Origin of the sequence: Pseudomonas sp. MWU16-30323 (assembly GCF_020515595.1) — a bacterium.
Lineage (GTDB): Bacteria > Pseudomonadota > Gammaproteobacteria > Pseudomonadales > Pseudomonadaceae > Aquipseudomonas > Aquipseudomonas yamanorum.
On the sequence record NZ_JAIWYM010000025.1, the window covers coordinates 1 to 57,671 of the forward strand.

Genomic DNA, 57,671 nt, shown 5'->3' on the forward strand with positions numbered 1-57,671 from the left:
GGTGACCGTCACCGGCGTCTGCGCGGGGTTGGTCAGGGTAGCGGTGTAAGTGATCTGACCGCCTTCGGTCACGGTATTACCGGCTGTCAGGGTGACAGTGGTGGTGTCGACGGTGTCGGTGATTTGGGTCACCGCCGGCGCGGGGTCGGTGGTCAGCACCAGGTTGTTGCCACCAGTGGTGCCGGTGACGGTGACGCTGATCTGGCTTGCATCGATGTACGGGGTGTCGTTGGGTGCAAGGGGCACATTCACGGTGCCCGTCAATTGGCCGGCCGGGATGGTGATCACCGCGCCATTGGACAGGGTGATGCTCAGGTCGCTGGTGGGCGCCTGCGTCACCGTGGCGGTGTAGGTCAGCACGCCGCCCGCTTCGGTGATGGTCGGGGTCGCGCCCAGGGTCAGCGTGGAGGCTTGCAGCACCAGGCCGCCCGCGTCGTTTGCCTGTGCGCCCGCGTTCTGGGTCAGGGCCGAGGTGGTCACACCCAGGCCGGCCGTTGGGAAACCAATGGTCGGTGCAACGCTGGCCGCTGTCGCATCCAGCACCACGAAACTATGGCCGCCACCCGCTGCGCCCGTGCCAGCCGCGGTTGGGCCTGCAGCGGTAGCTTCCAGGTCGGTGGTCGGGTCGGCGCCGGCAGCGATGGCTTGCTGCAGCTCGGCAACCGACGGCGCGGCCTGGGCTGTGGCTTGGGCCAGGTCGAGGCTGGAGTCCGGCGTGTCGGCGCTCCACTGGGTATCACGGCCCAGGTCCAGTGTGCGGCCATCGGCCAGTTCCAGGCTGACGGCGCCCGAGAGGCCGGTGTCTACCTGGTCCCCAGCGAACAGTCGGTCGCCTTCAATGAGTACACGTCTGACTCCTTCTGGAGAAATGACGAAAACTTGGCCAACAATGCTTTTGACGATGGCAACAACACTGCTCATTGAAGATTTCTCCGGCGATCCGTTCGGGTAACTTCCATAGACCTGAGCACTAGTTAGCGTCAGTTTGGAGGTGCTTGGACTTTTTGACAGGTGGTTAGTCAATAATTTGGCTATATTTTTTCGAAATTAACTTTATGCCAAACTATTGACCTTATGGCCGCCATCCTAAACAATCGCCCCACTAATGTCACATTGATATTTATGCGGCGAACCGTCCTACATGTGTGAACCAGTTCCGATTTTGAACTTTCCGACGTACGGTCATTACGGTTGCCATTTTCCGACACAGCGACTCGATCTGCTGTGATTTGAGACAAGAAGTCCTGGGGAATTTTTGAAATGCGTTTGCACCTGTTTAAGGCACTGCCGTTCGTCCTCGCCGCGAGTTTCGTACACGCCCAAACATTGCCACAGGCCATGCAGCAAGCGCTCGACGTGCACCCTGAGATTCAAGCCGGCGTAAATAGTCGTATCGCCGCCGACTACCAATTGCGCGCCGCCCAAGGTGGCTACCTGCCGAAGGTGGATGTGGCCGCCGGCTACGGTCGTGAAGGTGTGGACAACTCCACCACTCGTGCCGCCAACGGTCGTGGCAACAACCAATGGGATACGCTCAACCGCGGCGAATCGAGCCTGCGTCTGCAGCAAATGATTTTTGACGGTTTTGCCACCTCCAGCGAAGTGGGGCGTCAACAAGCCACCGTCAACTCCCGTGCTTATTCGTTGCTCGGCACCTCCGAGCGCACCGGCCTGACCGTTGCCCAGGTCTACCTGGACGTGCTGACCCGTCGTGAATTCGTACGCCTGGCTGAAGAGAACCTGCGCAACCACGAGCGCATCTACGACCAGATCAAACTGCGCACCCAGCGCGGCGTCGGTAACGGTGCTGACCAGGACCAGGCTGAAGCCCGTCTGGCTCAAGCCCGTAACAACCTGATCACCGAGCAGACCAACCTGGCCGACTCCCAGACTAACTATCTGAGTGCCGTGGGCCAGATGCCTGACCAGTTGGAGCGCCCGGCACCGTTCATGGCCATGCTGCCAGCCGACCTGAACGAAGCACGTCGCCAGATGCTCGACAACAGCCCGGTCCTGCGCTCGGCTGAATCCGACATCGTCGCAACCGAACAGCAATACCAAGCCGCCAAATCGACGTTCTACCCGCGTTTTGATGCTGAACTCGGCACCAATGCCGACAACAACGTCAGCGGTGACCCGTCCCACAGCAATGGCTGGGAAGCCATGTTGCGCATGCGCTTCAACCTTTACTCCGGCGGCAGCAACAAAGCGGACCTGGAATCCAAATCGGCCCTGTCCAACCAGGCCCTGGATATCCGCAATAACGCCTTGCGCCAGCTGAACGAAGAGCTGGGCCTGGCCTGGAATGCCCTGAACAACGCCAACGCCCAAGTGCCGATCGCCCAGCAATACGTCGATCACAGCACCCGAGTACGGACTTCCTACCAGCAGCAATTCAGTTTGGGCCAACGTACCCTGCTCGATTTGCTCGACAGCGAGAACGAATTGTTCACCGCTTCGCGCCGTTTGGAAGAGATCAAAAACATTCAGTTATTTACTCAATACCGAATCAAGGCGACCATGGGCGAATTGCTCAAAAGCCAGGGAGTGGTCGCGCCAATGGCCTCCGTCGTGCAAAACGACGTGAAGCCTAAAGTCCAACTGCCAGGGATGAATTGAGCCACCCCTCCAAGCCCCATCTGTTAGTCGAGAGTGCCCCGCGTGGAATCAGAAGTCAGTCGAGTTCATCTCAGTCATGATCCACGCACGCTGCATGACGACCCGTTACTCGACGGGTTGCTTGCGCTTTGTGCACTGCATCAGAAACCTGCCAGTGCGGCGATGCTCACCACCGGCCTGCCGTTGCCTGCGCAACGCCTGAGCGCCGAACTGCTGCCTCGCGCCGCTGCACGCGCGGGGCTCCAGGGGCGTTTGTTGCAACGCAAGCTGGAACAGATTCCGACCATCGCCCTGCCGGCCTTGCTGTTGCTCAAGGACGGTCGCAGCACGGTGTTGGTCGGTTGGCATGGCGAGGACGAAGCTCGCATTTTGCTCAGCGAAAGCGATGGCGGTGAAGTCGTCGTCAAGCGCGACGTGCTGGCCGATGATTACACCGGCAAAGTGTTCTTCGCCCAACCCCAGCACAAGTTCGACGTCAACCACGGCACCCTGATCCCCCGTGCCCGCTCCTGGTTCCGCGACACCTTGAAGCGCTCGCGCTGGCTCTACACCGACGCCATCGCCGCCAGTTTCCTGATCAACATCATCGCCATGGCCGCACCGCTGTTCGTGATGAACGTCTACGACCGCGTGGTGCCGAACCAGGCCACGGCCACCTTGTGGGTGCTGGCGATCGGCATTGGTGGCGCCTACCTGTTCGACCTGATCCTCAAGAGCCTGCGCAGTTTGTGCCTGGACCTGGCCGGGAAAAAAACCGACCTGATTATCTCGGCGACGCTGTTCGAGCGCATTGTCGGGATGTCCATGAAATACCGCCCGGCGCGGGTGGGCAGCTTTGCCCAAAATATCCACGAGTTTCAGAGCCTGCGGGATTTCCTCGCGTCGCTGACCCTCACCAGCCTGATCGACCTGCCGTTCACCCTGCTGATTTTCCTGGTGATCGCTATCCTCGGCGGGCACCTGGTGTGGATCCCGGTGTTGGCGTTCCCGCTGGCCCTGGGCATCGGTTACGCCCTGCAAAAGCCCCTGGTGGCAACCATGGAGCGAACCATGGCCCTGGCCGCCGAGCGTCAGTCGAGCCTGATCGAAACCCTCGCCGGGCTGGACGCGGTCAAGGTCAATAACGCCGAAAGTGAACGCCAATACCAGTGGGAACAAACCATTGGCACCCTCAGCCGTCTGGAACTGCGGGTGAAGTTGCTGTCGGGCCTGTCGATGAACATGACGCTGCTGATTCAGCAATTGGCGGGCGTGGTGATGATTTGCTTCGGTGTTTACCAGATCATCGACGGCAACCTGAGCATGGGCGGCCTGATTGCCTGCTACATGCTCAGTGGCCGTGCCTTGAGCCCGCTGGCTTCGCTGTCTGGCCTGCTGACCCGTTACCAGCAAGCCAAAGTCACCATGAAATCGGTAGACCAGATGATGGAGTTGCCCCAAGAGCGCAACTTCGAAGAGCGTCCGATGAGCCGCCGCACGCTGCAAGGTGCGATCGAATGCCGGGGCCTGAACTTCACCTACCCGGACCAGCAAAACGCCGCGCTGAAAGACCTCAACCTGGTGATCAAGCCCGGGGAAAAGATCGGCATTATCGGGCGCAGTGGTTCGGGTAAAAGCTCACTGGCCAAATTGATTGTCGGCCTCTACCAACCCGACTCCGGCGCCTTGCTGGTGGACGGCGTGGACGTTCGCCAGATCGACGTCAGCGAGCTGCGCCACAACATCGGCTACGTCCCCCAGGATATCCAACTGCTGGCCGGCACCCTGCGGGACAACCTGGTATCCGGTGCCCGCTATGTCGAAGACGAAATGGTCCTGCAAGCCGCGGAATTGGCCGGTGTCCACGAGTTCGCCCGCCTGCACCCCCAAGGTTACGAACTGCAAGTCGGCGAGCGCGGGCAGAACCTGTCCGGCGGCCAGCGGCAGAACGTCGCGCTGGCCCGTGCCTTACTGCTCAACCCGCCTATCTTGCTGCTCGACGAACCGACCAGCGCCATGGACAACACCGGTGAAGAACGCTTGAAACAACGCCTGCAAGCTGTGGTGCAAAACAAGACGGTCGTGCTGGTCACGCACCGCGCCTCGCTGCTGTCCCTGGTGGACCGTCTGTTGGTGGTCGATCGTGGTCAGATTCTCGCCGATGGCCCGAAAGCCGCCGTCATGGAAGCGTTGAAAAAGGGGCAAATCAGTGTCGCTTAAGTCCTTCAAAAACGCGATTGGCCGCTACTTCAAAGGCTCCGAATCCCTGCAAGACCAGCCGCTGCCCGAGGTCAACAAAGCACTGATCGAAGATGCGCCGCGGGTCATCCGCCTGACCATCTGGGCGATCATCGCGTTTTTCCTGTTCCTGGTGGGCTGGGCGTATTTCTCCAGTATCGACGAAGTGACGCGTGGCGACGGCAAGGCGATTCCGTCCTCCAAACTGCAGAAAATCCAAAACCTTGAAGGCGGTATCGTCGCAGAACTGTACGTCAAGGAGGGCCAGATCGTCGAAGCCGGGGCGCCGTTGATTCGTCTGGATGACACGCGCTTTGTGTCCAACGCCGGCGAAACCGAAGCCCTGCGGTTGTCGATGTTGCTGCGGGTCGAACGCTTGAGCGCGCAGGTGGATGACCGCCCGCTGAATATTCCGGACGACGTGCTCAAGGCCGCGCCAAGCCAGGCTGCCAGTGAGCGCTCGTTGTACGACAGCCGCCGTCAGCAGCTCAAGGACGAAGTCGGCGGGTTGCAGGAGCAACTGGTGCAGCGCCAACAGGAACTGCGCGAGTTCTCCTCCAAGCAAGGCCAATACCGCAACCAGCTGTCGTTGCAGCGCCAGGAAATCAACATGTCCGAGCCGTTGGTGGCCCAGGGCGCGGTCTCCCCGGTTGAAGTGCTGCGGCTCAAGCGTGCGGAAATGGAAACCCGTGGCCAACTCGATGCAACGACCCTGGCGATTCCCCGTGCCGAATCGGCGATCAAGGAAGTGCAGCGCAAGATCGACGAAACCCGCGGCAAATTCCGCAGTGAGGCCCTGACGCAACTCAACGAAGCCCGTACCGAACTGAACAAGGCTGCGTCTACCGGCAAGGCCCTGGAAGATCGGGTGAGCCGCACCCTGGTGACCTCGCCGGTGCGCGGCATCGTCAAGCAGCTGCTGGTGAACACCGTCGGCGGCGTGATCCAGCCAGGCAGCGACATGGTGGAAATCGTGCCGCTGGATGACACCTTGCTGGTGGAAGCCAAGATACGCCCGCAAGACATCGCCTTCCTGCACCCGGGGCAAGAAGCGGTGGTCAAGTTCACCGCCTATGACTACACCATCTACGGCGGCCTCAAGGCCAAGCTCGAGCGCATCGGTGCCGACACCATCACCGACGAAGACAAGAAAACCACCTACTACATGATCACCCTGCGCACCGACCGCAGCCACCTGGGCACCGATGAGAAGCCGCTGATCATCATCCCCGGCATGGTGGCTTCGGTCGACATCATCACCGGCCAGAAAAGCATCCTCAGCTACCTGCTCAAGCCCATCCTTCGGGCGCGGGCGGAGGCGTTGCACGAGCGCTGATCCCGATTGCACGCCCTGGCAAGCCCGGCCGCCCCCTGTGGGAGCCGGGCTTGCCCGCGATGAGGCCCTCCAAAACACCCAAGTGCCATGGCCTGTACAAAAGCCATATCGATATTCATTAACGGTATTTAAAATGCCGTTCTTATGACTATAAAGTCACTCTCCTGACTGCCCGGGAGTGAACTCATGTCTGCCACCTCTACTGTTCCAACAGCGAACGACACTGCACAAACCTTTGAGATCCGTCCATTTCCCGGCAGCGTCGGCGCCGAGATCATTGGCCTGGACCTGGCCCGCCCGGTCAGCGACCAGGACTTCGCCCGCATCCATCGCGCGCACCTGGACCATCACGTCGTCGTCTTCCGCGACCAACGCATCACTCCCGAGCAACAGATCGCCTTCAGCCGCCGCTTCGGTGTGCTGCAAATCCACGTGCTCAAACAATTCCTGCTGGCCAACCACCCGGAAATCCTGATCGTCTCCAACATCATCGAAAATGGCCAATCCATCGGCCTGGGGGACGCCGGCAAGTTCTGGCACTCGGACCTCTCCTATAAGGAACTGCCGAGCCTCGGCTCGATGCTCCATGCCCAAGAGCTGCCGTCCGAAGGTGGCGACACCTTGTTCGCCGACATGCACAAAGCCTGGGACCACCTGCCCGACTCTCTGCGCAAAGCCGTCGAAGGTCGCAGCGCCGCACACTCCTACACGGCGCGCTACAGCGAAACCAAATTCGAAGGCAACTGGCGCCCGACCCTCACGCCTGAGCAGCTGGCCCAAGTGGCGGAAGTGGTGCACCCGATCGTACGTACCCATCCGGAAAACGGCCGCAAGGCGCTGTTCGTCAGTGAGGGCTTCACCACCCGCATCGTCGGCCTGCCGGAAGACGAAAGCCGTGACCTGCTGGCCCAGCTCTACGCCCACAGCGTGCTGCCGGAAAACATCTACCGCCATCAGTGGCAGCCCCACGACCTGGTGTTCTGGGACAACCGCTCGCTGATCCATCTGGCGGCCGGCTGCCCGAGCCACCTGCGGCGCAAGCTGTACCGCACCACCATCCAGGGCGACGCGCCTTTCTGATCCGGAGCAAGACCATGTCCAAGAAAATCCCATTTGCGCGCCTGGCCGCCACGGTCGGCCTGGGCTTCAGCCTGCTGGCCGGCAGCCTTGTTGCACCTGCGGCCGCCCAGGCCGAAGGCGAGATTCGCATCGCCGAGCAGTTCGGCATCGTCTACCTGTTGCTCAACGTGGTGCGCGACCAGAACCTGATCGAGAAATACGGCAAGCAGGAAGGCATCGACATCAAGGTCGACTGGACCCAACTGTCCGGCGGCGCCGCCGTCAACGATGCGTTGCTGTCCGGCTCCATCGACATCGCCGGGGCTGGCGTCGGCCCGCTGCTGACCATCTGGGACCGCACCCACGGCAAGCAGAACGTGAAAGCTGTCGCCTCCCTGGGCAACTTCCCTTACTACCTGGTGAGCAACAATCCCAAGGTCAAGACCATTGCGGACTTCACCGAAAAAGACCGCATTGCCGTACCCGCAGTGGGCGTGTCCGTGCAGTCGCGCTTCCTGCAATACGCCGCGGCCAAGCAGTGGGGCGACAAGGAATTCAATCGCCTCGACAAGTACACCGTCGCCGTCCCGCACCCGGATGCCACGGCTGCGTTGATCGCCGGTGGTACCGAGCTGACCGGGCACTTCTCCAACCCGCCGTTCCAGGAACAGGCCCTGACCAACCCGAACGTGCACGTGGTGCTCAACTCCTACGACATCCTCGGCCCCAACTCGCCGACCGTGCTGTTCGCCACCGAGAAATTCCGCAACGACAACCCGAAAACCTACAAGGCGTTCGTCGAGGCGCTGACCGAAGCGGCCCAATTCGCCCAGAACGACAAAGGCGCGGCCGCCGATACCTACATCCGCGTGACGAAGGCCAAGATCGACCGCGCCGAGCTGCTGAAAATCATCGAAAACCCGCAATTCGAATTCAGCGTCACGCCGAAAAATACCTACCCGCTGGCGGAATTCCTCTACCGCGTCGGTGCGATCAAAAACAAACCCGAATCGTGGAAGGATTACTTCTTCCAGGACGCCAAGCCGCTGCAAGGGAGCTGACATGAACGCGCCCTTGCAAGGCCACACGGCCAGCAACCCGACCACCACCGAAGCACTGCTTTCGGTGGATAAAGTCAGCCTTGAATACCGCACGCCGGAACGGGTCGTGCGGGCCACTCACCAAGTCAGTTTCGAGATCGACCCGGCGGACCGTTTTGTATTGCTGGGGCCTTCGGGCTGCGGCAAATCCACGCTGCTGAAATCCATCGCCGGCTTTATCAAGCCGTGTGAGGGTGAGATCCGTCTGCTTGGGCAAAAAGTCGAGCAGCCAGGGCCGGACCGCATCGTGGTGTTCCAGGAGTTCGACCAACTGCCGCCGTGGAAAACCGTCAAGCAGAACGTCATGTTCCCGCTGCTCGCCTCCAAGACCCTCAAGCGTCGCGAGGCCGAAGAGCGAGCGCTGTACTACCTGGAAAAAGTCGGCCTCACGGCCTTTGCCGATGCCTACCCGCACACCCTGTCCGGTGGCATGAAGGCCCGCGTGGCGATCGCCCGGGCGTTGGCCATGCAGCCAAAAATCCTGCTGATGGACGAACCCTTCGCCGCCCTCGACGCCCTGACCCGACGCAAGATGCAGGAAGAGTTGCTGCTGCTCTGGGAAGAGGTGCGCTTCACGCTGTTGTTCGTCACCCACTCCATTGAAGAAGCGCTGGTGGTGGGCAACCGCATCCTGTTGCTGTCGCCGCACCCGGGGCGGGTGCGCGCGGAAATCCACAGCCATCAATACGACCTGCACAGCCTTGGCGGTGTGGCGTTCCAGGCTTCGGCGCGGCGCATTCATCGGCTGTTGTTTGATGAAGCGCCCGAGGCGGAAACCGAGCTGGGTTTCGCCGATATCCGCATCGCTTATTGAAGGGTTTCCACCATGCGCCAGGAATATGAAATCACCCTCGAACCGTTGCCCGGTGTTCGCGTAGAGCGCGAGTTGCCGCTGCGTCAGCGGTTGTGGCAACAAGGCTGGCTGCGAAAAAGCCTGATCCTGATCGTGCTCGCGATCCTCTGGGAAGCGGCCGCCCGTTATCAAAACAATGACCTGCTGCTGCCAAGCTTCCTGCAGACCCTGAGCGCGTTCTACGACGGCATGGCCAGTGGTGAGCTGTTGAGCAAGGTCAGCATCTCGCTGGTGGTGCTGATCAAGGGTTACCTGATCGGCATTGTGCTGGCGTTCGCCCTGACCACCCTGGCGGTGTCGACCCAATTGGGCCGCGACCTGCTGAGCACCCTGACCTCGATGTTCAACCCATTGCCGGCGATTGCCCTGCTGCCGCTGGCGCTGTTGTGGTTTGGCCTGGGGCAGAACAGCCTGATCTTTGTGCTGGTGCATTCAGTGTTGTGGGCGCTGGCGCTCAACACCTATTCCGGGTTTCTCGGTGTCTCCGAAACCCTGCGCATGGCCGGTCGCAATTATGGCCTCAAGGGCATGCGTTTCGTGCTGTTCATCCTGATTCCGGCGGCGCTGCCGTCGATCCTCGCCGGGCTGAAAATCGGCTGGGCGTTTGCCTGGCGCACACTGATTGCTGCCGAGCTGGTATTCGGCGCCACCAGCGGCAAGGGCGGCTTGGGTTGGTACATCTTCCAGAACCGCAACGAGCTGTACACCGACAAGGTATTTGCCGGCTTGGCAGTGGTGATCCTGATCGGGCTGCTGGTGGAGAACCTGGTGTTTGACACCCTGGAGCGGGTCACCGTGAAGCGCTGGGGCATGCAACGCTGACTGAAGCACCCACCCTGACTGAAACACCCACCCTGTGGCGAGGGAGCTTGCTCCCGCTGGGCCGCGAAGCGGCCCCAATAACATCACCGCTTTCTGTCAGAAAAAGCTCGATTGCAAATTTTGGGGCTGCTTCGCAGCCCAGCGGGAGCAAGCTCCCTCGCCACAGTCTGCTACGATTGCGCCAAGTTCACTCCCAACCCATCACGAGTGCTTGGCATGCAATTACCGGACATGAACCTGCTGGTCGCCCTCGACGCCTTGCTCGACGAGGGCAGCGTGGTGGGTGCCGCGCGGCGGATGAACCTGAGCCCGGCCGCCATGAGTCGCACCCTCACGCGAATCCGCGAGGCGGTGGGTGATCCGATCCTGGTGCGCGCCGGTCGCGGCCTGGTGCCGACGCCCAAGGCCCTGGAGCTACAAGGCCAGGTGCGTAACGTGGTGGAACAGGCGGCGCTGCTGTTCCGCTCGGCGGACGAAGTGGACCTGCGTACCCTGCGCCGCCGGTTCAGCGTGCGGGCCAATGACTTTTTTGTCGGGGTGTATGGCGGTCGGCTGTTCGACACCATGGAGCGCATGGCGCCGCTGTGCGAGCTGCGCTTCGTGCCCGAAGGCGACACCGATGACGAAGCCCTGCGGGAAGGCCGGCTCGACCTGCGGGTGGGCAACACCATGCCGATCACCCCGGAAGTGAAGGTGCAGAACCTGTTCACCACCACCTTCGTCGGGCTGGCGCGGGAAGGGCACCCGTTGTTCGATGGAGAAATCACCGCTGCACGGTTCGCCAGCTATTCCCATATCAGCATCTCCCGGCGCGGCATCGCCCGTGGGCCGATCGACACGGCGCTCAACGCCCAAGGCCTGGAACGTCGAGTGGCCATGATCGCCCCCGGGTTTCACGGCGCGATGTTCATGCTGCCGGATTCCGACCTGATCCTGCCGGTGCCCAAGGAAGCGCTCTACAGCGCCAACCGCCTGAAGCTGCCGTTGCGCGCATTTACCTTGCCCATCTCCCTGCCGACCCTGGTGTTGACCCAGGCCTGGCACCCGCGTTTCGACAAGGACCCGGCCCATAAATGGCTGCGCGAGACCATGCGTGAATGCTGCGAGGCGACGTGGCAGGAAGCGCAACCCACGTGAGTCGCAAGTAAGCTCGGTCAATGTGGGAGCTGGCTTGCCTGCGATGCGGGCGACCCGATTTTTCAGGAACAGCGAGGTGATGCCATCGCGGGCAAGCCCGGCTCCCACAGCGATCGCCTACATTTTGATCGTTGCGTCTGGTGCACTTATAAGCTTCCTATAAGTCACTTTTTGTCATGTCTAAGCCTGATTAAACTGCTCGGGTATTTCCTATGCCGAGTTGTAGTTCATGACGTCCCTCGCTGCTCCCGCACCCCTGGCCGCAGCCAAGCCGACCGCCATCACCCCGCCCGTTTTCGGCCCGCGCATCATCATCGGCCTGGTGGGCGTGTTGCTCGCGGTACTGGTGTCCGGCCTCAACGAAATGGTGACCAAAGTCGCCCTCGCCGATATTCGCGGTGCGATGTACATCGGTTTCGACGAAGGCACCTGGCTGGTGGCCGCGTACACCGCTACTTCCGTCTCGGCGATGGCCTTTGCACCCTGGTGTTCGGTGACGTTCTCCCTGCGCCGTTTCACCCTGTGCGCCATCGGCCTGTTCACCGTGCTCGGCGTGCTGTGCCCGTTCGCACCGAATTACGAAAGCCTGCTGATTTTGCGCACCGTGCAAGGCCTGGCCGGCGGCGCCTTGCCGCCGATGCTGATGACCGTGGCCCTGCGCTTCCTGCCGGCCAACGTCAAGCTATACGGCCTGGCCGGCTATGCCCTGACCGCGACCTTCGGGCCCAGCCTCGGTACACCGCTGGCGGCCATGTGGACCGAATACGTCGGTTGGCAATGGGCGTTCTGGCAGATTGTCGGGCCGTGCCTGTTGGCCATGGCCGCCGTAGCCTACGGCTTGCCCCAGGACCCGTTGCGCCTGGAGCGCTTCAAGCCGTTCAACTGGCGCGGCCTGCTGCTGGGGTTTCCGGCGATCTGCATGCTGGTGATCGGCCTGCTACAGGGCAATCGCCTGGACTGGTTCGAGTCGTCGCTGATCACCTCGTTGCTGATTGGCGGCCTGGTGTTGCTCGTGTTGTTCATGATCAACGAATGGTCGCACCCGATGCCGTTTTTCAAGTTGCAGATGCTCGGCATTCGTAACCTGGCGTTCGCGCTGATCGTGCTCGCCGGCGTGCTGATCGTGCTGCTGGCGGTGACCATCATTCCGTCCAGCTACCTGGCTCAGGTGCAGGGCTACCGCCCGCTGCAAACTGCCCCGGTGATGCTGATCATGGCGTTACCGCAGTTGATCGCGCTGCCGTTGGTGGCGGCGCTGTGCAACCTGCGCTGGGTCGATTGCCGTTGGGTATTGGGCATCGGCTTGAGCATGTTGATCCTGTCCTGCGTGGGCGGGGCGCAGCTGACGTCGGCGTGGATCCGCGATGATTTCTACGCGCTGCAATTGCTGCAAATCTTCGGGCAACCGATGGCGGTGTTGCCGCTGTTGATGCTCTCCACGGGCAGCATCACGCCCCAGGACGGGCCGTTCGCCTCGGCGTGGTTCAACACCGTCAAAGGCCTGGCCGCCGTGGTCGCTACCGGCGTGATCGACGCCTTGACCACCCACCGTTTGCATTTCCACTCGACCATGTTGGTGGACAGCCTGGGCAACTCGCCCCTGGCCGACAGCGATGCCGCCGGCCTTGCCCATCGCTTGCACCAGCAGGCCGTGGTGCTCACTTCTTCGGATCTCTACTACGTCATGGCGGGTGTCGCGGCGGTGTTGATCCTGCTGATTTTCTGGATGCCGACGCGGATTTATCCGCCCCGCGCGCCGACTTGATTGCTCACTGAGCCAAAGGGATCGTTATGAAACGCAAAGACAAAATCGCTGTAACCGTCATCACTGTGTTTGCCGTAGGTGTGCTGGTTTACCTGCTGGCGCCGGGCGTGTTCGGCAGCAAGCGCCAGACCACCAACGACGCCTTCGTCGCCGCCGACTACACCCTGGTGGCGCCACGCGTGGCCGGGTTTATCAAGGAAGTGCTGGTGGAAGACAACCAGCGGGTCAAGGCCGGCCAGTTGCTGGCGCTGATCGATGACCGTGACTTCCGCGCCGCCGCCCAGGCGGCTGATGCCGATACGTTGGTGGCCCAGGCGCAACTGAAAAACGCCACGGCGACCCTGGAGCGGCAAAGCTCGGTGATTGCCCAGGCCCAGGCCACGGTGGCGGCAGACCGCGCCGAAGTGGCGTTTGCCGAGCACGAACTGAACCGCTACAACCACCTCGCGGGCGTAGGCGCCGGTACGGTGCAGAACGCTCAGCAAGCCAAGACCCGCATCGACCAGGCCACCGCACGCCTGGCGAATGCCACGGCGGTGTTGGCTGCCGAACGCAAGCAAGTGGAAATCCTCAGCGCCCAGCGGGATGCGGCGCAAGGCGGTTTGAAACGTGCCCAGGCCGCACTGGAAATGGCCAGCTTTCAGTTGTCGTACACCCGCATCGTCGCGCCGGTGGACGGCATGGTCGGCGAGCGTGCAGTGCGAGTTGGCGCCTACGTGACGCCGGGCAGCAAGATTCTCGCTGTGGTGCCGCTGGCCGAGGCCTACGTGGTGGCCAATTTCCAGGAGACCCAACTGTCCCACATGCACGCAGGCCAAGCGGTTGAAGTGCGGGTCGACAGCCTCGACGGCGACGTGCTCAAGGGCCACCTCGAAAGCCTGGCGCCAGCTACCGGCGTGACGTTTGCCTCGGTCAAACCCGACAACGCCACCGGCAACTTCACCAAGGTGGTGCAGCGCATTCCGGTGAAAATCATCCTGGAGCCCGGCCAGGCGCTGACCGAACGCCTGCGGGTCGGCATGTCGGTGGAAGCCAGCGTCGACACCCACGCCGCCGCCCAGCCACGGGAGGTCGCCCAGCAATGAGACGTCTCGCCTGGATGACCTTGAGCTTGCTCAGCCTGAGTGCCTGCACCGTCGGCCCGGATTTCCAGCGCCCGCAAAACCCGCTGGGCAAATGGACCGAGCCACAGGGCCGACAAGCCGCCAGTCATGCGGTCAACGACCCGTTGGAAGAGCGTTGGTGGGAAGTGTTCCATGACCAGCAACTTACCGCGCTGACGCGTCGTGCCCTGACCGACAACCTTGACCTGAAACTCGCCAGCAGTCGCCTGCAACAAAGCCGCGCGGCGCGCCAGGTGATCACTGCCGAGCGCTACCCGACCGTGAACGCCACCGGCGATTACCTGCGCCAACGCAACAGCGCCGATGGCTTGAGCGATCCCTCCGGCAAGAATGGCCGCTCGGCCTTTAACCAATGGGACATGGGGTTCTCCGCTGCCTGGGAACTGGACTTCTGGGGCCGGGTAAAACGCGAAACCGAAGCCGCCGACGCTACCCTGCAAGTCGCCGAAAACGACCGCCGTGCCGTGCTGCTGTCAGTGCTGGCGGAAACCGCCCAGGACTACATCCAACTGCGCGGCGTGCAGAACACCCGGGCCGTCACCGAGCAAAACCTCGACGTCGCCCGCCACAGCCTCAAGCTGTCGCAACTGCGTTTGGCCGACGGGGTTGCCACAGACCTGGACGTCGCCGAAGCCGCCGCTCAAGTCGCCGCCATTGAGGCGCGCCTGCCGGACTTGCAGCAACGCCAGGACCAGTTGATCAACGCCCTGAGCCTGCTGATGGGCGAGCCGCCACAAGCCCTGTATGCCGAACTGTCCAAGGACGCCGCCGTGCCGCAGACCCAACGCCAGGTCGCCATCGGACTGCCGTCGCAACTGGCCGAGCGCCGCCCTGATATCCGCCAGGCCGAAGCGCGCTTGCATGCCGCCACCGCTTCCATCGGCGTGGCCAAGGGCGACTTCTACCCGCGCATCACCCTGTCCGGCAGCGTGGGCTCCCAGGCGTTGCAGCTGGCAGATCTCGGTTCGTGGAGTTCCCGTGCATTCGCCTTTGGCCCGCAACTGAGCTTGCCGATTTTCAACGGTGGCCGGCTGCAAGGCATGCTCGATCTGCGCGAAGCCCAGCAACAGGAAGCGGCTTTGGCCTACCAGCAAACCGTGCTGCGGGCCTGGCATGAAATCGACGACCAGTTGACTCGCTACAACGCCAGCCAACTGCGGCGCGACAGCCTCGCCGAAGCCGTGCGGCAGAACCAGATCGCCCTTGCCACGGCGCAGCATCAATACGTCGAAGGCGTGGTGGATTTCGTCAACGTGCTGACGGTGCAAAGTGCGTTGCTGGCGACGCAGGAACAGTGGGTGGAAAGCTCCACCGGGGTTTCCCTGGCCATGGTCGGGTTGTACAAGGCATTGGGCGGGGGCTGGGAGTCGGTGTATCCGGAACAGACGGCAGGGCCTTAATACCAGTGCCCACAGTCCAGGGACTGTGGGCATTCAAGGGTTCTGCAAAAACACCACATACCCACGAAACCACTCATTCCCCTTCAAATACCCCGGCTCTTCCCACGCCCCACCCTGAATCAAGCCAATCTTGAACGGCACTCCCAGCCGGTTCATCCGTGGCAGGTACGCCGCGTAATCCGGAATGCTGTGGCGGCCCTGGTAGGTCTGCACCACCACTTCATCAATCACCCCCTTGAGTTGGGCGATGGCGGCCGGGTCAGCGTTGCTGCTCCAGTCCATCAGCCCGGTGATGCTCAGGCGCAAATCCTTGGGCAGTCGCTGGCGCAGGTCGCGCAGGAAGTCGGCGTATTCGTCGAGGTATTGCGTGCGCGCATCGAAGTCGATCTGGATGCCAACCACCGGATTGCCCGCGTCCCGCCAGCGTTGTACCTGGCCGAGCATCTGGCTGTAGACCGATTCGTGCCAGTGCAGGGTGTGGGCGCGGTACACCACCCAGATTTCGCCGTGGGTGATGCGCGGCACACTCATGCCCTGGGCGATGAATTGCACGCCACGCTGGGGCGCGCGGCGGGTTGAATTGATCTGGCCCTGGAGGATGTATAGGGTTTTCGCCTGCTTGAGCACCGGCTGCGGCGCGACGCCGCTCCACAGCCAGAATGCATCATGGTCGCGGGCGTCCACCGCACCGAAGGCCGGGCTTGCCAGCAGGAGCAGGGCCAGCCAGAAACGCTTCATGGCTTACCAGTAATACTGCAGCGACTTGCCCCACTGGGTATCGGCAAACCCGGTTTTCAGCTGGCGGAACCAACCTTTGCGCACGGCCTTGTCGACGTCTTCGCCACCGCAGCTGTTGTAGCCCGAAGGCCCATAGCAGTTGATGGCGCGAAACAGTGCGTAAGCCTTGTCGTTTCGCGGTGCCTTGGGATTACCGATTACCCGCTTGTAGCCCTCCAGTCGCGAGAAGGTTTCACCCTTGAAGGGCGAGGCGGTACTGCCCAGGCTGCCGGCGGAGCGCGCCTGTTCCAGAGGCATGCCGTCCAGGCCGTTACGCAGGACGAATTCACCCAGGCAGTTCAGGCCCTGCGGGTTTTTCGGATCGGCCTGCAAGGTGCTGGCGATTTGCGCGATGCTCGGGCAGGTGTAGCCGGATTCGGCCTTGTCACCCTTCCATTGGAACAGTTTCAACGACTGGCCGCCGCCGTAGACGTAGCCCAGGCTGGTGCTCAGCTTGTCATCGGGAACCTGGGCGGGCAGTTGCTTCAGGTCCTCGGCAAAGGTCTCGAACTGGCCGCGCAGCAGGTCTTTATAGAGCAGCGTGAATTGCGCGGTCTGGCGCTCTACCGGGTCGCCGGCATGGGCAAGCTGTTGGCGCAGCAGGTCGGGACCGGCGACGTTGCGCAGCAGGATGTAGCGCACCTGTTTGGCGCTGATCGGCGAGTCGGTGCCGAACACCTTCGCCAGTTGGCCGCTGCGTTCGTAGTTCATCGCCAATGCCAGCTCCAGCTGGTCGCGTTGCAGCGGTTGCTTGGCCAGCGGCAACAGTTGCAGCCACAAGGCTTCGGCGGCTTTCCAGTCTTCCTTGGCTTCCAATGCCAGGCCGCGCAGGGTCTGCTGGCTGAAGGCGAAGTAGTCCAGATTCGACGGCACGTCTTGCGGCAACAACTTCAAGGCGCGATCGGGTTGGTGCTCGACGTACACGGCAAACGCCGCCTGCACGTAGTCATATAACGCCGGTTCCTGGGCGAATGTCGACTTCTGCCCATCGAGGGCTTCACGGGTGAGCTTCGGCGGGTCACCGGCGCGCATCCACATCAGGTCATTGAGGGCCAGGATCAACGGATTGCCCACTGGTGCGGTGGTGCTGGTCAGCAATTTGGTGTCGGCTTCCTGCACCAGTTCATCCAAGGATACGTTGCGCTGGGCCTCGGTGGCCTGGGTCAGTTGCCAGGCGAAGTCGTCCGCCAGTTTGTCGGGGTTGGGCGCCAGCCAGTGCACCCGGCGCAGCAGGCCACGGGCGGAGGCGGCGTATTCGCCCTGTGGATAAGTTTTCAGGTAATCGTCGAAACCGCTTTCGGCCCTTTGCAGCGCGGACTTATCCACATGCTCAAGGGACGGCGTGCCGTATTCATCGAAGGCGTTTTGCTGGGCGTCGTTCAGCGCGGTGCGGGCGGTCATGTACAGCGCTGTTTCCTTGAGCCAGGGCAGCGAGCTGCTCGTCAGCCCGGCAAACCCTTTTTGCGCATCGCTGAAGCGCCCGCTGTAAAAGTCCCCGGCGGCTTTCAGGTAGGCGAGCAATGCCTGGCCGTCTGCGGATTTGATTGGGTCTGTATCGCCTGCCGCTATGCCGTTCGAGGAACAGCTGCCGAGCATCTGTAACCGCAGTTTGGCCAGTAGTTGGCGCTCGGCCTGCGGAACATCGGCCTTCACCACCTGGCTGATAAACGCGGCGGCGCTGTCATCGGCGTTGCTGCGGCAACGGCTGCCTTCGCCGGAAAGGAAGGCTTCGCCGGCGGCCTTGTAGTCATCGCGCTTGATGCCCAGCGGGCTGAGCAGTTCATCCAGTTCGGCGGTGCGCGAGTCGTCGGGCTTGTTGTCGGGCTCATCCGCAGCCGGCGTGAGCCGATACACCGGGAATGGCACCGGACCAAAGCCTTCGGAAAAGTCCTGCTCGCCCAGGGCATTCGGTGCCAGCGGCATGACGTTCTTGTCCGCCAGCAGCAGCCGCAGGTTGACCCGGCTGTCATTGCCTGGGCTCAAAAACGGCAGGTTGCTGCACACGTCCAGGCTGTTACGCGACACCCGCCAATCCGGGTAGCACGAGTCATCGCCGCTGGCGTGGGCCTGAAGGGGCAGGGAGGCGAGCAATGCCAGTGCCAGGGGTGACAGAAGACCGATGCGCATGAAGTGTCCTTGATCCTGAATCCATGGAAGGCAGCAATCATAGCCTGATCCGACCAAAGCGTCGGAGACACCCTGCGCAAAATTCAGATTTGTCCGATTGGCGGATGACGGCTCAAAACGAGCAAAACAGCGGGCGAATCAAGGCCTTTTAACCTAGAGTGGCGGGTGTTCGCGCAAGCGCAGGTTCAGTAGTGGGTGAGGAAGTAGAGGTGCGACGCTCTGTGGCGGAACAAGACAACAAGGCCGGGGCATTTCCCGTGGTCAATCCTGGTCTTTGGGAGAATGCCGGCTGGCTGGCTCGATTGTGGTGGGTGCCGCTGCTGGCGTTGGCCATGGCCGTGCGTTTCTATGGCCTGACCGCCGCCGCCATCTGGGGCGATGAAGGTTCAAGCCTGTTGCTCGCTGAGTATTCCCTGGAGGATCTGTGGTTTCACGCCGCCCATGACGTTCACCCGCCGCTGTATTTCTTCATGCTGCGCGGCTGGATCGAGGTGTTTGGCGACAGTATTTTCTCCCTGCGCAGCATGAGCGCGATCCCCGGTGTGGTTGCGGTCGGCCTGGGGGTCTGGCTGACGCGGCTGATTGCGACCCGCCGCGCGGCGGTGCTGGCGGGGATTCTGCTGGCGTTGCTGCCTACGGCGGTGCGCTACAGCCAGGAAGTGCGAATGTATTCGTTGCTGGGTGTGTGGCTGCTGGCCGCCACCCTGGCATTGGTGTATTGGGTCCGCCAGCCTGAACGCAAGCGCTATCTGATGGCCTATGCGCTGTTGATGACGGCGGCTTTCTACACCCACTACTTCACTGCCTTGTGCGTACTGGTGCATTGGTCATGGCTGCTGTTGCTGCGCCAGCCACGGGCCGGCGGCCTGCGCCTTGTCACGCGTCCGGGCTGGTGGTTGGCCAACCTTGCCATTGTCTTGCTGTACCTGCCTTGGCTGCCGAATTTGCTGGGCCTGGTGCATCACACCGAAGAACTCAAAGTGGGCGGTGATATTGGCTGGGAGGATCCGGTCAACCTGTACTCCGTGCCGTCCATGGTGTGGCAGTTCCTCATTCAGGACCCGGGTGACCATTTGTGGCGCCCCCTCTTCATTGCGTTTCCTTTATTACTGATAGCGTTGGTAGGCGTATCCGCCTGGCGCGATCAAAGCCGCTATCGGTTTGGTTGGCTGCTGGCGCTGTTTTTCATGCTGCCGGTGGTGCTGGTCTATGGGGTTTCGTTTATTTCCCCGGTGTTTATCGAGCGTTATCTCACCGCCTACGCGATGAGTTTGCCGATCATCGTGGCGGTGGCTGTCGACCGTCTGTCGCCACGCCTGCCGCTCGCGGGGGCAGCACTGCTGGTGCTGTTTGTCGGGGTCGAGTGGGTAGGCGTGAAGACCAACGCCACCGTCGATGAACATGATCAATTCAACGTGGTGGTGGAGTTCGTCAATCGCAACTACCAGGAAGATGACCGCATCGTCATCAGCGACATGCTGTGGTACCTGCCCTACGTCTATTACGACGAGACCGACGCCCAGTTGCAGCTCTTCACACCGCCGACCGCCTCCGGCAAGTCCACACGGCCGAACGCCTACGGTTTTGGCACCTTGGTGGACCAGGACGGCGGGCGCATCTACCTTGATCGCTTGTCGGCGTTACCCGCCGAGACCCCGCGTGTATGGCTGATCAGCGGCACGGAGCCGCCGGATGAGTTTGCTCCGTTACCGACAGGGTGGCGCCAGCTCAGCCAGCAGGATGGCGGTGGCGCACGGGCCCGGCTGTTCGTGCTGTGTAACGCGCCAGCGGGCGTGCACCGCGAGGGTTGCGATTAATCTGCGCAACACCGGAGAGGTTTATGTTCGCCTGGGGGCTAGACTCAGGTGAACCTTCTCTCCAGGAACGCCTCATGGAATCCCCAGTCCACAACTTGCCATCGTTGTTCAAACAGCTCGGTTTGCCCGATGACCCGGTCAGCATTGAGCAGTACATCGCGGTCCACTCCCCACTCAAACCCGAACTGCACCTGGCGGATGCGTTTTTCTGGACGCCAAGCCAGCGGGCGTTTTTGCGCGAAGAGATTTTGGGGGATGCGGATTGGGCGGAGGTGGTGGATGAGTTGAATTTGCGGTTGAGAGAGGGGCGAGGAGTCTAAGCCGTCAAGAGGCGGTTGCTTTCTCTGGTGGCCATTGGCGAGCGGTGTGCACAAGCGCTACGACCCTTACTACGTCGGGCTCAAGTTGGTAAACAAGGCGGTAGCTTGGATGAGGAATGACTTCGCGTGTGCCCGTGATCCTGCCGAGTGGACCGATTTCTCGGTGTTTTGCCAGTCCCAGCACTGCACTGCTGAAGCGTCGATCCATATCGGCTGCGGCTTGTGGGTTTTTCTCAAATAAAAAGTCCCAGATATCCCTACGGTCCTGCGCCGCTTCCGGCGTCCAGGCAACCCTCATTCCTGATTATCTACGTGAGCACGTTTCGCAGAAAACTCAGCTTCCAAATCCTCATTGGAAATCTCTCTGCCTGCCTGTATCGAGGCGCGAGAGGCGTCTACTTTACGCTGCAAGAACGCATCGTACTCCCGTGATTCCTGCTGGGCCTGGACAAACTGACGCATCATATCTCGCACGATTTGCGATGCAGGACGGTGGGTAGCCTCGCACTCGGCCATGAATTGGTCGCGTAGTTCCGACTCAAGCTTCAAGGTGAAAACGGCTAGTTTTGACATAAGTGAATGCTCTAGATTGGTATGTACGAAGTATATACAACGTGCATACCTGACGACGCATGTGAGCTGAGTGAGGCGACTGACGGTTGCTGGCAGCAAACCACCTTTCCCTAAACCAGCTTTACTTAGCCCACGGGCCATCCACCCATCCGCAAATTTGTATCAAAACTTGACTGCTTTGTATCCATCGACCATATTGATAGTTAGCAAACTAACTGTATGCGAAGAGTCCAGTGTCCCAGACCCTCGAACAACTCCAGATGAACATCAGCAGCAGCATGGTGGTAGGTGCCAGGACCTGGCGCAAAATCTGCCAGACCACGCTCGTCAGCTATGGCATCTCTGAAGCCTGCGCCGTGCCGCTGCTGATGATCGGCCGCCTCGGCGACGGTGTGCACCAAGTCAAAGTGGCCCAGGCCGCCGGGATGGAAAGCCCGTCCCTGGTGCGCCTGTTGGACCAGCTGTGCAGTTCCGGCTATGTGTGCCGCACCGAAGACATCCACGATCGCCGCGCCAAGTCCTTGAGCCTCACCGAGCGTGGCCGCGAGCTGGTGCAGGCGGTGGAAGAACAGCTGGTGCGCCTGCGCCGCGAGGTGCTGGCGACGATCGATCCCGATGACCTGGAAGCTGCGCTGCGTGTCCTACGGGCCTTCGAAGGCGCCAATCAACATCCCATGGTTGTGAGTTCTTGAACGGATTTTTTACCGGCATGCCGCCGGCCAAGGATTGGTTCTATGGCGTAAGGACATTCGCCGCTTCAATGATCGCGTTGTACATCGCCATGCTGATGCAAATGCCGCGTCCGTATTGGGCGATGGCCACGGTGTATATCGTTTCCAGCCCGTTTGTCGGCCCTACCAGCTCCAAGGCGCTGTACCGGGCGGTCGGTACCTTCATGGGCGCGGCCGCTGCGGTGTTTTTTGTGCCGATGTTTGTGCAGACGCCTTACGTGTTGGTGGTGGTGATCGCGCTGTGGACCGGGATTCTGCTGTTCCTGTCCCTGCACCTGCGCACCGCCAACAGCTATGCGCTGATGCTGGCCGGCTACACCTTGCCGCTGATCGCCCTGCCGGTGGTGGATAACCCCCTGGCGGTGTGGGATGTGGCCGAAGCGCGGACCGAAGAAATCTTCCTCGGCATCGCCGTGGCCGCCGTGGTGGGTGCGATGTTCTGGCCGCGACGCCTGGCGCCGGTGTTCGATGACTCGGTAAGCAAGTGGTTTGCCGACGCCCAGGTCTACAGCCAGCGCTTCCTCAGCCGCAACGTGCAGCCCGAAGAAATCAGCACCCTGCGCAGCGGCATGGTTGCCACCTTCAACACCCTGGAATTGATGATCGGCCAGCTGCCCCACGAGGGCTCGCGGCCGCAAACGGTGCGCAACACCAAGGAGCTGCGCGGGCGGATGATCCACCTGCTGCCGGTGATCGATGCCCTCGACAACGCCGTGTACGCCCTGGAACACCGCGCGCCGGAATTGCTCGACCGTTTCACGCCGTTGCTGACCGCCGCCAACGAGTGGCTGGCCAGCACGCAAAAGGACGCGCCCCTCGAACGCTGGCGTGTTCTGCGCGACCAGATCGAAGCCCTGCAACCCGATGCCGAGGCCCTGGATGACCGCCACCAATTACTGTTCTCCAATGCCCTGTACCGACTGGGCGAGTGGGTGGATCTGTGGCAAGACTGCCGCAGCCTGCAAGCCGCCATCCAGTGCGAAAGCCAGGACAGCTGGCGCGCGGTGTACCGCCACTGGCGCCTGGGCCGGCTGACGCCATTCCTCGACCGGGGCCTCATGTTCTACTCGGCGTTTTCCACCGTCACCGCGATCATCGTCGCCTCGGTGCTGTGGATCCTGCTGGGCTGGACCGACGGTGGCAGCGCGGTGATCCTGGCGGCGGTGGCCTGCAGTTTTTTCGCCTCCATGGACGACCCGGCGCCGCAGATCTACCGGTTCTTTTTCTGGACCGCAATGTCGGTGCTGTTCGCCAGCCTCTACCTGTTTCTGGTGCTGCCCAACCTGCACGATTTCCCGATGCTGGTGCTGGCGTTTTCGGTGCCCTTTATCTGTATCGGCACGCTGACGGTACAGCCGCGTTTCTACCTCGGCATGCTGCTGACGCTGGTCAACACCTCGTCGTTCATCAGCATCCAGGGTGCCTACGACGCGGACTTCCTGGCCTTCGCCAACTCCAACCTGGCGGGCCCGGTCGGCCTGTTGTTCGCCTTCGTCTGGACCCTGATTGCCCGGCCGTTCGGCGCCGAGCTGGCGGCCAAGCGCCTGACCCGCTTCGGCTGGCAGGACATCGTTGGCCTCACTGAGCCTGCGACCCTGGCCGAACACCGGCACATGGGTGCTCAAATGCTGGATCGCTTGATGCAGCATCTGCCGCGCCTGGCCATGACCGGCCAAGACACCGGCATCGCCCTGCGGGAATTGGGTGTGGCGCTGAACCTCATGGATTTGCAGGCTTATTCGCCACGCATCCTCGGCGTACCGCGCGTGCTGCTCAGCCAGGTCGTGGAAGGCGTCGGCGGTTACTTCAAGGCCTGCCTGAAAGCCGGTGAACGTCTGCCGGCCCCCGGCGGTCTGCTGATGACCCTCGACCGTACCCGCCGCGCCCTCAACGGCCAGGGCCTGCAAGGTGAGGACGAAACCCGCCTGCACTTGCTGCACGCCCTCAGTGGCTTGCGCCTGGCGTTGTTGCCCGGCGTGGAATTTCTCGGCGGCACAGAAATGGAAGCGCCGTTACCCGATGGAGCGCCTTTATGATCGGTGATCTGGATATCAGCGGGGTATTCCTGCCCACGCTGCTGGTGCTGATGGGCATTACCTATGTGTTGTACCTGGTGGTGCACGGGCTGTTGACCCGCCTCCACTTCTATCGCCTGGTCTGGCACCGGGCATTGTTCAATGTGGGTCTCTACGCTCTGTTGCTGGGCGCAGTGGATTCACTCAGTCGATACCTCATGACATGAAAAAACCTTTTTTGACCATCGGCCGTGTAGTCCTGACGTTATTGGTAGTGACCTTCGCCTGCGTCGTGGTGTGGCGCATGGTGATGTACTACATGTTCGCCCCGTGGACCCGTGACGGCCACATCCGTGCCGACATCGTGCAGATCGCCCCGGACGTGTCCGGGCTGATCCAGCAAGTGGACGTGCGTGACAACCAACTGGTAGTGCGCGGGCAGGTGCTGTTCTCCGTCGACCAGGACCGCTTCAAGCTGGCCCTGCGCCAAGCCCAGGCCGCCGTGGCCGACCGCCAGGAAACCCTGGCCCAGGCCGTGCGCGAGAACAAGCGTAACCGTGGCCTCGGCAACCTGGTGGCCAGCGAACAACTGGAAGAAAGCCAGTCCCGTGTCGCCCGTGCCCAATCGGCCCTGGCGGAGTCGCAAGTGGCGGTGGATGCCGCGCAGCTCAACCTGGACCGCTCGGTGATCCGCAGCCCGGTGGACGGTTACATCAACGACCGTGCGCCGCGTAACCAGGAGTTCGTGACCGCCGGGCGTCCGGTGTTGTCGGTGGTGGACAGCAACTCTTTCCACATCGACGGCTATTTCGAAGAGACCAAGCTCGACGGCATCCACGTCGGCCAGAGCGTCGACATCCGCGTGATCGGCGACAACGCTCGCCTGCGTGGGCATGTGCAGAGCATCGTCGCCGGTATCGAAGACCGTGACCGCACCAGCGGCTCCAACCTGCTGCCCAACGTCAACCCGGCGTTCAGCTGGGTGCGCCTGGCCCAGCGGATTCCGGTGCGCATCGCCTTTGACGACGTGCCGGCGGACTTCCGCATGATTGCCGGGCGCACTGCCACGGTGTCGATCATCGGCGATAAACCCAAGTCGGAGAACCAGCCATGAAACGGCTTTTAGCAACCGCCGGGCTGGGGTTGTTGCTGTCGGCCTGCCAAGTGGTGGGCCCCGATTACAAGCTGCCGGACAAGGCGGCTGTGAACCGTGGTGACCTTCAGGGCCAGTTGGCCGGGGAGGGCAACAATGTGGTGTCGGCGCCGGTGCCGGCGGACTGGTGGAAGCTCTATCAAGACCCGCGCCTGGATCAGCTGGTGGAGCAGGCCATGGCCTCCAACACCGACCTGCGGGTGGCTGCAGCCAACTTGCAGCGCTCGCGCTATCAGGTGCAGCAAGCTGAATCGGCCGGCGGCTGGAGTGCCGGCTCCAAGGCGGAAGCCCAGCGCCTGCAAGAATCCGGTGAGGCCTATTTGCTGACGGAAAAAGTCCCGGTGGCCAATATCGGCGCCGCGAGCATCAGCACCTCTTACCAGTTCGATTTGTTCGGCACCTTGCAGCGCGGCATTGAAAGCTCCCAGGCCAGTGCCGATGCGGCCCAGGCGGCGGCCGATATCGCCCGTATCACCCTGGTGGCCGACGTGGTGCGCTCCTACACCCAAGTGTGCGCGGCCAACGAAGAGCTGGCGATCGCCAACGAGTCCCTCGACCTGCAAGCCCAGAGCACGCACCTGACCCAGCGCCTGCGGGATGCCGGGCGGGGTGATGAAACCCAGGTCACCCGTTCGCAAACCCAGTACAAATCCCTGCGCGCCGAAATGCCGCGTTATGAAGCGCTGCGCCAGGCCGGGCTGTTCCGCCTGTCGATGCTGCTGGCCAAGCCACTGAATCAACTGCCGGCTGGCACCGCGCAATGTGCCGAACTGCCGCATATCGCCCAATTGCTGCCGGTAGGCGACGGCGCCACGCTGCTCAAGCGTCGCCCTGATGTACGCCAGGCCGAACGCCAACTGGCGGCTGCCACCGCACGCATCGGCGTGGCCACCGGCGCGCTGTACCCGGATATCAGCATCGGAGCCACCGTGGGCACCGTGGGTATCCTGGATGACCTGGGCACGCCGGCCACCAATCGCTGGGGCTTTGGCCCGCTGATCAGCTGGACGCTGCCGACCAACGGCGCCCGCGCCCGCATCCATGAAGCCGAAGCCGCGACCCAGGGCGCCCTGGCGCATTTCGACGGCGTGGTGCTCAACGCCATCCGCGAAACCCAGACGGGCCTGGCGCAATACACCGCGCAACTGCAACGTCGCGATGCCCTGGCGGATGCCGGCGCCTCGGCCAAAGAGGCCGCGGAGCAGACGCACCGCTTCTTCCAGGCCGGTCGCGCGTCGTTCCTGGCCGACCTGCAAGCCACCCGCACCTACACCGATGTGCGGGCGCAACTGGCGGCGGCGAACACCCAGGTTGCCATGAGCCAGATCGATTTGTTCCTGGCCCTGGGCGGCGGCTGGGAAAGTGGACGAACGCAAGCCACACAAGCCAGCAAACCCTGAGCTGATTGCTATGCTTTGACTGGCGGGTGCTGTTGATGACCCGCTTGTCACTGCTCGCGTTTGCTCATGGGGATTCCAATAATGAAAAACCCTTATGCTCCCGCTTTCTGGTGCGTGTTCTTCGCACTGGTACTGCTATCGGCGACTTACTTCTACGGCATCATGTTGGCCCATCAGATCGACAAGGCCATGGTGTTCCTCGACAGCGCCAGCGCGCTGATCGCGGTGCTGTCTATCGGCGTGGTGGCCTGGGCCTCTTACCAAGGCCAGCGAATCAAGCGAAGACTGCTCGAACAAGGCAAGACCCGCGTGGCGATCTGGGACACCAAGGTTGCCCTGCGCCGGGTCGAGACAGTGTTCGACCGCTACTTCTGGGGCAGCTACTGGCAACCGGGGCGCACCTTCCAGGAAGTCATGGGTGAACTGACCGGCACCCCGCTGGAAAAAAGCCTCGAAGCCCTGAAAAAACAATGCGTGATGCTTGATCGGCAAGTCGCCGACGGACGGCATTGGCTGAATAACGCCCGGGAATTATCCGACGTGGCCACCGCGATGGCGCGGGAGCGTTACCAGCTGGATTTTTATGACCCTAAATCAGATACGCCGGGCAATGCGGTGATTCACCGTGAGTTTGAAGTGCTGGTGTATACGTGGACGGCGCGGCTGAAGAGCTTTGACCATCAATTGGATGAGATCGAAACCGAGTATTCCTGAAATCTGCGGTGTCTGTACTGACGCCTTCGCGAGCAAGCCCGCTCCCACATTTGATCGAGTTTCCTCTTTGGAATGCCGTCGAATGTGGGAGCGGGCTTGCTCGCGAAGGCGCTTTACCGTTCACCGCTGAAGTCCGCGCCTATTGAAAAATTGGGCTGCATACGCCAGCAATGCTAATCTTCCCCGGATTTCGGCGGGCTTGAGCCGACACCCTTCGGGGTTCAGGGAAGACAGCCCACTTCACAGGATTTGATCAGGTCACTACATGAATAAGCCAGCAGTCGTTCTCTTGGGTATCGTCGTCGCCATTGGTGCAATCAGCGCAGGCGGTGCCTGGTACACCGGCAAGCAACTGGAGCCGGTGCTGCAAACCGCCATCCAGGACGCCAACAAGGAACTGCAGACCTCCATGGCCGGTGTCGACGGCACCGTGACCCTCGAACTGGTCTCCCTCGACCGCCAGTTGTTCAGCAGCACCGCCCACTATCGCCTCAAGGCCCAGGGCGCAGTGTTCGGCGAAAACCATCAGGACACCGAACTGCTGTTCGTCGACCATATCGAACACGGCCCGCTGCCGTTCTCGCGCCTGGTGTCGCTGAAATGGCTGCCAGTCATGGCCACCAGTCACTACGAGCTTGAGAAAAACGCCACCACCGAAAAATGGTTCGCCGCGAGCAAAGACGTGTCGCCGCTCAAAGGCGTGGCCAACATCGGCTACAACCGCTCGGTGAACGGCAACGTTGAACTGCTGCCCCTGGAACTCAAGGACGACAAGTCGGCCGTGAGCTTCTCCGGTGCCAACCTGGACTTCGATTCGACTGCCGAAGGCAAGAAGGTCAAGGCCAGCGGCTACATGGACAGCCTCAAGGTCTCGGTGGTCGATGCCAACAACGCCAAGCTGGACGCCGAGCTGAGCGGCCTGACCATCGCCAGCAACCTGGAAAAAACCACCTTTGGTTTCTACACCGGGCAAAACACCGTCGAGCTGACCAACACCAAGGTCACCTTCGGCCCGCAGCAAGCAGTGCTGACCCTCAAGAACTTTGAGCAGAAAGACAGCAGCGAAACCAAGGACAACAACCTGGCCGGCCGTGTCGACTACAAGATCGACGAGATCGGTTACCAGGGCAAGCCAGTGGGTTCGGCGGCCATGGCGGTCAGCATGAAGAACGTCGACATCCCGTCGATGCTGGTACTGACCAAGCTCTACCAGGAAAAAGTACAGCCGGCCCAGGCCGCTGCCGCTGCCGGCCAGCCAGTGCCTGAGCTGCAACTGACCGAAGCCGAGCAGACCCTGGCCCAGGCCAACGTCGACCAACTGCTGGCTGCCAAGCCGCAAGTGGCGGTAGAAAACCTGTCGCTGAAAACCACCAATGGCGAGAGCCGTTTCAACCTGGTGCTGGACCTGGCCAAGCCGTCGAGCATGGACCTGCCGCCAGTGGAGCTGGGCAAGCAAATCGTTGCGCTGCTGGATGCCAACCTGACCCTGTCCAAGCCGATGGTCCAGGACGTTGCCGCCCTGCAAGCGCAGATCGGTGGTGTGACCGACCCGAAAGCCATCGAGCAGCAATCCCAGATGGCCAGCGAGATGATCAGCGGCATGGCTGTGGGCACTCAACTGGCGACCCTGGTGGGCACCGATATCGTGTCCAAGCTGCACTACACCAACAATGAAGTGACCTTCAACGGCCAGAAAATGACCGTCGAGCAATTCATTGGTTTTGTGCTGGGCAAGTTCGGCGCGGTCAACGGCGCTCAATAAAACTCGCCTCAAAGTGATGTAGGCCAATTCTGAATAATTGTTCGGAATTGGCCTTTTTTGTGCCCCTCTCAAGGATATTGCGCCCCAGGAAAGCTTGGCCGCGTCATCAGATGCTGGCCGCCTGGAGTGTCGTGCAGGTGAATTTATCGCTACAGCTTTCCCAGGTGAGGAAGCTGACGACATGTCGCGTAATGTTCATCCCTTTATCCGTCTGGCCCTGTGTAGCCAGTTGCTCTGGCCTGTGGTGGCGTCGGCGGATGCTGCCTATGATTCGCTGATCAACCAGGCCCGCAGCGGCAACTATGGCCCGGCCCTCAATCTGTTGCGCCAATTGCCCGCCGAGCGTCAGACGCCGGGGCAGGTCAGCGATCACCTGTTGATTGCCAGTTGGGCACGCCAGGACACCGAGGTACTGACGGTCTACGAGGCCCAGGGCCGCAATCGCCCCCTTACCACCCAAGCGTTGGCCACCGTCGCCCGCACCTATCGCAACCAGCAGCGTTGGGAGCCGGCGATTGCCGTGTATCGCCAGGCGCTGCAACGCGAGCCGAATAACCCGGACCTGCAATTGGGCCTGGCCCTGACTCAGGCCGACGCCGGCCAAACCGCCGAGGCTGTACAGCGCACCCGTGCCCTGGTGGCGGCCAAGCCCGACGACGCCGACCGCCGCATGGCCTTGGGTTATGCCCTGACCCGCGCCGGTTCAACCTATGACGCGTTGTTCGAATTCGACCAGGCGTTCATCCGCGCCGGCAACAAACCCGAAGTCGCCCGCGAATACATCATCGCCCTGCAACGCGCGCGCCTGCCGGAACCGGCCCTGCGCCTGGCCGCCCGGCGCCCGGGCCTGTTGGACCCGGTCACCCAGCGCCGCCTCGAAGGCGACCTGGCCGCCGAGCGCGTGCGCCTGGCCGAGTTCGCCTCGCGCAGTGAAAAAGAGCGCTACGTCATCGCCGACCGCGCCCTCAAGGATTACGACCAACTGCTCACCACCTGGACACCGGATGCCACCGCCCATGATGACGTGGTGCGCTGGCGCATCGATCGCCTGGGCGCGCTGAAGGCCCGGGCGCGCACCGCCGAGGTGATCCGCGATTACGAAGCGCTGAAGGGCGAAGGTGTGCAACTGCCGACCTACGCGCTGCGCTGGGTCGCTGCCGCTTACCTCGACCAGCGCCAGCCGGAAAAGGCCGCGCCGCTGTATCGCCAGGCCCTGGCGGCGAGCGATGCGGACGCCGGCGATCACGTCGAAGACAGCACCGCGCTGTTCTACGCCTTGCTTGAAAACGATCAAGTGGTGGAGGCCCGTGAAGTCGCCGACAACCTGGCGAGCACCCAGAAACCCCGGGTCGAACTCAAGGGCCTGCCCATCGGCAACCCCAACGACGCCTGGATGGACGCCCAACAACTGGCGGCCCAGGCCGGCACCTATGGCGCCGATCTGCCCGCCAGCGAAAAAGGCCTGGAAGCCCTGGTGCAACAGGCGCCCGGCAATATCGGCCTGCGCCTGGCCCAAGCTGATATGTACCGCGCCCGCGACTGGCCACGGCGCGCCGAAAACACCCTCAAGGAAACCGAAGCCCAGGCCCCGCGCGACATCGGCCTGGAAGTCTCTCAAGGCCACACCGCGCTGGATTTGCAGGAGTGGCGCCAGCTCGATGCGCTCACCGACGACGTGGTCGACCGCGCCCCGGACAACCGCCAGGTACAGCGCCTCAGCCGCCTGCGGGATGTGCACGACATGGCCGAATTGCGCGTCGAGGCCTACACCGGCAAAAGCAACGGCGGCGGCGATAACGGTGCGGGCGCGGTGTCCGGCAGCCGCGATTTCGGTATCGAAACCTTGCTCTACAGCCCGCCCATCGATGAAGACTGGCGCGTGTTCGGCGGGGCCGGCTACGCCACTGCCGATTTCCCGGAAGGCACCGGCCAACACCGCTGGCAGCGTCTCGGTGTCGAGCGGCGCACCCGCGACATGACCCTCGAAGCCGAGGTCTCCAATCACTCCTACGGCTTTGGCGACAAGCAGGGCGCGCGCATCGCGATTGCCCGGGACATCAATGACCAATGGCAGTACGGCGGAAGCCTCGACTACCTCTCCGCCAGCACCCCGCTGCGGGCGCTGAATGCCGACATTACTGCCAACGGCGGCAGCGGTTTTATCCGCTGGCGCGCCAACGAAAGCCGCGAATGGAAACTGGCCCTGAGCCCGTCCCATTTCAGCGACGGCAACAACCGTCTCGAAGCACTGCTCACCGGTCGCCAGGGCGTGTACAGCTCGCCGGGGGTGCAAGTCGATCTGGGCCTGGAAGTCGGCACCAGCCGCAACACCAAGGAAGACACGCCGTACTTCAACCCGCGCTCGGACTTCAGCGTGCTGCCCACGGCGACCGTCAACCACGTGCTCTACCACCGCTACGAAACCCAGTGGAGCCAGCAGTTCCAGGTGGGGGCGGGCACCTACAGCCAGCGCGATTACGGCACCGGCGGCGTTGCATTGGTGGGCTACGGCCAGCGGTTTCGCTGGAACGACGTGCTCGAAACCGGCGCCAACCTCAGCTGGATCAGCCGACCTTATGACGGTGAGCGCGAAAGCGATCTGCGCCTGATCGTCGATCTCACCTACCGCTTCTAGAAGAGTCCGATCATGCCTGTCTTGTCCCGTTGCCTGTTGGCCCTGGGGTTAATGCTGAGCAGCGCTTGCGCCCAGCAACCCGCGCCTTTCACTCCACCCGCCGAGCGGCTCAAGCCCGCCAACGAAGCGGCGTGGCCGAAGAACCACTTTCTCGGTATCGCCTACCACGACATCGAGGACCGCGACCCTGATCAGGCGGTGGTGGCCGTACGTACCGAGCGTTTGATCGAACAGCTGGCGTGGTTGCGGGAGAACGGCTACCAGCCGGTCACCGTCGACCAGATTCTCGCCGCCCGCAACGGCGGCCCGGAGCTGCCGGCGAAGGCGATCATGCTCAGCTTCGATGACGGCTACGCGAGCTTCTACACCCGTGTGATGCCGATCCTGCGCAGCTACAACTGGCACGCGTTGCTGGCGCCGGTGGGCTCCTGGGTGGATACGCCGCTGAACCAGCCGGTGGATTTCGCCGGTACACCACGCCCGCGTTCGGACTTCCTGACCTGGCAGCAGGTGCGTGAAATCGCCCAATCCGGCCTGGTGGAAATCGCCGCGCACACCGACGCCAACCACAAGGGTGTGCTGGCCAACCCACAGGGCAACCTGCAACCGGCCGCCACCACCCGACGCTTTGACCCGGCCACCCATCGCTACGAAACCGAAGCCCAGTTCCAGGCGCGGATGCGCACCGACGTGACGGCGATCTCCAACAAGATCCGCGCCGTCACTGGCAAGGCGCCGCGTGTGTGGGTGTGGCCTTACGGCGCTGCCGATGGCACCTCGCTGGCGGTGGTGGGCGAGCAGGGCTACCAGATGGCCCTGACCCTGGAAGACGGTCTCGACAGCCTCGGCAACCTGATGAGCAGCCCGCGTTTCCTGGTGGCCTCCGACCCGGACGGCGAGCACTACGCCAACGCCATCGTCGCGACCCAGACTGAAGCACCACTGCGGGTGCTGCATGTGGACCTGGACAACGTCTACGACCCGGACCCGGAGCAGCAGGCGCGCAACCTCGACAAACTGGTCCAGCGCGTGGTCGACATGGGCGCCAGCACCGTGTTCCTGCAAGCCTTCGCCGACCCCAAGGGCGATGGCCTGGTGCGTTCGCTGTACTTCCCCAACCGCCATTTGCCGGTGCGCGCCGACCTGTTCAACCGCGTCACCTGGCAACTGCGTACCCGGGCTCACGTAAACGTATTTGCCTGGATGCCGGTGCTCAGTTTCGCCCTCGATGCGAAGCTGCCCCGTGTCACCCGTTGGGACCCGGAAACCGGCAAGGTCGCCATCGACCCGGACCAGTACCAGCGCCTGTCACCCTTCGATCCGAAAGTGCGGCAGATCATCGGCGAGATCTACGAAGACCTGGCCCGCACCAGTGCCATCGACGGCGTGCTGTTCCACGACGACGCGGTGCTGTCGGACTTTGAAGACGCCAGCCCGCTGGCGCTCAAGGCCTACGCCGCCAATGGCCTGCCGAACACCATCGAAGCCCTGCGCGCCGACCCTGCGGTGATGCAGCGCTGGACGCGTTTCAAGAGCCGCTACCTGATCGACTTCACCCATGAGCTGACCGCCAAGGTCCGCACGCTGCGCGGCCCGCAAGTGCAGACCGCACGCAACATCTTCGCCGAGCCGATGCTCAACCCTGGCAGCGAAGCCTGGTTCGCGCAGAACCTCGACGACTTCCTCACCAGCTACGACTGGACTGCGCCGATGGCCATGCCGCTGATGGAAGGCCAGGACCTCAAGGGCTCCAACGCCTGGCTGGAAAAGCTCGTGGCCACCGTCAAGGCCCGCCCCGGCGCGCTGCAACGCACAGTCTTCGAGTTGCAAGCCAAGGACTGGCGCACCTCGGCCGCCCCCGATCTGGACGGTGCACAAATGGCCGAGTGGATGGGCGTGCTCAAGCGTCAGGGCGTGACCAGTTTTGGCTACTACCCCGACAACTTCCTGGAGAATTCGCCGGATCTGAAAACCGTGCGTCCGGCCCTTTCCAACCAGTGGAACCCTTGACTCATGTTCGACAGAATCCTCGCGCTTATCGTCTTGTCATTGGTATTGGGCGTGCCCCTTGGGCTGATCTTTTTGGTCACCGGGCAGTTCCTGATGGACTTTGTATTCTTCTATCCGCTGTTCATGTCCGGCCTGTGGATCGCCGGCGGCCTGTACTTCTGGCTGCACTGGGAGCGCCACTGGCCATGGGCGGACGACACGCCGGCGCCGGTGTTGGCCGGCGAGCCGCTGATCTCGATCCTGATCCCTTGCTACAACGAAGGCGACAACGCCGCCGAAACCATCGGCGCCGCCTTGGCCCAGCAATACCGCAACATTGAAGTGATCGCGATCAACGACGGCTCCAGCGACAACACCGCCGCCGTGCTCGATGCGCTGGCGCTGAAAGAGCCGCGTCTGCGGGTGCTGCACCTGGCGCAAAACCAGGGCAAGGCCGTGGCCCTGCGCATGGGCGCGGTAGCCGCGCGCAGCGAATACCTGGTGTGCATCGACGGCGATGCATTGCTCTCGCCGAACACGGCGGCGTACCTGGTAGCACCGATGCTCGACAACCCGCGCCTCGGTGCCGTCACCGGCAACCCGCGCATTCGCACGCGCTCGACCTTGATCGGCCGGGTGCAGGTGGGCGAGTTCTCTTCGATCATCGGTTTGATCAAGCGCACCCAGCGGGTCTTCGGGCGGATCTTCACCGTTTCCGGCGTGGTGGTGGCGTTTCGGCGGGCAGCCCTGGACCGGGTCGACTACTGGAGCACCGACATGATCACCGAAGACATCGACGTGAGCTGGAAGCTGCAACTGGACCACTGGAGCATCTTCTACGAGCCCCGCGCGCTGTGCTGGATCCTGATGCCGGAAACCCTCGGCGGCCTGTGGAAGCAACGGCTGCGCTGGGCCCAGGGCGGCGCTGAAGTGCTGTTCAAGAATATTCGGGGCATCTGGCAATGGCGCCATCGCTACCTGTGGCCGCTGCTGTTCGAGTACTGCCTGTCCACCGGCTGGGCCTTCACCTTTTTGCTTTCGGTGATCTTTTGGGCCGTGGGCAAAGTCGTGACGCTGCCCGCCGCCATCGCCGTCGACTCGCTGATGCCGCCGGCCTTCACCGGCTTGCTGTTGGCGGTGGTGTGCCTGGTGCAGTTCGCGGTGAGCATCATGATCGACCGGCGCTATGAAAAGGGCCTGTGGAAAACCCTGTTCTGGACCGTCTGGTACCCGCTGGTGTTCTGGCTGGTGAGCTTGTTCACCACCCTGGTCAGCTTCCCCAAAGTGTTGTTCCGCCAACACCAGAAACGCGCGCGCTGGGTCAGCCCGGATCGCGGTATCAAAGCCCCCACTACGGATGTGCAGCCATGAACCTGATCCGAACCCAACAGCGCCCGGTGATGTGGGCGATCGACGTATTCCTGACCCTGCTGGCCTGGGCCGGGCTGATCCTCCTGCTGGTGCGCGGCATGGTGCCGATGCTCGACAGCCACGGTGGCCCGCGGATCGAAGCGCCGATTTTTGCGGCGCTGGACACCTTGCAGATCTACCTGTGGATCGCTGTGTTCAACGCCGCGATATTGATCAGTTGGGCACGTTACCAGCAGCAACGCGGCAAGCGCTTTGCCCAGCGCCGCTCGGCGGCCAAGGCCTTGAGCGACCAGCGTTTGAGCGACAGCTTCAGCCTGGGGGAAGGTGACCTGGAGCAACTGCGTCGCCCGGGTGTGCTGGTGATTCATAACGACCAGGAAGGAGGCGTGCAGGAAGTGACAGCCCATGTGTCCCGGCATGTGGAGAAGCCAGGGTTGAAGCTGGTGCCGGGGCAGGAGCGGGCCAAGGTGGTCGGTTGACCCGGATGCCGAAAAGTGGGATCCAATTCACAAAATAGCTGCGAACTTTTCCCATCTTTTGGCTACTAACCAGTCTGGATACCAGATTGATGGCCAACTAATGGCAATTGTAAGCGCCCTAGTTGAAGTTGTATCAAAACTGTTACCGCTTGTCGGAATAAAAATTCCAAATGCAAGCACTTAAGCGGTGCTTGATTTATTTATTGTTAATAATCAGCAACTTATAGGCCTGCGAAACATAACTTCCAATAAAGCCAGAATGTTGGCCCACCGGAAGTTCGATGTTAGTTTGCCGGCCCCCGCTTTTTCGACGGATCGAACATGTCTTTATTACTGCCACGGACTCGGCTGCTGCTGGGCGTTTGCCTGCTGACTTGCTTCGCACTCAATAGTGCGGTGGCTGCGCCTACGCCTGGCGATCAGGACCTGATCCGCGACCGGCAAAACCGTCTGCTGGAAGAACAGCGCCGGCGCCTTGAAGACCTCAAGGAACTGCCCGGCAAAGAAGCCAAGCCCGAAGCGCCTGCCACCCCGGCTGACACCCGCTGCTTCCCGATCAAAGACATCGAACTCAAGGGCGCCGACACCCTGCCTGCACCGGACCGCGAGCGCCTGCTCAAGCCGTATATCGGCCAGTGCCTGGGCGTGTCCCAGCTCAATCAAGTGCTCAAGGCGATCACCGATTACTACATCGACAAAGGCATGGTCACCAGCCGTGCTTACTTGCCGCAGCAGGACCTGTCCACCGGCCACCTCCAGGTGTTGGTGGTGGAAGGCAAACTCGAAGGCTTGAAGGGCGCCGACGGCAGCAACCTGTCCCAACGCGAGCTGGCCATGGCCTTTCCCGGCAAGGTCGGCGAGCAGCTCAACCTGCGGGAAATCGAGCAGTTGGTGGACCAGTTGAACCGCTTGCCGTCCAAGCAGGCACAAATGGAACTGACCCCCGGCAGCCAGGTGGGCGGCAGTGAAGTGCAGGTCAGGAACGTCCCGCAAAAGCCCTGGCGCGCCAGCCTGTCGCGCAATAACGACGGCCAGAAAAGCACCGGCGAACAGCAGTGGGGCGCCGGCCTTGAGTGGGACAGCCCGCTGGGCCTGGCCGACCAGTTGGTGTTGCGCGGCGGCCACGATGCCGTCAGCGACCACCAGAAAACCTCGAAAAACACCATGCTCTACTACAACGTGCCGTGGGGCTGGTGGAACTTCAGCTACACCTACAGCGAGAGTGATTACCGCACTTACGGCGTGACCGACGACTACAAATTCAAGCAGAACGGCGACAACGAAAACCATCAACTGCGCGCCGAGCGCGTGATCCATCGCGACGACGTCAGCAAGACCTCGGTCAACGTCGGCCTGGCCCATTTGCGCACCAACAACTACATCGACGACGCCCACCTCGAAACCAGCAGCAACCGCCTCAGCGAACTGCAACTGGGCATCAACCACGGCCGCCGCATCGGCAATGCCTTCGTCAACCTCGACCTGGGCATGCAGAACGGTATCGGCGCCTTCGATGCCCAAGCTGAAAACGAGCGCGATCAGTACGGCAATCGCCTGCCCAACGCGCGCTACCGCAAATACACCGCCACCGTCAGCTATTTGCAGCCGTTCACGCTGTGGGGCGAGTCGTTCAGTTTTTCCAGCCTGGCCACCGGCCAACGCAGTGAAGACATTCTGTTCAGCCCCCAGCGCATGAGCCTCGGCGGCTCGGCCTCGGTGCGCGGTTTCAAAGACCAGCAGCTCACCGGCGACAGCGGCGGCTACTGGCGCAACGACGTGCGCTGGGCGCGCCCGGTGACCTGGGACTGGATGCGCCCGGCTTTTGCCGAATACGGCGCCAGCGTCGGCTACGACCAGGGTGTGATCAGCAATGGCCGCTACAACGACAACGTGCACGGCCGGGTCTCGAGCAACTCGCTGGAGCTGTTCGCCCGTGGCAAATACGTCAGCACCAGCGTGACCTTTGCCCATTCCCTGGAACGCCCGGCAGTGATGAGCGAGCGCGAAGCGCCGATCTACTTCCGCATGGATTTCTTCCTGTAATTCAACGCCCCGTTACATCGAGAATATGACAATGGATGTTCGCCACTTTGCCTTCCTGGCCCGCCAACCTTCTGCTGCGCTGAAACCGCGAGACTCGTTCTTCGGCCTGCCCAAGCGCGGTTTGGTGCTGATCCTGGCCAACGCGCTGTTCTGGCAGCCGCTGCTGGCCCAGGCCGAAGGCATTGTGGTCAGCGCGCCGGGCACCACCGTCGGCCAGGCCGGCAATGGCGTGCCGGTGGTGAACATCGCCACCCCCAATGGCAGTGGCTTGTCCCATAACCAATTCAAGGACTACAACGTCGGCCCCAACGGCGTGATCCTCAACAACGCCAACGGCCCCGTGACGAACACCCAACTGGGTGGCTACATCGTTGGTAACCCCAACCTCAAGGGCGGCGCGGCCAGCGTCATCCTCAACGAAGTCAACGGCGGCAGCCCCAGCCAACTGCGCGGCTACACCGAAGTGGCGGGCCAGTCGGCCAAAGTCATCGTCGCCAACCCGTACGGCGTCACGTGCAGCGGTTGCGGCTTTATCAACACCCCCAACGTGACCCTCACCACCGGCAAACCGGTGCTCGACGCCAGCGGCCAGTTGCAGCGCTACCAGGTTGACGGCGGCGCCGTGACCATCGACGGTGAAGGCTTGAATGCCAGCAATGTCGACCGCTTCGAGATCATCACCCGCTCGGCCAAGATCAATGCGCAGATCAATGCACGGGAATTGACCGTCATTGCCGGGCGTAACGACGTCGACGCCAACAGCCTGAAAGCCACCGCGCGCGCCGATGACGGCAGCGCCAAGCCCGAGCTGGCCATCGACTCCTCGGCATTGGGCGGCATGTACGCCGGTGCGATCAAACTGGTGGGCACCGAGGCCGGCGTAGGCGTGAAGCTTGACGGTACCTTGGCCGCCAGTGGTGGGGATATCCAGTTGGCTGCCAATGGGCGCCTGAGCATGGCGCAGACGGCGGCGAGCGGCGCGATCAACGTTAACGCCGCGAGCCTGGACGCCCAAGGGCCGGTGTACGCTGGTACGGCCTTGGACGTGCAAACCCAAGGCGATCTCACCAACCGTCAGAGCCTGGCCGCCCGTGACCGCATTGCGCTGTCCAGCGGCGGCACGTTGACCAACAGCGATATCATCGAAGCCGGTGTAAACACCGATAACACTCGCAATGCAGTGGGCGATGTCAGCCTGCGCGGCAAGACCGTCAACAACACCGGCACCAGTGTCATCGCCAGCCGTGCGTTGAGCGTTGATGCTCAAGCCCTGAACAACCAGGGCGGTACCCTGAGTTCAAAGCAGCACACCCAGGTATCGGCGGCCTCGGTCGACAACCAGAACAAAGGCCGCATTCTTAGTAATGCCGGCTTGGCTATTACGACGGATCGCCTGCAAAACACCCAGGGCGGCCTCGTAACCAGCAATGGACCGTTGACCGCTTCCGTAGGTGATTTGCAAAACCAAGCTGGTGAAGTCTCCAGCCTGGACACGGCGACGCTGACGGTCGCCACCGTCGATAACGTCGCGGGCCTGATCACGGCGGGCAAGGCGTTGAGCCTGAATATTGACGCCCTCAACAACCAGAACGGGCTGATCACCAGCCAAGGCAACGTCGCCCTTACCGGGAACAGCCTGGATAACCGCCGCAAAGGCATGGTCGCTGGTATCGGCGGTGTACAGCTGAGTGTGGCCAGCATCGACAACCGTAACGGCGAGTTGTCCAGCCGAACGAGCGTGCAGGTAACCGGTACACAACTGGATAACAGCGATGGCGGGCTGGTGATAGCCGGTAGCGGCTTGAGCCTGAATGTCGATCAGTTGCTCAACCGCAACCAGGGCCTGATCAGCAGCGAAGGGCTGCTGAGTGTCACGGCCCACACGCTGGCCAACGGCGGCGGGACACTCTCCAGTGCTGGCCCGCTGACCCTCAGTGCCCTTGGCGGCGTGGACAACCAAGGCGGGCGCCTGGTGACCGATGGCACCTTGAACCTGAACAGCGCGAGTATCGACAACAGCCAGAAAGGCACCCTGAGCGCGCGACAAGCCGCGAACCTCACCACCTCAGAGCTGAACAACCAGCAGGGCGGCCAGATCACCAGCGCCGACGCCTTGACCCTGGACCTCCAGCGTGGCGAGCTTAACAATCAGGGCGGGCTGATCAACGCGCCGCTGCTGATGCTCAATAATCTCAAGGATGTGCATAACCAGGGCGGCGAGATTTCCAGCGCCCAGGCGTTCATGCTCACCGCCGACAACCTCGACAACAGCAGCGGCAAACTGTTGAGTAACACCGCGCTGACCCTGCGCATCGGCCAGGCCCTGACCAATGTCAAAGGCATGATCGCCGCAGCATCGCTCGACGCTCACGCCGCCAGCCTCAACAACAGCGGTGGCACGCTCACCAGCCGTGGCGACACCCTGCTCAACGTTGACGGCCGCCTGACCAACCGCGGCCAAGGCCTGCTCAATGCAGGCAATACCCTGACGCTCAACAGCGCCGCACTGGACAACCAGAACGGTTCACTGCTGGGCAGTGCGATTGCCCTGGACTTCGGCAACGCCACCGGCGACCTGAACAACACCGGAGGTCTGATCACCACTGCCGGCAACCTGACCATCAATCACCTGCGCGACCTGAACAACGGGGGTGGCGAACTCTCCAGCGCGCAAACCCTTAACCTCAGCGGTCGCACGTTGAACAACAGCAACGGCAAGCTGATCAGCAATAACCTGCTGGTGCTCAATGCCGACAACCTGATCAACCAGAATGGCTTGATGTCCGGCTGGCAGGGCCTGACCGTCAGCGGCGCCAACCTCGACAACCGCAACGGCGGCACCTTGTCGAGCCGTTACGGCGACCTGAACGCCACGCTGACCGCCGGCCTGCTCAACAGTGGCGCTGGTGCACTGGTCAGCCAGAAAACGCTGACCGTGAGCGCTGGCGGACTGGACAACAGCAGCAAGGGCGTACTCTCCAGCGCCGCTGGCCAGAATATTACTGTGGGCGGTTTGCTCAACAACGCCCAAGGCGGCGTGATCGACAGCGGCGCAGCCTTGAACCTGAATGCGCAAAGCCTGGACAACAGCGCCGGCAGCATCAGCGGCGGCACCTCCACCACCCTCGACCTGTTGGCGACCCTGACCAACACCAATGGCAAGTTGGCCAGCGGCGGGCCGTTGCTGATCAGCCGTGCCGCACAGATCGACAACCAGGGCGGGCAAATCGGCAGCCAAGGCCTGTTGACCCTGCTGACGGGCGGCCTGGACAACCGTAACCGTGGCACGTTGGCCGCGAATGATCGCCTGAGTATCACTGCCAGCGGCCTGGTGCAGAACGGCAACGACGGTTTGATCTACAGCCAGAACGCTGATCTCAGCCTCACGGCCAACCGCGTGGAGAATGGCAACGGTACCGTGCAAAGCCAGGGCGGCATGACCGTCGACGTGGCCGACGCGCTGGATAACCAGAGCGGTAAACTGATCGCCCAGGCGGGCGACCTGAGTGTTAACGCAGCCAGCCTCGACAACCGTGGCGGCACCCTCGCCAGCCTCAAGGCCGCACTGCAAACCCAAGTAGTCGGCGTACTGCGCAACGGTTACGACCTCAATAACAATCGTCAGGGCGGCGTGATGCAGGGTCAAACCCTGGATCTGCAAGCCGGCGTGGTGGACAACTACGGCGGGCGCATGTCCGCGCAGGGCGGCAACGGTCTGGTCACCACCGGCAACTTCGACAACCGCAACGGCGGGCTCTATGCCAAAGGCCTGATGCGTGTGGTCGGGCATGACTTCGATAACAGCGGCGACAACGATGGCCAGATTGCCGCGCAACAAATCGACTTGGACCTGAGCGGCGCACTCAACAACCGTCTGGGCATCATCGAAAGCGAAACCACCCTCAAGGTGCGCGCCGCCAGCCTCGACAACCAGACCGGGCGCCTTCGCGCGCTCGGCAAAGCGGGCACCACCGAATTCGCCATCGGTGGTCTGTTCGACAACCGCAACGGCCAGCTGGAGACCGCTAACAACGACCTGACCCTCAACGCCGGCAGCTTCCAGAACCTGGGCGGCAACGTACTGCACGTGGGCACCGGCAATTTCGGCATTGCACCCGCCAACCTCAACGACGTGGGCGGCAGCCTGGTCACCCGTGGCGACTTGACCATCACCCAGGGCAACTGGACCAACAGTAGCGTAATCCAGGCCGGGCAACTCACGGTCAACGTCGACACCCTCGACCAGACCGCCACTGGCCAACTGCTCGGCGCCCGGCGTTTTACCGGTAACGGCGTTAACTGGACCACCCATGGCCTGATCGCCAGCGACGGCATACTCGACCTGACCTTGAGCGGCGCATTGAACAGTACCGGGCGCATCAGCAGTCTGGGCAGCCTCAACCTCAGCGCGGCCCAAGCCACCCTGAGCGACACGGCAAGCATTGCCGGCGGCGACGTCACCACCGCCAACATTGTCGGCACGCTCAACAACCGCGGGCGCATCACCGCCGCCACCGACCTGTTGCTCAACGCCGGCACGCTCAACAACTACGCGACCCTGGGCAGCGGCCAACGACTGGTCGCCACCACCGGCGCCTTGCTCAACGACCATGGCCTGATCTTCAGCGGCGCAGACATGAGCCTGCGTGTCGATGCGCTGAACAACAGCTATGCCGACCTCTACAGCATGGGCAACCTGAGCGTCGACCGCGACGGCAAGGGCAGCCTGGCCAGCAGCATCATCAACAGTTCATCGACGATCCAGAGTGACGGCAACCTCAGCCTGTCCGCCAACTCGATCAAAAATGAACGGGCGGTACTCACCGTCAATGACGCAGGTGTCTACACCGCCTCGGCCACCGAAGGCACGTGCATCAAGTACGTTAACGCCGGCGACTGCAAAGCAGGCGGCACCCCGCGCAACTACGTGTGGGAGCTGGTGACCCGCGACAAACTGGAGGTGACCGCTGCCAGCGCCGGTTCGAGCATCACCTCGGGCGGTAACATGACCCTGGCGGGCGGCGATCTGCTCAACAGCAGCAGCTCGATTGCGGCCGGTGGCACCTTCACCGCACGCTTGAACAACCTGGTCAACACCGGCATCGAAACCGGCGAGACCGAGACCTACCGGCTCTTCACCTCCACCCGTACCAAACACCCGGAAGGCTGGTTCAGCGCCGCCGCCGCACTCACCAACAAATACTGGTACCAAAGCGCCGGCTACAACCCCAATGACCTCGGTGGCCTGGAAGCTACCGTGGCCAACTTCGTCGGCCTGATGGAGAGTGAGAACACCCAGTTCGGCAAAGTCACCAAAATCGCCAGTGACGACCAACGTTACGCTGCAGTGATTCAGGCTGCCGGCGCGGTAGACGTCAAGGCGCAAGCCGGTATCGACAACAGCGTGGTACGCCTGGGTTACAACTACATCGGTGCGGGCGCCAAAACCACCACCGGCGCCACCGGTGCCAGTGGCGCAGCCGGTTACTCCACCCGCGTCACCCTCAACCAGCAACTGCCGCCTGACCTCGCTCAACAGCAGATCAACCCGTTGAGTCTGCCCGGCTTCACCTTGCCCAGCGGGCAGGGCGGGCTGTTCCGCCTCAGTGGTGAAAGCGCCAGCGCGCCGGCCAGTACTGGCTCGCAAGGCTGGACCTTGGGCGGCGGCAGCTTAGACCGCACGCCGGTTACCGGCCCGGTCGTACCCGGCAGCGGCACCTCGGCCGACGGCGTGGTGATCAACCGCGTACAAGGCCTGCCAGACAGCCAGTTCGTCTCCAATCCACAGAAATTCCTGATCGAAACCAACCCGCTGCTGACCAACCTCAGCCAGTTTTTAAGCTCTGATTACATGCTGTCCAAACTGGGCTTCGACCCGGACCAGGCCCAGAAGCGCCTGGGCGATGGGTTGTATGAACAACGCCTGATCCAGCAAGCCGTCATCGCCCGCACTGGCCAGCGTTTCATCGATGGTCAGACCAGCGACGCCTCAATGTTCAAGTACCTGATGGACAACGCCATCGGCACCAAACAGGCGCTTAACCTGGCCGTAGGCGTGAGCCTCACCGCCGAGCAAGTCGCGGCCCTGACCCACGACATCGTGTGGATGGAAAACGCCACCGTCGCTGGCCAGCAAGTGCTGGTGCCCGTGCTCTACCTGGCCCAGGCCAACAACCGCCTGGCGCCCAACGGCGCACTCATCACCGGCAACGACCTGAACCTGGTCAGCGGCACCGACCTCAACAACGTCGGCACCCTGCGCGCCACCAACAACCTGGCTGCCAGCGCCGGGCGCAACATGGTCAACAGCGGCCTTGCTCAAGCCGGCAACCGCCTCGACCTGCTCGCCGGCAACAACCTCACCAACCGCGCCGGCGGCATCATCGCCGGGCGCGACGTCAGCGTCAGCGCAGTGAATGGCGATGTACTCAACGAGCGCACCGTCACCAGCCACCAGAGCAGCAGCGGCTACCGCACCGAACGCACCGACTTCGTCGACAACGCCGCCCGCATCGAAGCCGCCAACACCCTCACCCTGCAAGCCGGGCGCGACGTCAACAGCACCGGCGGCGCCTTCAAAAGCGGCGCCGACCTGGGCGTTCAAGCCGGGCGCGATGTAAACCTGGCTACCGCCGAACAGCGCAATGCCAACACCGCCAGCACCTACATGCGCAGCAGCAGCGCAAACCAGTACGGCACCGTGATTGAAGCCGGGCGCGACTTCCAGGTGGTGGCTGCGCGGGATATCAGTGCCATCGGCAGCCAGTTGAATGCCACGCGTGATCTGGCGCTGGTAGCCAAGGGCAATGTGAACCTGGCGTCGGCGGCGAATGAACAGCATTCGGCGTTTAATTCCAAGAAGGTCACCAGCCAGGAAGACCACGTTCAGCAAGTGGGCACATCGTTGGTTGCCGGTGAGAACCTCTCCCTCAGTGCCGGTAACGACCTCGTGGTCAGCGCCAGCCGTGCGAGTGCCGGCAAGGAAGCCTACCTGTACGCAGGCAATGACCTGGCGCTGAACGCTGTGCGAGACAGCGACTACAGCTATTACCGCAAAACCAAAACCAGCAAAGGGTTGCTGTCCAGCACCCAGAAAACGCGCATCGACAGCAGTAACCAGATCAGCCAGCAGGGCTCTTCCATCAGCGCTGATACCGTGGTCGTGCGTGCTGGCCGTGACATCGGTACTACCGCCAGCGACGTGGTTTCCACCAACGCCACCAGCCTGATTGCCGGTCGCAATGTGGTGATTGATGGGGCGACGGAAACCTTTGAACAAAGCCATTCGTCCTCGACCAAAAAATCGGGCTTGATGAGCAGCGGCGGCATCGGCGTGATGTTGGGTTCAAGCAGCAACCAGAACACCTTCACCAGCAGCACCGAGACCACCCGGGCCAGCAACATCGGCAGTGTGCTGGGCAGCGTGGATATTCAGGCTGGCAAAGACCTGACCATTCGCGGCTCTGACGTGGTTGCCGGTAAGGACATCAGCCTGATTGGGCAAAATGTCAGCATCCTGGCTTCCGAGAACAACAACCGCAGCGAGCAGACCTCCAAGAGCAAAACCAGTGGTTTGACCCTGGCGCTATCCGGCACCGTGGGTAGCGCGGTGGACTCCGCTTACCAGACTGCCAAACAAGCCAAGAATGAGGACGACGGGCGCCTCTCGGCGCTGCAGGGTGTAAAGGCGGGGTTGACGGGTGTGCAGGCGTGGCAGGCGGCGCAGCAGAATGGCGGTATGACCGGCGCTAACGCCGGTGAGTTTGTCGGCATTGCCATCTCGCTTGGTTCGCAGAAGTCCAGCTCCAAACAAACCCAAGAACAAACGGTAAGCCAAGGCAGCAGCCTCACCAGCGGCAACAACCTCAGCATCGTCGCTACCGGCAATGGCACGTCTGGCGAAGATGGAGACATCCGTGTCCAGGGCAGCAAGCTCCAGGCCGGTAATGAAATGCGGTTGGCGGCCGAGCGTGATATCCGCCTGGAAGCCGCCTCCAACACACAAAAACTCGATGGCAAGAACAGCAGTGGCGGCGGAGCCGTTGGCCTTAGCTTTGGGGCGAGTTCCAATGGTGCTGGCCTTAGCATCTTCGCCAATGCCAACAAGGGCACCGGCAGCGAGAAAGGCAATGGCACAACCTGGACGGAAACGACGCTGGATGCGGGCAAGCAAGTCAGCCTGATCAGTGGGCGAGACACTACCCTCAAAGGTGCGCAGGTCAGTGCAGACCAGATCAAGGCAGCGGTGGGCCGCGATCTTACGCTGCAAAGTCTGCAAGACACCGATGACTACAAGTCCAAACAAACCGATGTCAGCGGTGGCGCAAGTTTCACGTTTGGCACCATGACGGGCAGCGGTTCGCTCAGCATCAGCAAGAGCAAGATCGACTCCAACTATAAGAGTGTGCAGGAACAAACTGGCCTGTTTGGCGGTAAGGGCGGCTACCAGATCGACGTAGGCAACCACACGCAACTCGATGGCAGTGTGATCGCCAGTACTGCAACGGCAGACAAAAACCGCCTGAGCACCAGCACGCTTGGCTGGAGCGTTTTAAAGAACAAAGCTGATTACATGAGCCAGTTGCAGAGCGCCAGCGTCAGCAGTGGCGCAAGCAGCGCAAATGCCTTCATCAGCAATATGCCCTCTGGCAGCTTGATCGCATTCAATCATGGCGACAGTGACAGCGGCACCACGTCATCGGCCATTTCCAACGGCACCCTCGACATCCGCGATCCTGTCAAACAGCAGCAGGACGTCGCAACACTGAGCCACGATGTTGAACACGCCAACGGCAGCATCAGCCCCATCTTCGATAAGGAGAAAGAGCAGAAGCGCCTGCGGCAGGTGCAGTTGATTGCGGATATTGGTACTCAGGCAGTAGACATCGTTCGAACCCAAGGCCAGATCGATGCTGATAAAGAGGCGCGTGCTGAACTTGATAAGCGTGGCATCAAGGAACCTGGAAAAGATGCCAAAAAAGAGGACGTCGACGCCTACAAGAAACAACTGATTGCCACTGACGCTTATCAACGGATCATGGCGGACTACGGGGTCGGCGGCAATTACCCGCGTGTAGCGCAGGCGGTGACGGCAGCATTGCAAGGGCTGGTGGGAGGCGATATCGGTTCAGCCATTGCGGGCGCATCGGCACCGTATCTGGCACAAGTCATCAAGAAGACTACCGGAAATAACGCTGCACTGAACACCATGGCGCATGCCGTATTGGGTGCGGTGATCGCGCAGGCACAGGGCAACTCGGCGCTCGCAGGCGGTGCCGGGGCTGCGACGGGCGAGCTGATCGCCCACCAACTCTACCCAGGCACGAAAACGGCGGATCTGACGCAGGAGCAGAAAGATACGGTTTCAGCGTTGTCTGGTTTGGCCGCAGGTCTGGCGGGTGGGATTGCTGGCGGCGACCTGAGCGGGGCAGTGACGGGCGCGCAGGCGGGGACTAATGCTGTTCAGAACAACTATCTGAGCAAACAACAAGAAGCTCAGAAAGCTCAGGAAAAGGCGGCGTGCCCGACGGGTAAATGTGAAGCTGGCGTTGAGGCAAAGTGGTTTCTCGTCGACAAGGGCCAGGACATCAGTTTTAGGGCGGGAGCGCTGGTAGGAGTGCCAGAAGGGCTTGTCGATACAGTGAAGGGCGTCATCGATGTTGTCGGCAGTCCCATAGAAACCTATCGCTCGCTGAGCTCCTTGTTTGATAGTGGCGATGTGCTGGGAAATGTATCGGAGTCCGTCAAGCAGTCGTACATTGATCGCATTAATAAGCTGAGTGAGGAGTATGAGAGGGCTGGGCCGGGCGGGTCTTTTAATGCGGGACGTGAAACTGGGAAGTTGATAAGCGACGTGGCATCGCTTGTGACTGGGGTTGGCGGTGCGGTAAAAGGCGGCGCCTTGATCCTCGAAAAAGTCACTGCTAAGGTTGTTGCTAGGGTAGAGTTAGCGGGTGCAAAAGGTGGCGGTTCTAGTGGTTTCAGTGGCGGTAAACCAACTATTGTGGATGATCCATATAGCCCGAATGCTGTTACTGAAAGGTCTAGCGTAAATAGAGATTATTATGGTCGAGAAAATGCTGCCGATGAGTTTTCTGCTGGCCTTCCAGACTATGCAACGCATTCAACAGCAAAGAGCTATCAGTCAACTGCGCCAAGAGATCTGAACGAGCAGATTTTGTGGAACAGAGTGATAGAAAATCCCTCAGCCGGTCGTGATACAAAACTGGCGGGCGATAAAGACTTCCCTCGGAGTGAGGGATGGAGAAAAATGGAAGTAAGTCACCGTCTGCCTAGCGGAGAAAATATAACCCTCCACTACCAGTACAACTCCGCCACCGGTAAAGCATACGATATGAAAATTACCACGCCGCAGCAGCTGCCCCCTGTGCTGCAGCCCGGTAGGACTATTGAGTGATGTGGATATGATTATTCGAGAAATTGGGCGTGAAGAGCCTGTCCAGGTTTTTGGGATTTACTGGATAGAGAGCGAGCGCTATTACTGGGTCATTCCGTATGATGGTTACGGCGGTCTGATGGTACTCAGCGATAGAGAAGTCAATGTTGTTGACTCGTCTTTGTCAAGTGATCTCATCCTCTGCAAGGATGGCGGAGGAGGGGACATGATTCTGCATTGGGCAGCCGAAGGTTTGATTGAAGAGCTTGTGGAGCGTGATCCACAGGCAATGGCCGAGTTCTTAGAACGTATAAAAGGGTGATGGTGCAAAAGGGGAAGTGTCCGGTCTTCTTCCGAAACCTGGTGCTACATCTATTCCTGCAAGTGGCGTAGGTGCTGGTGCAGCATTTAAGGTAGATTCGAAGCAGCTAGGTAAAAAGCTCGGTAAGCACGTTGAAGATTTCGGCGGCAACGCGGCTAGCCCAGCAGATCGTAAAATGGTACTTGATAAAATTCATGACGTTGGGAGTAACCCTGAAAAAGTAATCCCTGGGACTTTTGCTGGGCAAGGAGCAAATGGCGCACGGGGTGATGTGTTTTTCAGAGTTAAGGGTAATGATGTGGTTATTACCAAGCCTGATGGAACGTTCGTTACTATCCTGAAGGATGGGGTAACTCAGAATCCATCTGTACAGAGCGCATTGAAGGGAGGCGTCAGGTAATGAACTTTCCTGAACTTATGATTGCCTGGCTGTTAACAGTGCTCGGGAAGAAACTACTGTCAGTAAATGCTCTATTCCATGTGTTCTCTTCCGAGAGGGATTCTGCCCCTCAAGAGGTTGGCCTTCTATTTGAAAATTCTGAAATTGGGAAGCTCTATGGCGGACCTGATGGTGCATCTCTCTGTTTTTCTTTGAGTCCGATTTCAAGCTGCGATCTAGGTGAATACGGTAGGCAAGATATTTTTTGTATCTCTGGTGAGCTTTATTTCTCCGATGTTGTAGGAAGGAAGTTAGTGTCAGCATCGCTTGTACAGTCCTTAGCGGAAGACGTAGTGGTAGGCGTTGCTCTCTCGTTTGATAATGGTTTTTGCCTATCCATTTTAAACTTAGGTGATGAGCTTTTTGTCTATGATGAGATCCCAGAGGAAATAGTGATCAGCGAGGGGGTGAGCCTTATCTCTGTGAGTTAATGGTGCAAAAGGGCTGGACACAGGAAAGGCGCCATACACCTCGACAGTCTCGCCGGATGCTGAGGCTGGCATGGCGTATGCTCACCCGGTAAAGGAGGCTGGTGCAAAAGGGTCAGGGACCTCCATAGTTCCTCGACAGGGAAGCATTTCCTTCGAGAACGGGAAGACATTTGAGAGTCTGAGCGTTTCGGAACAACAAGGACTGAACGCTATCCAGAAACTTGGCTACGATGTTCATGTGCCCTTGGAGGCAAGCAAAAAAGGCATATCTGGTGTGCCTACCGCTGAATTCAATGTTCAGGAGCTTGGAAAGGTGGATGTTTATGCGCCAAATAATCTGAACCCCAAGACTATTTCTCGAGAGATCGAGAAGAAGGTGGTTCAGGGACAGGCTAGCTCGATAGTTGTTGTTGTTCCTGAGAACTTTAGCAAAGTAGATATGTACAAGTCTGCTGCTGCTGCTTTTGGGAAAAGCAAAGGGGGGGAGCCAATTCCTTTGAATCAAGTGATTTTCTCGCAGGGGGAGAAATCTATTCAGTTGGATAGGCAGGCTATTAATAGCCTGCTAGGGAGGTAGGAATGGCTAAGTTTTCATGTAGATGCTCTCATGTTATTAGCCTGATTAATTCTCCTGTTTCGGAGGAGTTTACTCTTGTTCCAAATAAGTTGTTATATAGCTTGGCGGAACAGGCAGATAAGGGGGAACTCTCTTTTGAAGAGTTTTTTGATCGTATAGATGCAGCTAGTAGAGATGTTATTACTTGTCCTGTATGCGGTCGGGTTTGGATAAAAAAAACCGGGAGCTTAGAATATTGGCCCTATCTTGAAGAAAAGGAATGAACAAATTCTGGTCAAACCGGGGGATAGGGGGCAGACCACGTTTTAAGGCTGGCAGAGTTGCTCTTTAAAAACATAGAAGAATAGTGGTCTGACGCCTATTTCCTCGCGTTAATGGTCGGCCTGCTGGCGAAGCGACTGGCAGCGACTTCAAAACCGGTGCTGCGGCTGCCGGACTGAATGAGGCACTGATCAACCAGCTGGCTTGGGCAGCACGCGGTAATGACGACATTACGTTGGTGCTGTCGCAACTGACGGGCTTGTTAGCAGCTGCAGCCGTTGATGGTGATCTTGAAAAGGGCTCGGAGATCGCCCAAAAAGCCTCGACGTACAACTGGCTGACTCACCGTGAAATTGAGGATGCGGACAATCTTGGACTCAGACGAGAAATGCCCCCGCTGGGGCCCAGTCCATGCCGGTGAGAAAATGATGATTGCACATATGAAAAAAAATGAAATATACGTCAGGATGTTTTCTCTAGCGTTGCCTTATATAAGAAATATTCAGACTCTTGATGAAAAAATAAAGGGTAAAGATAGGTCTTGTTATTTTGAAGCAGAGTTGGTGCATAACCTTGCCAATAGTTTGTTGAATTCTGAGTTTTCCGAGCATGACATATGGTTTTTAAATCATCAGGCTAAGTATTACTTTGATAATTGTAGTGATGATATTTCACCAAATTACTGGGGGCATCTGAAATTAATTCGGGCTCTTTTTGAACTAGTTCCTGATATATTCAAAGCGAAATTATTATGGGGCGGACCCTGAGGAATCCCCACAAATCTATCCTACGTAAAAGGGACAGATTTATTTAAATATTAAGCTTAAAAAGCTCCAGATGGGTCGATTAAATAAATCCGTCCCCTTTGACCTATCAACTATAGAAACCTTACGCCTAGTAACCAAGAAATGGTCAATGGCTGGATTAAGTTGCTGCCAAAAGAGCAACAAAACAAGATATTAATTTTGCGGTGACCTCTATGGGTATGTATATATCGATAAATGAATCTTCAGGCTGGGGGACTTCAGGGGGGGTGTTTGATTGTATTGTCGAAGGAACAAGAGCATTCTTCACTCATGAGCAATATAGTTGTATGAGAAAGATATATGAGGCATTAGATGAGCAAGCGCAGAGCTTCATCGTCTTAGACAATGTTAAGGACGATTGCTTCAATTTATTCTATAGCCATTGCGAAGCGGCAATGAAGTTTTTTCCTGAAAGTGACCGCGGAAAGCTGGTGCCTGAGAATCATATTCCAGGGATACTGTGGAATTGGTCTGAGGTTTTACGACTTATGCGAGAGGATATTCGTTATAAAGCTAAATAGTTTGGTACGTAAAGGGGACGGATTTATTTAAACAATTTAAAACTCCAGATGAGTTGATTAAATAAATCCGTCCCCTTTGACCCAAAGGGACAAAAATGTCAGTTTTTGAAAATCTCGGAAGTATGCCTCCGGCACTATTTGTTAATTATGCTGCTATCTATGACAAATATCGGCCCCAAATCGAAGCGGAGAAAAAACGTGCGCAAGATTAGTCTCTTTGTATTAGTCGCTTTTTTAATCACGGGCTGTGCGCCTTCGTACTCTGGATGGAAGAACAGTAAAGACGCGTGGGTGGGAACTACGCTGGATTCGCATAATCACTCCATTTGTCAGCGAGATTGTGGCGGGTCGCTATGGTCGCCAGTTAATAAAAATCGCGTGTTTGATCGGGTTGTTGCTGAAGGAAAAAATAAACGGATCTATATTACGTGGATCAGGGATTGCCGTTATTCGGTGTTGGTTTCCGAGGAAGGTATTATTAGGGCATGGCAGCCCGAGGGTGGCAGTGATGAAAATTGCTATATGTACTAGAGTGTTTCTGTAACGAACTGTATGTTTGCTTTAGCGTAAAGGGGGCGGATTTATTTAAATATTAAATTTTAAAAAAACTCCAATTTGGTCGATTAAATAAATCCGTCCCCTTTGACCCATGTTGATAACGCACTGAGGTATGGGAAGGTAACTCCTAATGGGCCAGGTGGGCACGTTATTGAGTACAACGCAGGTAAGGTGATTGGAACAAACGTCTCAGGCGCTCCAACATCGACAGTCAAAATAAATGTTCGGGATGGTGTGATTCAGACTGCATTCACGTACTAGTTAGGAATAGTTATGAGTAGTGGCGGTACACTAATAGAGCGATTTGTCGCCCAAGAGTTGGACGACAGCGTTCGCTCTATTTTGAAAGATGCCTTTGATGAGCGGATTTGCTCAAAGAGCGTTCTGCTCAGGGAGTTCGAGTTTAATTGCTTTGACGTTTCTTTGGACTTTGAAAAAGGCATCGTCACATTGCAAGATGTTCTTTCCGCTGGAGAGAGTAGCTTTCTTGATATACCTATACGTGATTTTATCTCTGCTTGCGGTTTGAATGTCTCTTGTTAATTGTAGTGAACGTAAAGGGGGCGGATTTATTTAAATATATAAAACTCCAGATGAGTTGATTAAATAAATCCGTCCCCTTTGACCCTTTGACCGCTTAAGCGTGTCTACGACTATAAATCGGGCGGCACCCAGGCCGCCCGGCTTTTACTCAGGATGGATCGGTATTGAGCCTGCGACTGATGACATCCAGCAAATCACACCCATCGCGCAGCGGAATCGCCAGCAATTGGGCGAAGTCTTGAAGCACCACAGCATCGCTGCTGAGCTGTTCGCGAAAGGCCAGGTTTTCCAGCAGTTGGGTGACGGCGCGAATCCGGTACACGGCGGCGTCGTGGAGGACATCGAGGGGCGCATGGGTGTCGATAAGCAGGGCGGGGGCGGTGCAGTCGTGGCCCGTGAGGGGCATGTATCGATTCATTGTCAGTACTCTGTTGGTGGATTAAGCCACCACTCATTCGTCGCCAAACGAATGGGTGGCAGCTGTACGCAGGTTGGCGAACCGGCAACAGAGTAAACCGGCAGACCCGAAGGTCTCCCGCGCACAGCCGCCATATCATGCACAGCTTTGCGGGTGCAAAAACACCTGCATAGAAGCGGGATGCTTTTGCGCTCTGTTGTCAGGTCGCCAAACCTGAATCGCCATATGGGCGACGGCCCGGACTATAAGCCCGCACCCAAACCCACGCAAGGCAGCAAAGTACTGGCCCAATCACAAGGCCTCATGTCTTCACCCCCATTGCCGACACACTGGCGTTGATTAAACGCGTTCACCACCACCAACATTAAAGGACTGATGTGAAAAACCTTCTCCTGATTCTCCTCTCCACCCTCATCCTCGGCGGCTGCGTCAGCCAGCCCCTCACGCCCGAGCATCGCGCACAGGTCAAGACGGTCAAGGTGCTGCCCGTAAAATGGGAAAAGAACATGGTCTACATGGGCCGTGAACAAGCCTGGGGTGCGGCCCTGGGCGCCGGGCTTGGCGCGGGCGTCGGCATGGCCAGCGGCGCGTCCAAGCTGGGCACGGCGGCCTTGAGCGGCGCGGGGTTTGCCGCCGGCATGAAGGCGGGGCAACTGGCCGAGATGTCGACGCCGGCCGCGATCCTCACGGTGATGGACGCCGAAAATATCGACTTGGGCGTGTTGCTCAAGCAGGCCTTTATCGATGCCTTGGGTAAGACGTCATCGCTCAAGGTGGTGGGTGACGACGAGCCGGCCGATGCACAGATTCAACTAACGGTGGGCGAGTGGGGCTTTCGCCTGACCCAGGGTTTCAGCAGCGTGGTCTACCCAACGCTCACCGTGGTGGCGCGTATGGACCGTGGCGACGAGATGCTCTGGCGCACGGTGGAGACGGTCACGCCGTTCAATGGTCAGAACGTCTACGGCTACACACCGCTCACTTATCGCACTGATCCTGAGGCATTGCGCCGTGCGTTGACGGGTATCACGCAGATCTCCGGTGGGTATCTGGTGAAGGAGCTCAAGTAACTCCGCGATAGGCTCGACATCGCCCCGTGGCTTGCGGTGGCTGATGTCGGCGCGGGTGTTATTGACCGAAACCGCAGGGCATCTTGAACATTTTGTATATTCCAGTGTCTTTACCCCGCCCACCCGCAACCGGTCGGGCTGCATGGACTGCAGCGTTTTCAAAATACATTAAGGATTAATGTGAACCTCGCCCTCTCATTCACTTCTCTGCCACCGCCCGCTGCGGTGCACTCGCTCGCGCCTGCGTTGCAGAAAGACGCCTTGGGGGCATGCACTCGGATCAAGTGATCCTTCGCTCAGTACACCTACAGCCGCCGGGCTTATTGGCGGCTTTGACTGTAGTTCATGGAGTTTTAGATGAAGCGTAAGCCGTTCCAGAAAACCCTGTTGGCCTTGATGGTCAGCGCAGGCGCCGCGCACGTTGCTGCGGTGGAATTTGACGTCAGCAGCGGCCAGAACAAGTGGAAAGGCCAAGTGTTCAACGAGCCTGTGACCTTGGTCGGTTCGCGCAATGTGGTGGCCACCCAGCGTTATGTCGATGGGGCGAGTGTTGCCGAGACCGATATTCAGGGCTCGCTGATCAACCGCGCCGACTACACCATTGATGGCAGTGGCCTCAACATCCGCGGGTTCGTGGTGGACGGTGCGATTGACTCAGATCTCAGAGCCCGTGGCGGCATTATCACCGGCGATGTGATTCAGTCCGGTGTGATCAGGCTGACCAACCAGACCTGGGCCGAAGGGTTTGAGGTAGGCGCTGCCACCGTCGGCGGCAACGTGATCAACACGGGCACCATCATCACCGTCGACGTGCCGGGTTCCGGCCCCGAGAGCGACGGCGAGGGGATCTACCTCAACGGCACCACCGTAGGCGGCGATGTCGTCAACTCCGGCCTGGTGGACGTGACGTCCTACTACGGCTATGGCCTGATTCTGGACACTCACAACAATATGCCGGTGACCATCGGCGGCAAGATTCTCAACTCGGGGACCATTCGCGTCACCGGTGAGGAAGCGCTGGGCATCGAGGTTGAAACCGATACCAGTGACCTGCGCATCGAAAACAGCGGGTTGGTGACGGTCAATGGCGGGCTGGCCAAAGCCGTACAGTTCAACTCCGGTACTTACGATTACGTGCTCAACACCGGCACTATTGAAGCCAACGGCACCAACGCGGTGGCCATTAATTTGGCCGGGGCGACCTTTACCCTGAACCCACAGACGGGTGCACGCGGCATCGTCAACCGTGGCCTGATCAAGGCCGACAGCACGGCGATCCTGGTGGACGCGAAGTACCAAACCTCGCCTTTCGAAATCAACCAGCAAGCCGGCGAGATCCGCAGTAACTCCGGCACCGCCATCGACGCCGCCAACCTCGCCACGCTGAACTGGACCGGCGGCAAAATCACCGGCGACCTGCTCAACTTGAGCGCGGTGAATGTCGCAGGCCAAGCCGATTTCACCGGCAGCCGCATCATCGCCCCTGTCTCGATCAACTCCGGCTCGCTGAACCTTTCCGCCCCGGGCACCACGATCACCGGCGACCTTAACGTTGCCAACGGCGCGGGCATCGATATGCACCTGTCCGACAGCGTCGTGCCGACCACGCCGTACCTCAACGTGAATGGCAACGCCACGTTCGCCCAGGCCTCGAAGCTGACGGTGAGCGCGCAGCCAGGCGACTTCGCACGCACCAACAACGGCACCCAATACACCTTGGTGCAAGCCAACAGTGTGCAGAACAACGGCCTGTCGGTCGCCAGTTCGTCGTCGTTGCTCGACGTGCTCAGCTACTCGGCCGACGCGCAAACCGTCAAGGCGGTGGTGGCGGTCAAGGACAACCAGCAAGTGCAGCAAGAGCTGGCCGGCGTGGGCGCCAGTGCCGCAGCGGCCACGGCGGTCAATACCTTCAAAAATGACGTGCTCGGCGACCTCAACCAGAACGATCAAGTGTTCCAGGCCCTGGCCAACGCCGGTACTGCGCAGCAACTGGCGCAAGTCAGCGAACAACTCAAGCCGGACGTCAACCGCGGCGCCCTGGACGTGGCGTTGTCGGGCCAGACCGTGGTCAACGGCGCGATCTTCAACCGCCTCACCGACCAGCGCGAAAGCCATCAAACCGGCGGCGTGTGGGTGCAGGGCCTGAGCAGCAACATGGACCAGGACGGGCGTGGCGGCAACAACGGCTACTCGGCCAACAGCAGCGGCATGGCCGTGGGTGTGGACGGACGCTTGAACGACACCACCACGTTGGGCGTGGCGTACAGCTACCTTAACTCCAACATCCATTCCGACCTCGGCAACAAGACCGACGTGGAGGGCCATGCGCTGTCGCTGTACGGCAACTGGTCGCTGCAAAACTGGTTTGTCGACGGCAGCCTCAGCTATGGCCATAACGACAACGACAGCAAACGCCATATCGCCGGCACCACAGCCAAGGGCAGTTACGACAGCAATGTGCTGTCTGCGAGTGTGATCGGCGGCTACAGCTTCAAGCCGTCGCAGGCCGTGGTGATTGAGCCGCGTGTGGCAGCGCGTTACGCCAACGTGCGCATGGACGGTTTCGACGAGAAGGGTTCTTCGGCCGCGCTGAGCACCCAGTCGCAACGCTATGAAGTGGGCGAACTGGGCGCAGGTGTGCGCTTGGCGGCCAACTTGCCAATGGGCGCCGGCAGCCTGCAGCCGGAAGCCACCTTGATGGCGTATCACGACCTGATGGGTGATCGCGTCGCACAAACCTCCAGCTATGTGCTCGGCGGTTCTGCGTTCACCGTCACCGGCGCTTCGGTGGCGCGTGACAGCTATGAAGCCAGTGTCGGCGTGAACTACCAGGTGTCGGACTTTACCGTGGGGGCCAGCTACACCCGCCAGGCCCGCAGTGGGTTTGATGCGGATGGGGTGATGCTCAAGGCGCGGTACGCGTTTTAAGGATTACGGCCGATAGAAAACGGCATCGGGCTGCGGTTCTCCCACGTAGCCCGAGCCAGATTTTTAATTGTGTTCAAGGAAGTTACCCATGAAAAAGACCTCACTCCTAATCCTCGCCCTGGCCTTGGCCGGTTGCCACTCCACTGCCAGGAACTCCTCGCCAAGCCTGCTGACGGACGGCGTCCAGTTGCAGCAGAAAAAGGTCGAGGTGGACGCCGAACACGCCAAGGTCATCATGAAGGCAACCGGTTTCACCTACCCGGTGCAGTTCTCCGTACGCCGTAGTTCCGATGCAGATCAGCGTCCGGAAATCCTCGGGACGGTGGTGGATTCTGGTCGCGGCAAGGTATTCGGCTGGATCGCCAAGATGAGCGAAGTGGGCAACAGCGCCGTCGCCAAACGCTTCCCGCAGTTGGAAGTGCAAGCTGACCCGGGGCAGCCCTTTGAGGTGATCGGCGAGTCACGGGTCTACAACGCCAACTACGTTGGCCTCGTCAAAACCTATGTGTATGAATGCGGCCCCATGAGTTCGACCTTCAAGCCTGAGAAGCAAAAGGTTTACCTGGTGGAATTCGTGATTGTCGGGAAGGGCTGTGAGCAGCATGTGTATGACGTAACTGCGCCTAACGAGCGTGTCCCGGTGGCGACTGTGGCGGCGACAGGAAATATTCCGTCGCTCTAAGTTGCTTTAACCCGAATCGCCAGCGCCTTGCGTCTGACCTTGTGAACGGATCATTCATTCACGAGGTTCAGTCCATGTCCCGTCCTCTTCTGCTGTTGCGTCCTGCCGCCCAAGGCTTCACCGTGACCCTGCTGGTGGCGCTTGCCGGGTGTGGGCTTTCTTCATCCCGTGACGTGGCCAAGCCCGCTGAGTCGGCGCCTGTCGTGGAGGTGCAAAGTGAGCCCGCCAGCGTCCAGGGGGCCATGGTCAAGCGGAGGGTTGCGCCTGCACCGATGGCTTCGCGATTGGTCATGAACGACTCGATCGCCATGCAATACCAGACCGAGCCTCGGGAGCACTATCAGAACCTACCGGACAACCCGATCCGCAGCGTGGCCGAAA

At 60.4% G+C, this 57,671-nt stretch carries 43 protein-coding genes and 1 pseudogene (1 of these 44 running past the window's edge); 38 read left to right on the forward strand and 6 right to left on the reverse strand.

Going from position 1 to position 57,671, the window contains the following annotated elements:
• A partial coding sequence (locus tag LIY45_RS23255) for a retention module-containing protein (RefSeq protein ID WP_226477743.1) occupies positions 1 to 921 on the reverse strand: 921 nt, incomplete at its 3' end.
• Positions 922 to 1,260: 339 nt separating this feature from the next.
• Here LIY45_RS23255 and LIY45_RS23260 point away from each other — a divergent pair.
• The 11 genes from LIY45_RS23260 to LIY45_RS23310 all read left to right on the forward strand — a co-directional run bounded on the left by LIY45_RS23260 (position 1,261) and on the right by LIY45_RS23310 (position 15,432).
• Positions 1,261 to 2,619: a TolC family outer membrane protein gene (locus LIY45_RS23260; RefSeq protein ID WP_226477744.1), complete on the forward strand. Its 1,359-nt coding sequence runs from the start codon at positions 1,261 to 1,263 to the stop codon at positions 2,617 to 2,619.
• Positions 2,620 to 2,661: 42 nt separating this feature from the next.
• On the forward strand, positions 2,662 to 4,818 hold the full coding sequence (locus LIY45_RS23265; RefSeq protein ID WP_226477745.1) for a type I secretion system permease/ATPase: 2,157 nt from the start codon (positions 2,662 to 2,664) through the stop codon (positions 4,816 to 4,818).
• Positions 4,808 to 6,172: an HlyD family type I secretion periplasmic adaptor subunit gene (locus tag LIY45_RS23270; protein WP_017478021.1), complete on the forward strand. Its 1,365-nt coding sequence runs from the start codon at positions 4,808 to 4,810 to the stop codon at positions 6,170 to 6,172. Before LIY45_RS23265 ends, LIY45_RS23270 begins: the two co-directional genes overlap by 11 nt.
• A 186-nt stretch (positions 6,173 to 6,358) precedes the next feature.
• Complete coding sequence (locus tag LIY45_RS23275; RefSeq protein WP_226477746.1) at positions 6,359 to 7,252, forward strand: TauD/TfdA family dioxygenase; 894 nt, start codon at positions 6,359 to 6,361, stop codon at positions 7,250 to 7,252.
• Between the two features lie 14 nt (positions 7,253 to 7,266).
• Positions 7,267 to 8,292, forward strand: a complete 1,026-nt coding sequence (locus tag LIY45_RS23280) for an ABC transporter substrate-binding protein (RefSeq protein ID WP_226477747.1) — start codon at positions 7,267 to 7,269, stop codon at positions 8,290 to 8,292.
• Between the two features lies 1 nt (position 8,293).
• Positions 8,294 to 9,145 carry an ABC transporter ATP-binding protein gene (locus tag LIY45_RS23285; RefSeq protein ID WP_093203148.1) on the forward strand — a complete coding sequence of 284 codons (852 nt, stop codon included), beginning with the start codon at positions 8,294 to 8,296 and terminating at the stop codon, positions 9,143 to 9,145.
• Between the two features lie 12 nt (positions 9,146 to 9,157).
• Positions 9,158 to 10,006 carry an ABC transporter permease gene (locus LIY45_RS23290; RefSeq protein WP_017478025.1) on the forward strand — a complete coding sequence of 283 codons (849 nt, stop codon included), beginning with the start codon at positions 9,158 to 9,160 and terminating at the stop codon, positions 10,004 to 10,006.
• Positions 10,007 to 10,222: 216 nt separating this feature from the next.
• On the forward strand, positions 10,223 to 11,143 hold the full coding sequence (locus LIY45_RS23295; RefSeq protein WP_063033667.1) for a LysR family transcriptional regulator: 921 nt from the start codon (positions 10,223 to 10,225) through the stop codon (positions 11,141 to 11,143).
• A gap of 229 nt (positions 11,144 to 11,372) precedes the next feature.
• A complete protein-coding gene (locus LIY45_RS23300) occupies positions 11,373 to 12,908 on the forward strand; it encodes an MFS transporter (RefSeq protein WP_226477748.1) in 1,536 nt (511 codons plus the stop codon).
• Between the two features lie 26 nt (positions 12,909 to 12,934).
• The gene (locus LIY45_RS23305) at positions 12,935 to 13,993 is read left to right on the forward strand and encodes an HlyD family secretion protein (RefSeq protein WP_177025662.1); all 1,059 of its coding nucleotides are present in this window, start codon (positions 12,935 to 12,937) and stop codon (positions 13,991 to 13,993) included.
• Entirely contained in the window at positions 13,990 to 15,432 is a 1,443-nt protein-coding gene (locus LIY45_RS23310) for an efflux transporter outer membrane subunit (protein WP_226477749.1), read from the forward strand. The genes LIY45_RS23305 and LIY45_RS23310 overlap by 4 nt, the downstream gene beginning before the upstream one ends.
• 33 nt (positions 15,433 to 15,465) lie before the next feature.
• Here LIY45_RS23310 and LIY45_RS23315 read toward each other — a convergent pair.
• Together LIY45_RS23315 and LIY45_RS23320 are read right to left on the reverse strand one after the other, a co-directional pair.
• Positions 15,466 to 16,170: pseudogene (locus LIY45_RS23315) on the reverse strand (DUF3142 domain-containing protein); the annotation flags it as partial.
• Between the two features lie 3 nt (positions 16,171 to 16,173).
• Positions 16,174 to 18,336: an outer membrane assembly lipoprotein YfiO gene (locus tag LIY45_RS23320; protein WP_226477750.1), complete on the reverse strand. Its 2,163-nt coding sequence runs from the start codon at positions 18,334 to 18,336 to the stop codon at positions 16,174 to 16,176.
• Between the two features lie 221 nt (positions 18,337 to 18,557).
• Here LIY45_RS23320 and LIY45_RS23325 point away from each other — a divergent pair, with 221 nt between their 5' ends.
• Together LIY45_RS23325 and LIY45_RS23330 are read left to right on the forward strand one after the other, a co-directional pair.
• Positions 18,558 to 20,153 (forward strand): glycosyltransferase family 39 protein, encoded by a 1,596-nt coding sequence (locus LIY45_RS23325; protein ID WP_226477751.1) that lies wholly within the window; start codon positions 18,558 to 18,560, stop codon positions 20,151 to 20,153.
• A 74-nt stretch (positions 20,154 to 20,227) separates the two neighbouring features.
• The gene (locus LIY45_RS23330; protein WP_226477752.1) at positions 20,228 to 20,473 is read left to right on the forward strand and encodes a DUF2789 domain-containing protein; all 246 of its coding nucleotides are present in this window, start codon (positions 20,228 to 20,230) and stop codon (positions 20,471 to 20,473) included.
• Positions 20,474 to 20,477: 4 nt separating this feature from the next.
• Here LIY45_RS23330 and LIY45_RS23335 read toward each other — a convergent pair whose 3' ends face one another.
• Entirely contained in the window at positions 20,478 to 20,771 is a 294-nt protein-coding gene (locus LIY45_RS23335; protein ID WP_226477753.1) for a type II toxin-antitoxin system RelE/ParE family toxin, read from the reverse strand.
• Positions 20,768 to 21,046, reverse strand: coding sequence for a hypothetical protein (locus LIY45_RS23340; RefSeq protein ID WP_003218199.1), 279 nt, complete (start codon positions 21,044 to 21,046; stop codon positions 20,768 to 20,770). Before LIY45_RS23340 ends, LIY45_RS23335 begins: the two co-directional genes overlap by 4 nt.
• Before the next feature lie 260 nt (positions 21,047 to 21,306).
• Here LIY45_RS23340 and LIY45_RS23345 point away from each other — a divergent pair, with 260 nt between their 5' ends.
• The 21 genes from LIY45_RS23345 to LIY45_RS23445 all read left to right on the forward strand — a co-directional run bounded on the left by LIY45_RS23345 (position 21,307) and on the right by LIY45_RS23445 (position 52,192).
• Positions 21,307 to 21,738: a MarR family transcriptional regulator gene (locus tag LIY45_RS23345; RefSeq protein WP_017478034.1), complete on the forward strand. Its 432-nt coding sequence runs from the start codon at positions 21,307 to 21,309 to the stop codon at positions 21,736 to 21,738.
• Positions 21,735 to 23,813, forward strand: a complete 2,079-nt coding sequence (locus LIY45_RS23350) for an FUSC family protein (RefSeq protein WP_226477754.1) — start codon at positions 21,735 to 21,737, stop codon at positions 23,811 to 23,813. The genes LIY45_RS23345 and LIY45_RS23350 overlap by 4 nt, the downstream gene beginning before the upstream one ends.
• Positions 23,810 to 24,019, forward strand: coding sequence for a DUF1656 domain-containing protein (locus LIY45_RS23355; protein WP_017478036.1), 210 nt, complete (start codon positions 23,810 to 23,812; stop codon positions 24,017 to 24,019). The genes LIY45_RS23350 and LIY45_RS23355 overlap by 4 nt, the downstream gene beginning before the upstream one ends.
• Positions 24,016 to 24,906 (forward strand): efflux RND transporter periplasmic adaptor subunit, encoded by an 891-nt coding sequence (locus LIY45_RS23360; RefSeq protein ID WP_017478037.1) that lies wholly within the window; start codon positions 24,016 to 24,018, stop codon positions 24,904 to 24,906. Before LIY45_RS23355 ends, LIY45_RS23360 begins: the two co-directional genes overlap by 4 nt.
• Complete coding sequence (locus LIY45_RS23365; RefSeq protein WP_226477755.1) at positions 24,903 to 26,345, forward strand: efflux transporter outer membrane subunit; 1,443 nt, start codon at positions 24,903 to 24,905, stop codon at positions 26,343 to 26,345. The genes LIY45_RS23360 and LIY45_RS23365 overlap by 4 nt, the downstream gene beginning before the upstream one ends.
• A gap of 81 nt (positions 26,346 to 26,426) precedes the next feature.
• Entirely contained in the window at positions 26,427 to 27,059 is a 633-nt protein-coding gene (locus LIY45_RS23370; RefSeq protein ID WP_003218188.1) for a hypothetical protein, read from the forward strand.
• Positions 27,060 to 27,324: 265 nt separating this feature from the next.
• Positions 27,325 to 28,821, forward strand: a complete 1,497-nt coding sequence (locus LIY45_RS23375) for a YdgA family protein (RefSeq protein ID WP_026078043.1) — start codon at positions 27,325 to 27,327, stop codon at positions 28,819 to 28,821.
• 181 nt (positions 28,822 to 29,002) lie between these two features.
• Complete coding sequence (gene pgaA / locus LIY45_RS23380; RefSeq protein ID WP_226477756.1) at positions 29,003 to 31,456, forward strand: poly-beta-1,6 N-acetyl-D-glucosamine export porin PgaA; 2,454 nt, start codon at positions 29,003 to 29,005, stop codon at positions 31,454 to 31,456.
• Between the two features lie 12 nt (positions 31,457 to 31,468).
• On the forward strand, positions 31,469 to 33,466 hold the full coding sequence (pgaB, locus tag LIY45_RS23385; protein WP_226477757.1) for a poly-beta-1,6-N-acetyl-D-glucosamine N-deacetylase PgaB: 1,998 nt from the start codon (positions 31,469 to 31,471) through the stop codon (positions 33,464 to 33,466).
• A gap of 3 nt (positions 33,467 to 33,469) precedes the next feature.
• A complete protein-coding gene (gene pgaC / locus LIY45_RS23390; protein ID WP_003218180.1) occupies positions 33,470 to 34,816 on the forward strand; it encodes a poly-beta-1,6-N-acetyl-D-glucosamine synthase in 1,347 nt (448 codons plus the stop codon).
• Positions 34,813 to 35,295, forward strand: a complete 483-nt coding sequence (gene pgaD / locus LIY45_RS23395; protein ID WP_017478043.1) for a poly-beta-1,6-N-acetyl-D-glucosamine biosynthesis protein PgaD — start codon at positions 34,813 to 34,815, stop codon at positions 35,293 to 35,295. Before pgaC ends, pgaD begins: the two co-directional genes overlap by 4 nt.
• Positions 35,296 to 35,616: 321 nt before the next feature.
• A complete protein-coding gene (locus tag LIY45_RS23400) occupies positions 35,617 to 37,338 on the forward strand; it encodes a ShlB/FhaC/HecB family hemolysin secretion/activation protein (protein ID WP_226477758.1) in 1,722 nt (573 codons plus the stop codon).
• Between the two features lie 31 nt (positions 37,339 to 37,369).
• Positions 37,370 to 47,755 carry a hemagglutinin repeat-containing protein gene (locus tag LIY45_RS23405; RefSeq protein WP_226477759.1) on the forward strand — a complete coding sequence of 3,462 codons (10,386 nt, stop codon included), beginning with the start codon at positions 37,370 to 37,372 and terminating at the stop codon, positions 47,753 to 47,755.
• Positions 47,756 to 47,762: 7 nt separating this feature from the next.
• On the forward strand, positions 47,763 to 48,056 hold the full coding sequence (locus tag LIY45_RS23410) for a hypothetical protein (RefSeq protein WP_122252391.1): 294 nt from the start codon (positions 47,763 to 47,765) through the stop codon (positions 48,054 to 48,056).
• Between the two features lie 16 nt (positions 48,057 to 48,072).
• Positions 48,073 to 48,456 carry a hypothetical protein gene (locus tag LIY45_RS23415; protein ID WP_226477760.1) on the forward strand — a complete coding sequence of 128 codons (384 nt, stop codon included), beginning with the start codon at positions 48,073 to 48,075 and terminating at the stop codon, positions 48,454 to 48,456.
• The gene (locus LIY45_RS23420) at positions 48,456 to 48,926 is read left to right on the forward strand and encodes a hypothetical protein (RefSeq protein ID WP_226477761.1); all 471 of its coding nucleotides are present in this window, start codon (positions 48,456 to 48,458) and stop codon (positions 48,924 to 48,926) included. The genes LIY45_RS23415 and LIY45_RS23420 overlap by 1 nt, the downstream gene beginning before the upstream one ends.
• 70 nt (positions 48,927 to 48,996) lie before the next feature.
• Positions 48,997 to 49,503, forward strand: coding sequence for a hypothetical protein (locus tag LIY45_RS23425; RefSeq protein ID WP_226477762.1), 507 nt, complete (start codon positions 48,997 to 48,999; stop codon positions 49,501 to 49,503).
• Positions 49,504 to 49,505: 2 nt separating this feature from the next.
• A complete protein-coding gene (locus tag LIY45_RS23430; protein WP_226477763.1) occupies positions 49,506 to 49,766 on the forward strand; it encodes a hypothetical protein in 261 nt (86 codons plus the stop codon).
• A 423-nt stretch (positions 49,767 to 50,189) separates the two neighbouring features.
• Positions 50,190 to 50,531: a hypothetical protein gene (locus tag LIY45_RS23435; RefSeq protein ID WP_226477764.1), complete on the forward strand. Its 342-nt coding sequence runs from the start codon at positions 50,190 to 50,192 to the stop codon at positions 50,529 to 50,531.
• Positions 50,532 to 50,743: 212 nt separating this feature from the next.
• Positions 50,744 to 51,091 (forward strand): hypothetical protein, encoded by a 348-nt coding sequence (locus LIY45_RS23440; RefSeq protein ID WP_226477765.1) that lies wholly within the window; start codon positions 50,744 to 50,746, stop codon positions 51,089 to 51,091.
• Between the two features lie 831 nt (positions 51,092 to 51,922).
• Positions 51,923 to 52,192 (forward strand): hypothetical protein, encoded by a 270-nt coding sequence (locus tag LIY45_RS23445; protein WP_226477766.1) that lies wholly within the window; start codon positions 51,923 to 51,925, stop codon positions 52,190 to 52,192.
• 148 nt (positions 52,193 to 52,340) lie between these two features.
• Here LIY45_RS23445 and LIY45_RS23450 read toward each other — a convergent pair whose 3' ends face one another.
• The gene (locus LIY45_RS23450) at positions 52,341 to 52,598 is read right to left on the reverse strand and encodes a hypothetical protein (protein ID WP_226477767.1); all 258 of its coding nucleotides are present in this window, start codon (positions 52,596 to 52,598) and stop codon (positions 52,341 to 52,343) included.
• A 389-nt stretch (positions 52,599 to 52,987) separates the two neighbouring features.
• Here LIY45_RS23450 and LIY45_RS23455 point away from each other — a divergent pair, with 389 nt between their 5' ends.
• The 4 genes from LIY45_RS23455 to LIY45_RS23470 form a co-directional block, all read left to right on the forward strand.
• Positions 52,988 to 53,680 carry a hypothetical protein gene (locus LIY45_RS23455; RefSeq protein WP_063033648.1) on the forward strand — a complete coding sequence of 231 codons (693 nt, stop codon included), beginning with the start codon at positions 52,988 to 52,990 and terminating at the stop codon, positions 53,678 to 53,680.
• A 357-nt stretch (positions 53,681 to 54,037) separates the two neighbouring features.
• Positions 54,038 to 56,608, forward strand: coding sequence for an autotransporter outer membrane beta-barrel domain-containing protein (locus LIY45_RS23460; protein WP_226477768.1), 2,571 nt, complete (start codon positions 54,038 to 54,040; stop codon positions 56,606 to 56,608).
• Positions 56,609 to 56,696: 88 nt separating this feature from the next.
• The gene (locus LIY45_RS23465) at positions 56,697 to 57,290 is read left to right on the forward strand and encodes a hypothetical protein (protein WP_226477769.1); all 594 of its coding nucleotides are present in this window, start codon (positions 56,697 to 56,699) and stop codon (positions 57,288 to 57,290) included.
• Between the two features lie 74 nt (positions 57,291 to 57,364).
• Positions 57,365 to 57,671, forward strand: the start of a protein-coding gene (locus LIY45_RS23470) for a VWA domain-containing protein (RefSeq protein ID WP_226477770.1). 1,355 nt of this gene lie beyond the right edge of the window; the window shows 307 of its 1,662 coding nt (coding positions 1-307); it begins with the start codon at positions 57,365 to 57,367; its stop codon lies off the right edge, out of view.

Coding starts and splice junctions, on each gene's coding strand:
- LIY45_RS23260 (WP_226477744.1), top strand. CDS start 1,261: ATGCGTTTGCACCTGTTTAAGGCACTGCCGTTCGTCCTCGCCGCGAGT.
- LIY45_RS23275 (WP_226477746.1), top strand. CDS start 6,359: ATGTCTGCCACCTCTACTGTTCCAACAGCGAACGACACTGCACAAACC.
- LIY45_RS23280 (WP_226477747.1), top strand. CDS start 7,267: ATGTCCAAGAAAATCCCATTTGCGCGCCTGGCCGCCACGGTCGGCCTG.
- LIY45_RS23285 (WP_093203148.1), top strand. CDS start 8,294: ATGAACGCGCCCTTGCAAGGCCACACGGCCAGCAACCCGACCACCACC.
- LIY45_RS23290 (WP_017478025.1), top strand. CDS start 9,158: ATGCGCCAGGAATATGAAATCACCCTCGAACCGTTGCCCGGTGTTCGC.
- LIY45_RS23295 (WP_063033667.1), top strand. CDS start 10,223: ATGCAATTACCGGACATGAACCTGCTGGTCGCCCTCGACGCCTTGCTC.
- LIY45_RS23300 (WP_226477748.1), top strand. CDS start 11,373: ATGACGTCCCTCGCTGCTCCCGCACCCCTGGCCGCAGCCAAGCCGACC.
- LIY45_RS23305 (WP_177025662.1), top strand. CDS start 12,935: ATGAAACGCAAAGACAAAATCGCTGTAACCGTCATCACTGTGTTTGCC.
- LIY45_RS23310 (WP_226477749.1), top strand. CDS start 13,990: ATGAGACGTCTCGCCTGGATGACCTTGAGCTTGCTCAGCCTGAGTGCC.
- LIY45_RS23320 (WP_226477750.1), bottom strand. CDS start 18,336: ATGCGCATCGGTCTTCTGTCACCCCTGGCACTGGCATTGCTCGCCTCC.
- LIY45_RS23330 (WP_226477752.1), top strand. CDS start 20,228: ATGGAATCCCCAGTCCACAACTTGCCATCGTTGTTCAAACAGCTCGGT.
- LIY45_RS23335 (WP_226477753.1), bottom strand. CDS start 20,771: ATGAGGGTTGCCTGGACGCCGGAAGCGGCGCAGGACCGTAGGGATATC.
- LIY45_RS23340 (WP_003218199.1), bottom strand. CDS start 21,046: ATGTCAAAACTAGCCGTTTTCACCTTGAAGCTTGAGTCGGAACTACGC.
- LIY45_RS23345 (WP_017478034.1), top strand. CDS start 21,307: ATGAACATCAGCAGCAGCATGGTGGTAGGTGCCAGGACCTGGCGCAAA.
- LIY45_RS23355 (WP_017478036.1), top strand. CDS start 23,810: ATGATCGGTGATCTGGATATCAGCGGGGTATTCCTGCCCACGCTGCTG.
- LIY45_RS23360 (WP_017478037.1), top strand. CDS start 24,016: ATGAAAAAACCTTTTTTGACCATCGGCCGTGTAGTCCTGACGTTATTG.
- LIY45_RS23365 (WP_226477755.1), top strand. CDS start 24,903: ATGAAACGGCTTTTAGCAACCGCCGGGCTGGGGTTGTTGCTGTCGGCC.
- LIY45_RS23370 (WP_003218188.1), top strand. CDS start 26,427: ATGAAAAACCCTTATGCTCCCGCTTTCTGGTGCGTGTTCTTCGCACTG.
- LIY45_RS23375 (WP_026078043.1), top strand. CDS start 27,325: ATGAATAAGCCAGCAGTCGTTCTCTTGGGTATCGTCGTCGCCATTGGT.
- pgaA (WP_226477756.1), top strand. CDS start 29,003: ATGTCGCGTAATGTTCATCCCTTTATCCGTCTGGCCCTGTGTAGCCAG.
- pgaB (WP_226477757.1), top strand. CDS start 31,469: ATGCCTGTCTTGTCCCGTTGCCTGTTGGCCCTGGGGTTAATGCTGAGC.
- pgaC (WP_003218180.1), top strand. CDS start 33,470: ATGTTCGACAGAATCCTCGCGCTTATCGTCTTGTCATTGGTATTGGGC.
- pgaD (WP_017478043.1), top strand. CDS start 34,813: ATGAACCTGATCCGAACCCAACAGCGCCCGGTGATGTGGGCGATCGAC.
- LIY45_RS23400 (WP_226477758.1), top strand. CDS start 35,617: ATGTCTTTATTACTGCCACGGACTCGGCTGCTGCTGGGCGTTTGCCTG.
- LIY45_RS23405 (WP_226477759.1), top strand. CDS start 37,370: ATGGATGTTCGCCACTTTGCCTTCCTGGCCCGCCAACCTTCTGCTGCG.
- LIY45_RS23410 (WP_122252391.1), top strand. CDS start 47,763: ATGATTATTCGAGAAATTGGGCGTGAAGAGCCTGTCCAGGTTTTTGGG.
- LIY45_RS23420 (WP_226477761.1), top strand. CDS start 48,456: ATGAACTTTCCTGAACTTATGATTGCCTGGCTGTTAACAGTGCTCGGG.
- LIY45_RS23425 (WP_226477762.1), top strand. CDS start 48,997: ATGGCGTATGCTCACCCGGTAAAGGAGGCTGGTGCAAAAGGGTCAGGG.
- LIY45_RS23430 (WP_226477763.1), top strand. CDS start 49,506: ATGGCTAAGTTTTCATGTAGATGCTCTCATGTTATTAGCCTGATTAAT.
- LIY45_RS23435 (WP_226477764.1), top strand. CDS start 50,190: ATGATGATTGCACATATGAAAAAAAATGAAATATACGTCAGGATGTTT.
- LIY45_RS23440 (WP_226477765.1), top strand. CDS start 50,744: ATGGGTATGTATATATCGATAAATGAATCTTCAGGCTGGGGGACTTCA.
- LIY45_RS23445 (WP_226477766.1), top strand. CDS start 51,923: ATGAGTAGTGGCGGTACACTAATAGAGCGATTTGTCGCCCAAGAGTTG.
- LIY45_RS23450 (WP_226477767.1), bottom strand. CDS start 52,598: ATGCCCCTCACGGGCCACGACTGCACCGCCCCCGCCCTGCTTATCGAC.
- LIY45_RS23460 (WP_226477768.1), top strand. CDS start 54,038: ATGAAGCGTAAGCCGTTCCAGAAAACCCTGTTGGCCTTGATGGTCAGC.
- LIY45_RS23465 (WP_226477769.1), top strand. CDS start 56,697: ATGAAAAAGACCTCACTCCTAATCCTCGCCCTGGCCTTGGCCGGTTGC.